This window comes from Paenibacillus silviterrae (assembly GCF_030167925.1).
Lineage (GTDB): Bacteria > Bacillota > Bacilli > Paenibacillales > NBRC-103111 > Paenibacillus_G > Paenibacillus_G silviterrae.
Genome location: NZ_JASKUT010000001.1, coordinates 3,287,277 through 3,344,947, shown reverse-complemented (window position 1 = coordinate 3,344,947; position 57,671 = coordinate 3,287,277). Strand labels below are relative to the sequence as shown.

Sequence of the window (57,671 nt, the reverse complement as noted above, 5' to 3'; positions counted from 1 at the left end):
TACAAGCAGAGGGTCGGCGGTTCGATCCCGTCAGCCTCCACCATATAAGATTTACACGACGCGGGGTGGAGCAGCCCGGTAGCTCGTCGGGCTCATAACCCGAAGGCCGCAGGTTCAAATCCTGCCCCCGCAACCAATCATCGCGGAGCCGTGGTGTAGAGGCCTAACATGCCTGCCTGTCACGCAGGAGACCGCGGGTTCGAATCCCGTCGGCTCCGCCATTTTTTATTTTAACTAGGCTCGGTAGCTCAGTCGGTAGAGCAGAGGACTGAAAATCCTCGTGTCGGCGGTTCGATTCCGTCCCGAGCCACTTTTATGCCGCTGTAGCTCAATTGGTAGAGCAACTGACTTGTAATCAGTAGGTTGGGGGTTCAAGTCCTCTCGGCGGCACCATTGTAATACCACGGAGGCTTAGCGAAGTGGCCAAACGCAGCAGACTGTAAATCTGTTCTCCTTGAGTTCGGTGGTTCGAATCCATCAGCCTCCACCAGTCTGTAGGGGCATAGTTTAAAGGTAGAACAAAGGTCTCCAAAACCTTTGGTGTGGGTTCGATTCCTGCTGCCCCTGCCAGTACCTTTGATAACGTGGCGGTCGTGGCGAAGTGGCTAACGCACCGGATTGTGGCTCCGGCATTCGAGGGTTCAATTCCCTTCGATCGCCCTTTAATCAGTAATGGGGATTAGCCAAGCGGTAAGGCAACGGACTTTGACTCCGTCATGCCTAGGTTCGAATCCTAGATCCCCAGTGTATCTCATGAGTCATTAGCTCAGTCGGTAGAGCACCTGACTTTTAATCAGGGTGTCGTAGGTTCGAGTCCTACATGACTCACTTTTTATGCGGTTGTGGTGGAATGGCAGACACGCTATCTTGAGGGGGTAGTGGGCGTACGCTCGTGGAGGTTCGAGTCCTCTCAACCGCACCATCAGATTACATGCAGTCGTGGCGGAATTGGCAGACGCGCTAGATTCAGGTTCTAGTGGTGTAACAGCCGTGGAGGTTCGAGTCCTCTCGACTGCATCCTTGCGGAAGTGGCTCAGTGGTAGAGCATCGCCTTGCCAAGGCGAGGGTCGCGGGTTCGAGTCCCGTCTTCCGCTCCATAATTATGTGCCCTTAGCTCAGCCGGATAGAGCGTTTGACTACGAATCAAAAGGTCGGGAGTTCGAATCTCTCAGGGCACGCCATTAAAGCTTCATCGAACCACAAACAGATTCGGACGTAAGAGTTCGTCGGAGCTGCGCTTCGGTAGGAATACTACGCAGTCGGCCTAAGGCCGTATCTCTCAGGGAACGCCATGAAAGCTTTATATTAGTAACGGGACGTAGCTCAGCTTGGTAGAGCACCTGGTTTGGGACCAGGGGGTCGCATGTTCAAATCGTGTCGTCCCGATTCTTTCAAACGCAAAACCATCTCTTTTTCATAAAGAGGTGGTTTTTTTATTATTTATTTTTTCTAAAATGTGTAATTTACCACTGGAAAACTTAGGTAAGTACGATATAATGTGATACGATGTGTATCAGACGTATCGGAGGGTAAACCAGTGAAATCAGTTCGTTGGCAAAAACTTAGAAAAACCATGGCTTCTACCATGGCTGCCTTGCTGCTAACTACATCGGTGCTGCCGTCGGCAGCAGATGCCACAAGCAGTGGGGGAAATGTTGCAGAACCATCCGTGTCAGGGAGTGTTTACGGCACTCAATCCGTATCTAGTGTTGCTGCTGCAACCTACCGTCTGGCAGCGCCGCTGTCATGGAATCTGTTAAGTAAGCTGAATAACGGATTTCTAAGTATGGTGTATGCGGCTTCGGATTCGCCGTATACCAAGCTGAGCTCGGATGAGCGGTATTTCGCTTTTATGACGTATGCTATGGATGATGAGCAAGCTACGGGCAGGAAGGTTATCGAGGTAGAAGATCGGCAAACAGGGCAATACCGCAGGGTCAAAACTCCGGATATGACGGGGACGGTGCTGCATTTTGACATGTCACCGAATGGGCGTTATTTTGCTTATACATATGCGGAGGATTTCATCAGCGGCAAGGTAAGGGTATACAAATACGATAGAGAAATGGACTCTTTAGAGCTTGTGAACGGAACGACCTCTTCTACAGAGTTTAGGATGAATGACAGAGATTACGTCTCTATCAATGCGGACGGACGGTATATCGCGTTCGATACGGAGGCCGACGGACTTGTGGCCGGAGACACGGATGGAAAAGCGGATATATACCTGTATGACGCTTTAGCTGCAGGCTCGAAGCTGACTAGAGTCAGCGTACCGAAGGAACAGACATGGAACAGTGCCAGCTGGGCGCCTTCCATAAGTGCGGATGGCAGTAAGCTTGCGTTCGTATCCAATACGAAGCTGACAGAAGATACGGATTTTATCGGTACAGAGAGTTTGTACTTCTTCGACCGTAATGCCTCGGCAGGCAATGAGCTGAAGCGTATTACGCAAGGGGAATCGCCATCGATCAGCGGGGACGGAAGATATGTTGCTTTTGCCACCTCAAAAACGAACTTGGTACCGGGTGACACGAACAATAGGGATGACATCTACGTTTATGACCATACGAATAATAGCTTCAACCGTGTCTCGCAAAACGAAGACGGCACACAGCTGTCGGGGGACAGCCAGAATCCATCCATCAGCCGGAACGGGGCCTATGTCGCTTATGAAGTAAAATCAGAAAGCGGCGCTTGGAATGATACCGACATTTATGTTGCGGATGCGCAGGGATTGTCTTCGAGAAGGATTTCCGTACCGGGTGCACCAATCCCGTTGCGCTCTCCGGGAAAACGTCCGATCTTGGGAGACACGGGGCATACGGTTTCATTTTTCTCCAAGTATATGGAAAATATCAACGGCTTTGAGTTTGAATTTTTCGATTACTTCATCGCAACAAATGGAACGGCGCCAGCTTGGCCGGCAGGGAGCAGCTTGACCGCTACAAACCTTGGTGAGGATCATATCACACTAACTTGGACGCCGGCAACAGACCCCGATGGGATTACTGGCTACGCGATTTATAAGAACGGGACCCCTATTGCTTACAAATCCGCTAATGAAGCAAGAACGGTGACGCTAACCAATCAGGTGCGGGAAGAGGATACGGATTACCTATTTCGTGTAGAGGCAATTGACAGTAAGTATCATCGCAGTATGAGCGGCCCTAGCTACAACTGGGAGTCTCAAGGGGGAGGCAATCCGCCTCCGGACGGAGAGGAAACCAGCTTAACCTGGTTAGGGGAAAAGACGGATCACGGTCCGCTAAAAAAGGGCAGCAAGATCCGATTAATCGCTCAAGGCGCGACGAAGCGCGAAGCGATTGTCGAGTGGGCTTATAAAGAGTGGTCGGGAAGCGGTCAAGTGACGAAAACAGCCTCTGCCCCATTAAAGGAGAATGCCGCAGCTCCGGGCCTATATATGGGAGAACTGCAGCTGACACCGGAGACGACGGAGCTGACGAGCATGAAGCTCATGCTCAGCGGGGGAGGTCAGGTTGAAGTCAAGGAAGCGGAGGAGTTGCCTGCTCCGGTCGGCGGGGGGCTTCAGGTGGCTTTGAGTGGAGCGTCGCCTGCCGAGCTACGGGGGACGCTGCTCAGCTTATACAGCCCGACAGCCGGAGACCAGCGCATGATGACGGTGCGTGAGAATGGCATGGAGGCGATTGACGGACTGTGGCCGGGGGATGATTATGAGGTTACACTCTATACGTCGGATGAACGGTATGAAATCGGTCGTTTAAATAATGTAAGGATTGAGCCAGGCAGGACGAGTGCCGTTACCGTACCCGTATCCGTACCGGCGAGATTTCAGGTGAAGGTACTGGATGCGACGGGTAAGCCGGTCTCTAACGTTCCAGTTACGTTGTGGGACGATCAGCAACAATCCATCGCATTCATGCATACCCAAGAGGATGGCACCACCTATTGGAGGGATGGTCTGCTGCGGGATCAGAACGTGACGGCTGAGCTGGATTTGCGTGATTTTTACTACGAGGTGGCTCCCGGCACGCCTTTGAGCTATAAGCTGAGTGGCGGGGACAATGTGCTCACTGTCAATCTGATTGCGCCAGGCAAGGGAGTTCTTGAGGTGACGGTGAAGAGTCCGGAGAACAAGCCTGTCTTTAACGCATACGTCACGGCTACACAGAAGGTGAAGAGCAGCATGCCGCCGGTCGTGATTCAAGGGCATACGAGCTTGGACGGCAAGGTTCGCTTCGAGCTGTTCCAAGGTGAGGTTGAGCTGGAAGCGGCGGAGTATTCCTATGATTACAGCTCCGGTAAGGTAAAGGCGAGAGTGACGGACCAGACGACGACGTACCTGGACGTTCCCGTAAAGCAGCCGGATCAGGGTGTTGTCAATTTGAAGGTATACAAAAAAGCGCTTGATACCGAGTGGCAGGGGCCGCTTGATATGCAAAATGAGAACTTTCTGTCCCATGTATCGACTCCGTTCGGCTGGGTAAGAACTTATTATTCCAACGCTGTGAGACTGGGCGGAAATCCAGGGACGCCAGTACAGGTGTGCGTATCTGGCTCTATCCATGCTTATGTGAACTCATGTCAAACCGTGACCATGGATGAGAACTCCAATGCGACAGCCGAGGTAAGGCTTCAAGAAACAGGTGCGCGTGTACAAGGCTCCGTAGGATTAGGACGAAATATTTATTACTACGCTACGATCTATGAAATGAAACAGAGCGGCAGCAAGGAAAGAGTCGCCAATGTTTGGGACGAAAGCTTCCAAACGACGCCTTTTAACGTTAATGTGCCGCGAGGCGGTACCTTCCGGATGGAGATCGGGCGAACGATTCGCGACACCGGGAGTAAGACGCGATATGAATATGCGCAGGTCGATTTCACCATTGACGAAGGGCAGATTAAGAGCTTAGGGACGATTTCTTTTAGTCCGACGAGTTATTTTACAAATCAATCGGGCAATCATTTCTCGGCTCTTCCTGCCAGGGCAATGGCCGGGAGTACCGTGACCCTGAGGGCTGCCTACCGTAATAATCAAGACCGGGCCTTAACGAATGCTGCGCTGCTGTTGGAGATACCTCAGGGGATGTCGCTCGTTTCGGATGCTAACGGCAATAAGGCGGTAAGCGGCGGCAAGGAACCGATTACCGTGGAAGGACGTCTGCTCACCGTCCCACTGGGCACCTTGGCCAAAAACGATAGCGGGATCGTAACGTATAAGCTGCAGGTAGCGAGTGATTATAACGAGGATACCGCCGCTGTGGGAGCCAGGATCAAGGGGCTGCTCGGGACGGATGCAGTGGAGGAAACGTTAGGCACGGTTCATCTGGATACGCCGCGGGTGACCTTGGATGCTCCGACCCGGATTTCCGACGAGGGGATGCGGACGGTGGTAAGCGGTTATGCGCCGGCGGGAAGCGAGATCAGCATTTACGATACGAATGTGAAAATCGGCGGTGCGATGGCGAATGCAGCCGGTATGTGGAAGACGGCAGTTACACTCGTGGATCTAGGCAATCCGAGCTTGCATGCGCTTTGGGCGAGCACGACGAAGGATAGCATTACCCTGCAATCCGATAAGGTCTATGTGCAATATGATAAGGATGGACCGCAGCTGCTGCGGATGGCGTTTGCCCAGCTGCCGGATAAGCGCTGGATGACGATTGAGCCTGGAAAGGATGCACCGAATTTCGTTTACACGGTGTATCCTGGGAATCCGTTCCAGTTTGATTTTGATTTCACGAGACCGGATAGGGTTGAGAACGTTCGGGTTTATATGGATGGGCAGGAAGGGGAGCCGATTCCGGCCGTTCGGGAAGGAGACCTGTTCAGGGCGATCGTGCCGACGACGAACGGCTCGCTTGGCGGAATTTACATTGATTACGATGTGATAAAGACACCGCAAGCCTATGACGGACGTCTGCCGAGCATGGAGGAGGTTCGCGCAGCGTTCCCGCCGAAAATGCGTGATTTTACGGTCGTATCGACGACACCTTATGAGCAGAAGGATGGAAAATATTCCGGTTCCGCGACGCTTCAATTCCCTCAGCTGAGGAATAAACGGATGACTATAACCATGACCGTAGATCCCGAATCGGCCTATAAGCCTTCACCGGAGGAAGTACTTCTTGCGGAGCGGTCGGGCGTACCTGCAGTACAGAAGAGCTTCGACGTCGTGGAAACCGACACTTCCTTAGCGATAGCCATTAAGGGCTATATGCCAAGAGACATGGTTGCTCAGCAAGGTGCCGCGTCGTTCGCAGGCGCGCGGGCGAAGCTATCGGGCTCCGGAGATTGGGGGCATACGGCGGAGTATTTTATGGAGATCAAGGCGGATGTGGATGAAGTGAACGATCAGATCTCCGAGGTCAAGGATCAGTACGAAGGCTATAAGGAATATGCGGAGAAAATCAACAAGATTATGTATAACGTGGAAACGAGCGGTATGGATTGCCTCGACGAAATGCCGACGACCGCCAAGCAGGCGGGTAAGGCGTTAGCGGCTGTTGTGCTTGGCGAGGTGGCCAAAACGGCTCTCGGTGCATGGACCGGGGCGATGGCATTAACCGGGCCTGCCGGGGTGGTTGCGGGTGTTGTAACGGGTGTGGTCGAGGATAAGATCGACAACTATGTGGATTCACAGATCGACTCCGTGGGCACCGGGTTTAATCAATGTAACGATCCTGAGAAGAAAAAGAAGAAGGGCCGGAAAATCGCCGATCCTAGGTGGATCTATGATCCGAGCGGTTACGTGTACGAGGCGGTAAAAAGCAACCGTCTGGAGGGCGTCGAAGCGAAGGTCATGTACCTGGATAACGGGGTATGGAGACCTTGGCTCGAAGCTGGGGAATACGGTCAAGTGAATCCTCAGCAAACGGATAAGGAAGGCAAATACGGCTGGGATGTCCCGCCGGGCAAATGGAAGGTCGAGTGGAGCAAGAACGGCTACCTACCTAAGAGCAGTGCAGAGCTTGATGTCCCACCGCCTCATACGGAAGTGAATGCAGGACTGGTTTCCCGCGAGGAGCCGAAGGTAGCTACTGTCACAGGGGTTACCTACGACGGGGGCAGTTACGTGGATGTAACGTTCTCGAAGTACTTGAAGGTGACGAGACTGCCGGAAGGTGCCGTTGTTCTGGCGGGTGCAGGCGGGGGTTCCCTGGAGCTGAACCAGGCGGCGTTCATTCAGGAAGAGACGGGCGATAACAACGAGAAGCTGTCCCGGACGATTCGGCTGGTGCCGAAGACTCGATTGGTTACGGGCGGTGAGTATAACGTGACATTGGATGCAAGGTATTTCCTCAGCTATGCGGGTGTTTCGATGCTGACGTCCAATAGCGGGCCGCATGGATTGATCGTGAAGGAGCTGGACACCGCAGGACCGATTGCGGTCAAGGCGATGGCAGAGAGCGGAGGTCGTGTCATTCGCCTTACGTTCAATGAGCCGATTCAGTACAGTGCGGATGCAGCGAAGCTTCAGTTGAACGGCGTTGCGGGAACGATTAGTTCGGCCGTGGCCGCTACGAAGAAGGGCATTGCCGAGACGCACGAGCTGGTACTGACACTGAGCGGACAGCAGATTACGGGGGCAGCTCAGTTAACGCTTCTCGATGGAGCGGTGAAGGATCTGGGCGGCAATGGGTCTGCGGCAGGGGTATTGTCGCTGACGCTGGACATGAATCCCGGATTAAGCGGGTTGTCGGTGAGCGCGGGAAACTTGTCGCCGGCATTTGAACCCGGAACATTAGTGTATTCGCTGGTGCTTCCTGCAGGGACGAAGCAGCTCGAGATAACGGCAACCGCTGCTGATGCCGGAGCGAAGCTCACCATTGGCGGAGAGCTTGCGGTGAGCGGGACAGCAAAGACGATAGCGGTTCCGGCAGACGGGAATATCCCTGTCGTGGTGGAGCTTGGCGGCGGTGCCGCGGTACGTCAATATGTACTGAAGGTTCGTTATGATGACGAAGGAAATTCGTCTGGGAACGGTACTTCAGGGTCTGGTGGCAATGGCGCCGGTGCTCCTGCCGGTGGATTCGCTCAAGATAAGGACCCGCTGAACCTTGGCGAAACGGCTGTGAAAGAGCGCAAACCGGCTTCCTCCGGCGCAGGTACGGCTGTTGTGGTAAGCATTCCTGCGGATGCTGTTGCTTCTGCCTTGAAGGATGGCAAGAAGGGCAAAGAGCTGTATGTCGATGTTACGGACGCCGCTGAAGAAGTGGTTATAGAACTTCCTTTGGAAGCGGCGCGACAGCTGGGCAAAGCGGAGGGTACACTGCTGCTGAAATCCAAGCAGATGAATGTCCGTTTCAAGGCTGACGAGCTGAAATATGATAGTGTACCTGGCGGAGCGAAGGTACGTTTGGTTGTCAATCAGGCTGAGACTAAGCTAGTTGAAGCGGCAATCGCTTCAGCACGTAAGCAAAGTGAAGGCTTACAGCCGGTGTCGGGCCTGCAGTTTGTTCGTGTGGAAGCTGTGGACGGAAATAAGGTAATTGAACTTTCCGGCAGCGGCCAAAAGGGCATAACAGCGCAGTTCAGCGCAGCGAATGGGAAGGCATCGGATGTATACCGTTACGATGCTGGAACAGGATTATGGAAGCATGTCCGGAGTAAAGACGGTTTATGGTTCGAAGCGGACGCATCAGGTCCGTATGCGGCTATGAGCTTTAAGAACAGCTTTGCCGATACTGTAGGGCACTGGGCTTATCAGGATATCGATTGGATGGCGCGCCGCTTGCTTGTAAACGGTGTTTCATCCGGCGAGTTCAAGCCGGAAGGCTCGGTGACCCGAGCGGAGTTTGCCGCCATCCTGGTACGGGCGTTAGGGCTTACCTCTAACGGGGCTGGTGCCAACGGTCAGCAGACCTTCACGGATGTGAGCACGGACGCCTGGTACCACGATGCGGTGACAGCCGCGGCGGCATCGGGTCTCGTGAACGGAATGGACGGCGGTATGTTCCAGCCGAACGAGACGATTACCCGGGAGCAGATGGCGGTCATGATGAGCCGGGCGCTTGGCTTGCTTCGTATAGGCGGGACCAGTAGTGCTGGTGCGTCGTTAGGAGCGTTCTCTGACAGCGGCAAGGTTCAAGACTGGGCGAAGGAAGGCGTGGAAAAGGTGCTGAAGGAAGGCCTCATGCAAGGCATGACGGACACGACCTTTGGACCGGAAGGCATTACGACCCGAGCTCAGGCCGCGATAGTAGTTGGCAGGATGCTGAAGAAGCAGGAATAGATGAGAGCACCCCTTCACTGTTCGCGGTGGAGGGGTGGTCATGTTCTTCCGCCTTTGAGGGCATACTACTCCTCGAATGTATTCCTACAGGAGGTGTCTCCCATGAGCAACGACGTACAAAACAACCAAGAGAATCCGGAGCTGGCGGATCTCGGGACGCATATGGCGGGTGCGGTGAATTCGTATAAGACGCGCACCACGGATGAGCCGGTGCAAATCAACCCGCCGGAAAATTTGAATCCAGGGCCTTATGACAACCGGGATCAGCGCTTCGATAATAAAGAAAACGGGAAGCCGATCTAACAAGGCTCACTCAGCAAATGCATAAAACCCGAGCCTCCGACGGAGGACTCGGGTTTATTTTTTCGTTCTCGAAATCAGATCGGATACCGTGACAAACTCATAGCCCTGCTGTTTCAGCTCGGGAATAATCCGCTTCAACGCCTCTACGGTTTGGCTGCAATCCCCCTCAAGGTCGTGGAACAAAATAATATCGCCGTTATGCACATTGCCAAGCACCGTTTGTACAATCTTGTCCACACCCGGCTTGCGCCAATCCTGGGTATCCTGGTACCAGGACCACATGACAACCGTGAGCTTGTCCTCCTTCATCGAATGGAGCAGCGTATCGTTGTAGAAGCCTCCCGGCGGCCGAAATACATGTGGCATTTGCTCGGTAATATCGAAGATAACCTCCTGCGTTTGCCGGATCTCATCGACCAGACGTTCGGCAGGGTAGTTTTTGAGAAAATGATGGTCAAAGGTGTGATTGGCAATCTCATGCCCTTCGTTCACTTCCCGGATGGCGATCTTCGGGTACATCTGCACTCTTTTGCCTAAAACAAAGAAGGTGGCCTTCGCTTGATACTGGTTCAAAATATCGAGAATTTGCGGGGTGTAGCGAGGGTTCGGCCCATCATCGAACGTAATGGCTATCAGCTTCTGGTCGGTATCCACCTTCCACACGACCTCACTGTTCGGATTCGCGGAGGAGCTGCCCATGGTTAGTAAAGCAGCAAGCATCAACATTGGTAAACGGCTGAGCTTCTTCATCTAACGTACACCTCCGGATATGAGAGATCTCTTCATTAGAGTGGGGAACAGCCAACCGTTCTATGCAAGCAGCTCCTAAGGCAAAAAAAAGCAGCCTTCTACGAATGCAGAAGACTGCTTTTCTCTCCCTACTTCAGCACATAAATCTTAACCTGTTGAATGCCGAAGTTGTAAGCCTTGCTTTTGCTGACAGGAACGAAGATATCGATCTTGTTGCCTTTCACCGCGCTGCCTACGTCGGTCGCCGTAGCAAACATCCCGTCCTGAGGCAGACCGTCGAACGAGTACCCCTCGATATATACCTTGGATCCAAGCGGAATAACCGAGGGATCAACGGCAATCGTGCCGAGCTGCAGAGGGTTGCCCATGTAGTCGCGGGCGCCCCAGCCATTCTCGGAAGGGGAAGCGGTATAGGCGGTTGCCTTCGCCTCGATCACCTTCTCATACTTGGGTGCATACCACGCAGGAGCGTAATATTTGCCGTCGGTGCCGTAGATGCCGATCCGGTTCGTACCATCCCACTGAGCTATCATGCCAAAGGCATCTGAGATCAATCGGAATGGAACATAAGCACGACCGTCAATAAGTGCCGTATTGTACGTTTGGGAGGAGGCTTGTCCGTTTATAGAAATGGTTGGATTGCCTAAGGTAAAAGAGACGGTCGTTTTCTCGTTGGATAAAGCGATCTGGATCTCCGAGCCGTTCTGGGTCCAAGACGTCTTCAATCCAAGCTGATCGGCAATGATACGTGCCGGAACCTGAAGCTTGTGCTGCTCCGGGTCGATAAACGGCTGTGCGTCCGGGAACGCCACTAGCTTGTCGTTCACCTGCACCTTCACATCATCGTTAGTGAGCGCCGGTGCGGCGTGAGCCGGTGTGCTTGCGAAAACAAGCGGCAGCGCCAAAGCGCATGCCAAAACAAAGCCTTTGGTACGAGAAAAAAGTGACATTGAGTTCCTCCTATTTGCCTCCGAGGTTAGTTGTCGGGTTCGGGAAGAGGTATGCTCCCTAGCTGCGTTCCGTTACGGCTGCCAAGCCGCGCGGCGCAGCATTCACCCCATGGGTAATGCGTCCCCCGTACGTACATGAAAAACTGTATGATTCGGCATTTTTTAAATTTACCACAGGATAAATTCGAGCTCAACTCATAAATTCATCCAAATCCTCCCTCAATTTGGAAGAAGCTTTTCCATGAGCAGGGCGCCAGTGGTACAATAAGGTATATTCGGAAGATAAGCGCGTTTTCTGTCGGAAGAGGGGAAGATTATGTATCAACGGGATTATATATTGCGGCTCATCAAGCAGGCGGCCGAGGCGATCCACAAGGTGATGTTCCTGCGGAAAAACAGGCAGCTAGAGGAAGCGATGGCGCTTCTGAACCAGGCGATGAAGCAGCTTCTGGGCTTGAATTCGGATCTGATAAGGGCGCTGTCGGTAAAGGATTTGCTTCTGCTGCTGTCCAAAACGGGTGAGGTGGATCTCGGGAAAAGTCTGGCGCTCGGGGATATGCTGAAGGCGGAGGCATTACTGCTCGACGATCTCGGAGATATTCAAGGGGCGCGGCAATGCAGGCTTAAGGCAGCCGAGCTGCTGCTGACGGCAAGAATACCTGATGCGTTGGAGGGAGAATGGCGGGACGCTTTTATCGAATTCATTGACGAGTTACTGGTTCCGGTAGAGCGGTCGAGCAAGCCGGAGGGGTTATTGACGCTGCTATTCCCCTATTATAATGAAACCGGCCGATGGGCGAAGGCGGAGGATGCTTTGTTTCATTATATAGAAGCGATTTCTGATGAAGGGAAGGAGGAGCAGCTGCTGGAGCTGTTATACCGCGGAGCGGAGATGGTGCAGTCATGGACAGGACTGTCGGAGCAAGAGCTGTCCGCAGGCGGCTTGTCGTCGGAGGAAGTTAAGGAGCTGCTTAGGGAACTTCAGGAAATGAAACGGAAGGTTTCGGCACGTCTGGAAAATAAGCGTGAATGAACTGTGAAATGCGAACTATTTTTCTTGATAAAATATTGAATGTTCGGTTTTTAATGTTGACATGCGATGTGAATGGCGGTAAACTAAAAAGGCAAAATGCTCCACAATCAGAATGAATATCGTCGAATCATCTCGTATAATGTCGGGAATATGGCCCGATAAGTCTCTACCCGAAAACCTTAAATTTTTGGACTACGAGTAAGCGAAGAAATGGAAAGGTCGGCACGCGATGCACGGCCTTAGCTTGCGCTTAGGGGTACTTCTTGTCGTCCTGCCGGTAGATTGCATAGGCTGCAACTCTATCACCCAGGGCGTTTTTTGTTTTCATAATAGATGAAATTTTAGATGGAGGTTCGTGATGTCTGTTCTTGTTGGTGTCATTATGGGAAGCCAGTCGGATTGGGAGACGATGAAGCACGCGTGTGACGTACTTGATGAGCTCGGCGTGCCTTATGAGAAAAAGGTCGTCTCCGCGCATCGCACGCCGGACCTGATGTTTCAGTACGCGGAATCCGCTATAGAGCGCGGTTTGAAGGTCATTATCGCGGGAGCCGGCGGCGCGGCGCATTTGCCGGGGATGGTTGCTTCGAAGACGATTTTGCCGGTCATCGGCGTTCCGGTGAAGACCTCGACGCTGAGCGGTGTGGATTCACTCTACTCGATCGTGCAGATGCCGGGCGGCATTCCCGTGGCCACGGTAGCCATCGGCCATGCCGGTGCGACCAATGCGGGCCTGCTGGCCGCTCAGATTCTCGGCGCGTTCGATCCAGCGCTGCAGCAGAAGATTGCAGACCGTCGTGAGCGGATCGCTCAGAAGGTCATCGAAAGCAGTGAGCTGTTATGAGTTCCAAGGCTTATGACGCAAGCAAGGTGATAGCGCCGGGCGGAACGATCGGTGTGCTGGGCGGCGGACAGCTGGGGCGCATGCTGGCTCTGGCGGGCCGCGCGATGGGCTATCGATTCGTAACGCTGGACCCGACCCCCGATTCCCCGTGCGGACAAGTGGCGGATCGGCAGATTACGGCCGCCTATCACGATGTGGATGCAGCAAGACAGCTCGCGGACCTCGCGGATGTGATTACTTATGAATTCGAGAATGTGGATGCCGATGTAACGAAGCTGCTGATGAGCGAGTCTTACGTGCCGCAGGGCAGTCAGCTGCTCTACACGACACAGCACCGCTTGCGTGAGAAGCGGGCTATCGAAGCTGCGGGAGTGAAGGTAGCGCCTTACGCAGAGATCGGCAGCGTGGAGGAGCTTCGGGCAGCGGTAGAGCGGTTCGGAACGCCATGCGTGCTGAAGACGGCTACCGGCGGCTACGACGGCAAAGGGCAATGGGTGATCCGGTCGCTGGCCGAGGTGCCGGAAGCGTATGAGACGCTGAGCCGCGCGAAGACGGAGCTGGTGCTGGAGCAGTTCATCCACTTCGACAAGGAAATCTCAGTGATAGCGGCTCGAAGCCCGCGCGGGGAAGTGAAGGCTTTTCCCGTGGCGGAGAACGTGCATGTGAACAACATCCTTCACCTGTCGATCGTGCCGGCAAGGGCAACGGAAGAGGTGCTGGCTGAAGCGGAGCGGATGGCCGTAAGAATTGCGGAGGAGCTGGATGTGATCGGCTTGATCGCAGTGGAGATGTTCCTGACGAAGGACGGAGAGCTTTACGTCAATGAGCTGGCGCCGCGTCCTCACAACTCAGGGCATTACACGATGGAGGCTTGCAAGACGTCGCAGTTCGAACAGCATGTACGTGCGATCTGCAATCTTCCGCTCGGAGATCCGGCTTTACTGACACCGGTAGTGATGGTGAACGTGCTAGGAGAGCATGTGGAGCCGCTGCTGGAGTGGATTGTAAAGCCGGAGTCGGAGACAGCCGTCGAGGGAGTGACCGCAAAGGTACACCTGTACGGGAAGGCGGAAGCGAAGACCGGCCGGAAGATGGGGCATGTGAACCTGCTCACCGATTCGGCGGAGGCGGCGATGCGCTGGATAACGGCTTCTAACATTTGGGAAACTAAAAATAGATAGTACACACACGGAGGAGTAAGAAACCATGATCGAACGGTATACAAGACCCGAGATGGGGCGCATTTGGACGGAGCAGAACAAATTTGACGCCTATTTGGAAGTGGAGCTGCTGGCCTGCGAGGCTTGGTCGGAGCTGGGCGTGATCCCGAAGGAAGACGTAGTGGAGCTGCGCAAGAATGCAAGCTTCAACATCGATCGCATTTATGAGATCGAGCAGGAGACCCGTCACGACGTGATTGCCTTCACTCGTGCGGTATCGGAAACGTGCGGACCGGAGCGCAAATGGGTTCATTACGGCTTGACTTCCACAGACGTGGTTGATACGGCGCTGGGCTACCTTCTGCGTCAGGCGAACGAGATTCTTGAGAAGGATATCGTGAACTTCATCGAGATTCTAAAGAACAAGGCGATTCAATACAAGGATACGGCCATGATGGGACGTACACACGGGGTACATGCCGAGCCTACTACTTTCGGTTTGAAAATGGCGCTTTGGTACGAGGAAATGAAGCGTAATCTGGAGCGGTTCAAGTTTGCGGCGGACGGCGTGCAGTACGGAAAGATTAGCGGCGCCGTAGGTACTTACGCGAACATTGATCCTTTCGTTGAAGAGTATGTGACGAAGAAGCTTGGCACGAAGCCGGCTCCGATCTCGACCCAAACGCTGCAGCGTGACCGTCATGCGGAATATATGGCGACCTTGGCATTGGTGGCTACGTCGCTCGATAAGTTCGCTACGGAAATCCGCGCTCTGCAGAAGAGTGAGTTCCGTGAAGTTGAAGAGCCGTTCGCGAAGGGGCAAAAGGGCTCCTCGGCGATGCCGCACAAGCGCAATCCGATCGGCTGCGAAAGCATCTCCGGTCTGGCCCGCGTGATCCGCGGTCATATGATTTCGGCCTATGAGAACGTGCCATTGTGGCATGAGCGCGATATCTCGCACTCCTCGGTGGAGCGGATCATTTTGCCGGATGCGACGATTCTCCTGAACTACATGCTGAACCGTTTGGGCAACATCATCAAGAACCTGACGGTATTCCCGGAAAATATGAAGCGCAACATGCGTTCTACGTACGACGTACCGTTCTCCGGCCGCGTGATGACGAAGCTGATCGATAAGGGCTGGAGCCGTGAGAAAGCTTACGACACCGTTCAGCCGCGTGCGATGCAGGCGTGGGAGGAGCAGCGCTCGTTCCGCAAGATCGTGGAGGAGTCCGCTGATATCACGAGCGTGCTGAGTGCGGAAGAGATCGACGATGCGTTCAATCCGAGCTGGCATCTGAAGCATGTGGATACGATTTTCAAACGACTGGGCTTAAGCTAAGTCTTGAGGGCGGAGGAGAAACAAGTGAGCGAGCAAACGACGGTAGCGATTTCGAGCGCTGAGCCTTATGTAAAGGCGCCGCTGCTCTACAAAGGCAAGGTTCGTGAGCTGTACGATTTGGGAGAGCATTACCTGATTGCGGTGACGGACCGGATCTCGGCATTCGACTGGGTGCTGAGCCCGGCCGTACCGGATAAGGGCAACGTCCTGAACAGCTTGAGCAAGTTCTGGTTTGAGCAAACGGCCGGCATTCAAGAGAATCATGTAGTGCATGGCGATGTGGATCGTTTAGGTGATGTGATTACGGATCGCGAGATCATGAAGGACCGCTTCATGGTAACGAAGAAAGCGCAGCGGATCGATATCGAATGCGTCGTTCGCGGCTACATTACCGGCGGCGGCTGGAGACAGTATCAGCAGAGCGGCGAGGTCAACGGGCACAAGCTGCCCGCGGGTATGCGCAAGAACGAGCGGTTCCCGGAGCCGATCTTCACGCCGGCGGCGAAGAACGATGTGGGCCATGACGAGGACATCTCGATTGCCCGCATGGAGGAGCTGGTTGGGGCCGAGCTGACCCGCCAGCTGGAGGAGAAGAGCATCCGCTTGTACGAATTCGCCCGTGCTTACTGCGAGGAACGCGGCATTATTTTGGCGGACACGAAGTTTGAGTTCGGACTGATTGACGGCGAGATCATCCTGATCGACGAGATTTTCACGCCGGATTCGTCGCGCTTCTGGGCGAAGGAGAATTACGCGCTGGACATCGAGATCGACTCGATGGACAAGGAGCCGGTTCGGACCTACCTGGCCGGCACGGACTGGGATAAGAACAGCGAGCCGGATCCGCTGCCGCAGCATGTGGTGGATGAGACGTCGCGGCGCTACCGAGACATTTATAACCGATTGGTTTCCAAATAATTTAAACAAGAGATCGAGCCAAGGAGGCTATTTTTCATGTTAAAAGCAACGGTTTACGTAACGATCAAGCAAAATGTATTGGACGTACAAGGGGCGGCGGTATCCGGCGCATTGCACTCCATGGGCTTCGACGAAGTGGGTAAAGTGCGTATCGGTAAGTACCTTGAAGTGGAATTGAATACAACGGATCGTGCCGTTGCCGAAGAGCGCGTGAAGTCGATGTGCGAGAAGCTTCTGGCGAACACCGTTATCGAAGATTATAGATACGAACTAGCGTAAAATCACAATTTTGAGGAGGAGCACGATATGAATTTTGCAGTGTTGGTGTTTCCCGGCTCCAATTGTGATATCGACTGCTACAAGGCGGTAGAAGAAACGATCGGTCAGCCAGTTGATTATGTATGGCATACAGAAACGGATTTGTCCAAATACGATTGCATCCTGGTACCTGGCGGCTTCTCTTACGGTGACTATCTGCGCTGCGGCGCGATTGCGCGTTTTGCTCCGGTGATGAATGCGGTAGTGAAAGCGGCTGAAGAGGGCAAGTACATCCTGGGGATCTGCAACGGGTTCCAAATTCTGCTTGAATCCGGTCTGCTGCCGGGCGCGATGCTTCGCAACAAGTCTCTGAAGTTCCGCTGCCATGCGGCGATGCTGCAGGTGGAGAATACGGCGACTCCTTTTACATCCGAATATAAGCAGGGCGAATTGATCAATATTCCTATCGCACACGGCGAAGGCAACTATTATATCGACGAAGCGGGTCTGGCGGAGCTGAAGGCGGGTAACCAGATCGTGTTCCGTTATGAAGCAGGCAACAATCCGAACGGTTCGGTTGACGATATTGCAGGAATTTGCAACAAGCAAGGCAATGTACTTGGCATGATGCCTCACCCGGAGCGCGCGGTTGCGGAAATTTTGGGCTCGGCGGACGGCAAGCGGATGTTCACATCGATCTTGAGCACTTGGAGGGAAAAGCATGGCGCAGCAGCTATCGGCTAAGGAGCCTACGGCACAGCAAATCGAGGAGCAAAAAATTTACAAGCAGATGGGCGTAACGGATGATGAGTATGCCAAAATCTGCGGATTCCTGGGCCGGAAGCCTAACTATGTAGAGATCGGCGTATTCAGCGTCATGTGGTCCGAGCACTGTTCTTATAAAAATTCGAAGCCTGTTCTGCGCAAGTTTCCTGTAACAGGGCCCCGCGTGCTGATGGGTCCCGGCGAAGGCGCAGGGATCGTGGATATCGGCGACAATCAAGCGGTCGTATTCAAAATCGAATCGCACAACCACCCTTCCGCGATCGAGCCTTACCAAGGCGCCGCGACAGGTGTGGGCGGAATTATCCGCGATATTTTCTCCATGGGTGCGCGTCCTGTGGCTGTGCTGAACAGCTTGCGCTTCGGCCGTCTGGAGAATGAGCGTGTGAAGTATTTATTCGAGCACGTAGTTTCGGGTATTGCCGGCTACGGCAACTGTATCGGGATTCCGACGGTTGGCGGCGAAGTGATGTTCGATGAGAGCTATGAGGGCAATCCGCTGGTTAACGCGATGTGTGTAGGTATTATTGACCATGACAAAATTCAACGCGGTGTGGCCAAAGGGATCGGCAACCCGGTATTCTACGTAGGTCCTCCTACAGGCCGTGACGGAATTCACGGTGCGACGTTTGCGTCGGAGGAGCTGACAGCGGAGTCCGAAGCAAAGCGTCCTGCGGTTCAGGTGGGTGACCCGTTCATGGAGAAGCTTGTACTGGAGTCCTGCTTGGAGCTCATTAATAGCGGTATTGTTGTCGGTATTCAGGATATGGGTGCAGCGGGTCTGACTTGCTCCAGTGCGGAGATGGCTTCCAAGGCCGGTAACGGGATTGAACTGAATCTCGATATGGTTCCACAGCGGGAAGAAGGCATGACACCTTACGAAATGATGCTGTCCGAGTCCCAAGAGCGCATGCTGTTCGTTGTAAAGCCGGAGCATGAAGCGCAGGCGGTTGAAATTTTCGAGCGCTGGGGCTTGATCTGTGCGAAGGTCGGTAAAGTAACGGATGACGGCCGCTTGAAGCTGTATCATAAGGGCGAGCTGGTCGGCGATATGCCGGTAACCGCACTTGTTGACGAGTGCCCAGTATATAACAAGCCTTCGGCGGTGCCAGCTTATTATGAAGCCGGTGCTTCCGTCGATACCACTCGCTACGCGGAAGTGACGGACTTGAACGGTGCTTTGTTGAAAGTGCTGGCATCCCCGACGGTTGCAAGCAAAGAGTGGGTTTACAACCAATATGACTATATGGTTCGTACTTCTACAGCGGTTCGTCCGGGTTCGGATGCTGCGGTAGTTACGGTTCCGGGAACACGTAAGGCGCTGTCGATGTCGACCGACTGTAACGGACGTTATGTTTATTTGGATCCGGAAGTGGGCGGTATGATCGCGGTAGCGGAAGCTGCTCGTAATAACGTATGCTCCGGTGCAGAGCCGCTGGCGATTACAGATAACCTGAACTTCGGTTCGCCGGAGAAGCCGGAAATTTTCTGGCAGCTGGAAAAAGCGGTTGACGGAATGGCGGAAGCTTGCCGCCAGCTGAGCACGCCGGTCATCGGCGGTAATGTGAGCTTGTACAACGAGAACGCAAAAGGTGCGATTTACCCGACGCCGGTTGTCGGTATGGTCGGTCTCGTTCACGATGTGGATCACATCACGACGCAAGCTTTCAAGCGCGAAGGCGATGTGGTATTCCTGCTGGGTGAGACTCGTGCGGAGCTGGGCGGTTCCGAGTTCCAGTATGTTGTACATGGCGTGACCGAAGGTCGTCCTCCTGCGATTGATCTTGCGGTGGAGAAGAAGCTTCAGGACGGTTTGCTCGCTGCGATTCAAGCGGGTCTGGTTGCTTCGGCGCATGACCTGGCCGAAGGCGGCTTGGCGGTAGCGTTGGCTGAGAGCTGCATCAGCGGTCGTTTGGGCGCCGATGTGAATTTCGCGAGTGAGCTGCGCAGCGACATTGCGCTGTTCAGCGAAAGCCAATCCCGTGTTCTCGTAAGTGCTTCCGCTGATCAAGCGGAGGAGCTGGCTGCTTTCTTGAGCGGTCGCGGTATTCCTGTGCAGAAGCTGGGCGTAGTCGGCGGCTCCGACCTGCGCGTAAGTGTGAATGGGTCCCCTGTTGTAGAAGCATCGGTAGCACAATTAGAAAAGGTCTGGAAGGATGCGATTCCATGTCTGATGCACTAAAGCTTTGGACGGGGCGATTCTATAACGAAGGAATTAACAGTCATGACGGGCTGTTCGATAAATTGCGGGAGGAGTGCGGCGTATTCGGGGTGTTCGGTCATCCTGAGGCCGCCTCGCTTTCCTATTACGGTCTGCATGCCTTACAGCATCGCGGACAAGAAAGCGCCGGAATCTGTGTGGCGGATGGGGAGAAGTTCAACTACCACCGTAACATGGGATTGGTGAAGGAAGTTTTTACGAATGATGTGCTTGCAGAATTGGTCGGCAGCAATGCGATCGGCCATGTGCGCTACTCCACCTCGGGTGAGAGCAAGCTGGCGAATGCACAGCCGTTGGTGTTCAAATACCGCGAAGGTGATCTAGCAATCGCTACGAACGGGAACCTGCACAATGCCCCGGAGATCAAAAAGCGGCTTGAGCGCTCGGGCTCGATCTTCCAAACGACAAGCGATACCGAGGTTGTGGCTCACTTGATCGCCCGCTCAAAGCACGATGATATCGTGCTGGCGGTGAAGGAAGCGCTGCTGCAGGTCGAGGGCGCGTATGCTTTCCTGTTCCAGACAAAGGATAAGCTGATCGTGGCGCGGGATCCGCATGGGCTTCGTCCTTTTGTGGCAGGCCGTTTGGGTAATGCTTGGCTGTTCGCCTCCGAGACATGCGCGTTCGATGCAGTGGGCGGTACGTACTACCGTGACATTGCGCCAGGCGAGCTGCTTGTGCTGGATATGAAAAGCGGCGTTGTCGAGGATCGGTTCTCGCCGATGAAGCAGCGTGCGATCTGTGCGATGGAATATATTTATTTTGCTCGTCCGGATAGCGATATCGACGAGATCAATATCCATTCCGCCCGAAAGCGGATGGGTAAGCAGCTGGCGCTGGAAGCGTTCGTGGATGCGGATGTAGTTACCGGTGTACCGGATTCCTCGATTTCGGCGGCGATCGGCTTTGCCGAGCAGACGGGCATTCCGTACGAGCTGGGGCTGATCAAGAACCGCTACACGGGCCGGACATTCATTCAGCCTTCGCAAGAGCTGCGCGAGCAGGGGGTAAAAATGAAGCTGTCGGCCGTACGGAGTATTGTAGCCGGTAAGCGGGTTGTGATGATCGACGATTCGATCGTGCGCGGCACGACTTCCTTGCGGATCGTGAACCTGCTTCGCGAAGCGGGAGCAACCGAAGTGCACGTGCGCATCAGCTCGCCGCCGTTCGCGAACCCATGCTTCTACGGCATCGATACGCCGGACCGCAAGGAGCTGATCGCGGCGACGAAGTCGGTGGAGGAGATCCGTAAGGCGATCAACGCCGACTCGCTGCACTTCCTGACGAAGGACGGCCTGCTGGCCGCCATCGGCCGCCCGAACGCGGAGATCAATCGCGGCCACTGCACCGCCTGCTTCGACAACCAGTATCCGACGCAGGTACCGGACGGAGCTGCCGCTTCCTGCGGCGGGTGCGATTGAGGCAGCGGCGTGGAATAGCGTTCCTGAGTTCCGTTAATGCGATGCATGGTGCGTGTGGAGCAGGCAATAGCGTCCAACAGTGCTGCTATTGCACACATTGCACTTGGAGTAACCTATACCACCGATAACGACGCAAGGGAGTTATCGGACCCAATTACAATAACCGCCTTGTTTTTCGGGCGTGGATTTTATTCAGTGGAGTGCCGATAGGCGAAGGGGCGTGTGTTGCCTGGAGAGTTTACGTGCCTCCTTTGATCAGGAGTTCTTACCGCAAGGTAAGTTAGTTTGAGAACTCCTGATCAAGAGAGGCCGCAAGGCAACAGCACGAACCCGTAGACGGTCAAGGCAAGCACTTAAAAAATACGGGAGTGAAAAACCTAATGTCCGATGCATATAAACAGGCCGGAGTCGATATCGCGGCCGGCAATGAAGCGGTAGAGCGGATGAAGAAGCACGTCAAAACGACGTTCCGTCCGGAGGTTCTGACGGATCTGGGCGGCTTCGGCGCCTTGTTCGGCCTGAACAAGGACAAATACGAGGAGCCCGTGCTGGTTTCCGGCACCGACGGCGTAGGCACGAAGTTGAAGATCGCGTTCGCGATGGATAAGCACGATACGATCGGAGTAGACGCCGTAGCTATGTGCGTGAACGACATCGTGGTGCAGGGTGCGGAGCCGCTCTTTTTCCTCGACTACCTTGCTTGCGACAAGGTTATTCCTGAGAAAATCGAAGCGATCATCAAAGGCATCAGCGACGGCTGCGTGCAAGGCGGCTGTGCCCTGATCGGCGGCGAAACCGCGGAAATGCCGGGTATGTACAGCGAAGGCGAGTACGATATTGCCGGCTTTACCGTAGGTATCGTCGATAAGAAGAAAATCATCGACGGCTCCACTATCAAGCCCGGCGACGTAGTTCTCGGTCTCGCTTCCAGCGGTGTACACAGCAACGGCTTCTCCCTCGTACGGAAGCTGCTCCTTGAGCAGAAGGGTTACAGCCTGCATGACACAGTAGCAGCACTTGATAACCAACGTCTGGGCGATGTGCTGCTGGCACCAACCAAAATCTATGTTAAACCAATCCTTAACGCGCTTCAGCAAGGCCTGCAAATTAAAGGAATGGCTCACATCACCGGCGGCGGCTTCCTGGAAAACATTCCACGCTGCTTGCCTGACAACGTGAACGTGGAGGTCGACTACGGCTCCTGGCCGATCCTGCCGATCTTCAAGCTCATGCAGGAAGAAGGCGGCATCAGCAACAACGATATGTTCCGCACGTTCAACATGGGGATCGGGATGGTCGTCATCGTGCCGGAGGAGCAAGCGGATGAAGCGAAGCGCCTTTTTGCAGAGCAGGGTGAAACTGCCTATACACTGGGCCGTGTAACCGCAGGGGAACGGATCGTTACCTTCCAAGGGGCGGTCGTATGACCAAGCCGTTAAGCATCGCGGTGTTTGCTTCCGGAAGCGGAAGCAATTTTCAAGCGATTGTGGACGCGGTGAACGCCGGCAAGCTCGATGCACGCATCGAGCTTTTGGTTTGTGATAAGCCTGCCGCGCCTGTCGTAGAACGTGCCAAAGCAGCAGGGATCCCCGCCTTCACCTTTAAGCCGAAGGAATATCCCTCCAGGGAGGCCTATGAAGCCGAAATCCTCAAGCAGCTGCAAGACAAGCAAGTCGAGCTTGTGGTGCTGGCCGGTTACATGCGCATCCTAACAGATGTGATGGTTCAGGGGTATTGGGGGCGGATGATCAATATCCATCCCTCGCTGCTGCCGTCCTTCCCGGGTCTTCACGCGGTACGTCAGGCACTGGAGCACGGCGTGAGGATTACCGGGATTACGGTGCATTACGTGGACGGGGGACTCGACAGCGGTCCGATAATCGACCAGAGGGCACTTACGATCCTGCCGGATGATACGGAAGACACGTTAACGCAGCGAATTCACCGCATGGAGCATGAGCTGTATCCGCAGGTCATTCAAGGCATTGCCGACGGTACGTATCGTTATCATGAGAATAGAGTACAAATACAGACTAAGGATGGGATTGCAAAATGAGTCAAACGACCAGCCAGACCAATGTCATTAATTTGCGCTATGGGATGAACCCGCATCAGAAGCAAGCGCAGCTGCGCAGCGACGGCCCTTTGCCAATCAAGGTAGTCAACGGTGACCCCGGCTTCATCAACCTGCTCGATGCCCTGAACGGCTTCCAGCTGGCCCGCGAGCTGAGACGCGCTACCGGACTTCCGGCTGCCGCCTCCTTCAAGCACGTGAGCCCGGCGGGAGCGGCTGTAGCGGCGCCGCTAACACTGGAGCTGGCCAAGGCTTATTTCGTCGAAGGCCTCGAGCTCTCGCCGCTGGCCACAGCTTATGCCCGTGCCCGCGGTGCGGACCGCATGTCCTCCTTCGGCGACGCGGCAGCGCTCAGCGATATCGTGGACGCTTCTACAGCACAGCTGCTGAAGCGGGAGGTATCCGACCTGGTCGTAGCTCCCGGTTACACGGATGAGGCTCTGGAAATTCTCAAGGCGAAGAAAAACGGCGGCTATTTGATTCTGCAAATCGACCCGGATTACGTACCGGACCCGATTGAGATCCGTAACCTGTTCGGTCTGACGCTGCAGCAGGAGCGCAACGATGCGGTCATCGACGAATCCTCTCTGGGGAAAATCGTTACCGAGAACAAGGATCTGCCGGAAAGCGCAAAGCGCGACATGCTGATCGCTCTCGTGACGCTTAAATATACGCAATCGAACTCTATCTGTTATACGCTGGACGGCCAAACGATCGGGATCGGCGCAGGCCAGCAGTCTCGTATTCATTGTACGCGCCTTGCCGGCGATAAAGCGGACCGCTGGTTCCTTCGTCAGCACCCGACGGCGCTGAACATGCCTTTCCGTCCGGGCCTCAGCCGTGCGGAGCAGAACAATGCCATTGACCTCTGGCTTGAGGATGAGCTGACGCCTGTAGAGCAAGCGGCTTGGGAGCAGTGCTTTACCGAGGTGCCGAAGAAGCTGTCCCGTGAAGAAAAGCGTGAATGGCTGAGCAAGCTGCAGGGCGTATCCTACGGCTCGGATGCGTTCCTTCCGTTCCGCGATAATCTTGACCGTGCAAGCCGCAGCGGCGTGAAATACGTCGTGCAAGCAGGCAGCTCGATGCGCGACGAAGAAGTGGTACAAGCCGCCAACGATTACGGTATGGTGATGTGCTACTCCGGCGTACGCCTGTTCCACCACTAAGAGGAGGTCGATTCGAAGTGACTACGACGACAACGGCAAGAGCCGCGCAAGCGGAGCAATATGTACAAAGCCTGAGCGCCAACGTGTATCCCGGCCGCGGCATCGTGATCGGTTTGACACCCGACGGCACCCGTCTGATTCAGGTGTACTGGATTATGGGCCGCAGCGAAAACAGCCGTAACCGTGTGTTCATCCAAGAGGACAATGGCTTTGTTCGCACCGAAGCAAAGGATCCTGCGAAGCTGACGGACCCTTCCTTGATTATCTACTATCCGGCCAAGCATTTGGGCGGAGCGCATATCATTACGAACGGCGACCAAACCGATACGATCCATGAAGCTCTGCAGAAGGGCGGCACATTCGAAGCGGCTTTGAGCACCAGAACGTACGAACCGGATGCTCCGAACTTCACTCCGCGGATTAGCGGCATCATCGACTTGGCTGACAGCCAGTTCGCGTACAAGCTGTCCATCCTGAAGTCGGCGGGCAACACGGAAGACCAAACGCTGCGTCACACCTATACGTATGAAAAAGCGATCGCTGGCTTCGGCCACTGCATCCATACCTATGAGGGGGATGGCAATCCACTGCCTTCGTTCAAGGGAGAACCGCAGCTGGTTCCGCTCGGCGACAGCCTGGAGGAAATTTCGAATACGTACTGGAATGCGTTAAATGACGAGAACCGCATTTCTCTGCTTGTCAAATCGATCAATGTAGAATCAGGAGCTACGGAGCTGCTGGTTCGAAATAAAGACTAAGGAGGACCTGAAAAGTGCGGATACTAGTTGTCGGCCGAGGAGGCCGTGAGCATGCGATTTGCTGGGCGCTCCGCAAGAGCCCTAAGATTCAGGAACTCTACTGTGCTCCGGGGAACGGCGGGATTGCAGGTCTCGCGGAATGCGTAGCCATTAATGAGAATCAGTTCGACGAGCTGGCCAGCTTCGCTATCGATCATAATATCGATCTGGTAGTTATCGGTCCGGACGATCCGTTGTCGGAAGGCATTGTCGACCATCTGGAAGCAAAGAACCTGACCGTGTACGGCCCCCGCAAAAATGCGGCGATCATTGAAGGCAGTAAGGTGTTTACGAAGGACCTGCTGAAAAAATACAACATTCCTACCGCTGCGTACGAATCTTTCGAGCGGTATGAGGATGCGTTAGCGTATTTGCACAAGCAGCAAATTCCTATCGTTATCAAAGCCGACGGCCTGGCTGCAGGGAAAGGCGTTGTCGTAGCGCAATCGATGGAAGAGGCGGAGAAAGCGCTGCAGGACATCATGGTGAACAAGGTGTTCGGGGAGTCCGGGAATCAGGTCGTGATCGAGGAGTTTTTGACCGGACAAGAAATGTCGATTCTTTCGTTCGTGGACGGCGATGTAGTGAAGCCGATGGTGCCTGCCCAGGACCACAAGCAGGTGTTTGACAACGACAAAGGGCCGAATACCGGCGGTATGGGAACCTACACTCCGCTGCCGCACATTCCGCAATCCGTCATAGACGAAGCCATTGAAACGATCATTAAGCCGACTGCGGCTGCTATGGTGAGCGAAGGACGTCCGTTCCGCGGTGTTCTCTTCGCAGGACTCATGATCACGCCGAACGGACCGAAGACGATTGAATTTAACGCCCGCTTCGGTGATCCGGAGACCCAGGTCGTATTGCCAAGATTAAAGACCGATCTGCTGGATATTTTCCTGGCTACGGTCAACGGACGACTCGACCAAATGGAAATCGAGTGGAGCGATGAAGCGGCGGTTTGTGTTGTTCTCGCTTCGGGCGGATACCCGGCGTCCTATCCGAAGGGTCTTCCGATCGAAGGCTTGGATGAGGTGCAGGAATCACTCGTATTCCACGCGGGAACCGCTGTGAAGGACGGACAAATCGTAACAAACGGAGGCCGGGTTATCGGGGTAACGGCACTTGGCAAGGATATTGCCGAGGCGCGGAATAAAGCTTACGCCGATGCAGACCGCATTCGATTCGAGGGCAAGCATTACCGTACGGATATTGCCAAGAAAGCACTTGTATAAAAAGAGCCGGGAACATGCGATTCAGCAGGGTTCCCGGCTCTTCTATTTATCCTGATCATTTACGCCCGCTGCCCTTTATCACGATTTTATCCCAATTCCGGTGTACGAGCATGGCGGCTCCTATGACGCCCAGTATAATAACAAGAGAAAGCCAATATTCATGAAAATAATAGGCGAACGGCTGCATGAGTATCCCCTCCATGGCTGATTTTCGATTATTCCTAGAATACCCAAGCGGTAGAACGATTACACGAAAGAGGGAAGGAGAATAAAATAATCGCATTTCAACCATAATACAAAAACGGCGGATAGCCGCTTGCATCGACTAAACCGCCGTTCTATTGTCAAACGATGGGCGCAGGATGATAGTGTATGTTGCTTTTGTGCAGTACCGCTGGCGTACCATCCACATGGAACTGTCTTCAGGAAACCCTAGTTTCGACCCCGAAAACAGTGCGAAATCCTCCTTCGTCAGTCGAAATACATGTTCCCTGAGAAGCTGCCATGTGGGTGGACGTCGGTGCCGCGCTCTCTCGAACCTGCTTTATTATGTCACCGCATGCGTAAAGTATGCGGATGTTTTCGTGGGAAATTTTTTACTTATAGTGAATAATCCTCAAGCGACTGTGCAACGATAGTATGGGCATGTAATTCCCGACCAATCGATGTTCTAGGAGGATTTCGCAAATGCATAACGTAACCGCACAAATCCAGCAATGCCAGCAAATCATTCAACAGCTGATCCGTCAAACGGAGCAATCCAATCAAGTGTACCAGCAAATGCTGCAGCAGGAAGCTCAAAACGCACAAGAGCTCGAAAGGTTGGCTCAGCGTGAGCGTCAAGCGGTTCAAGTAATCCAGCAAGCGCTGCAAGGGCACCATATCGCGATCCAAAACATGCAGCAATGCGCTCAAATCACGGCTCAGCTGGAGCAAACGGTAGCGCAAATGAGCAATATCGCCATGCAGCAGGCACAGCAGTTCACAGCACAGCAAAACCGCAGCTACTTCCAATAAGGGCTGCGTTTAAAAACACCGGCACCCTCACTTAAAAGAGGATGCCGGTGTTTTTTCGCTTACCATGAAAAGTCACCTTGCGTTCCGTCTCCCATATCGGCCACGTGAATGTGCAGCCGGCGAAGGTGGAGCAGACCCGGCTTAAACGGCTTTCCATGAAGATCGACAAAGCGGCTGAGCGGCAAGCTTGAGCCTCCCCGGGGTACGACATCCACCGTGTGGGAATACTCTCCGTTGATCGTAAGGGTCACCTGCTTCCAAACGACGGGGTCTCCATTCCGCACGATGAGATGTTCCTTGGTTACGGCGATATCAGCCAACAGAGGCTGTGAGTCGCTTGGTACGGAAGCATCTCCGCAGCCTGCTAGGAATCCGAACAGAAGGATGATGAACCAACCGAGCCGCTTCATGGTTGAACGCCTCCTTTATATTGTACGGTAAGGACGGCATCGAAGAGAAGGTTCGGCGCTTTCGGATGGCTGCGGTGCACCTCGACGGTAAGGACATTGCGACCGGAGCGCAGCTTATCCAATCGGGACGTAAGATTGAACGCTTTATAAAGCACCGCTTCGTTCGGTTCGGCCAGCTTCTGAGGGGTCAGGAGCCCTGTGGACAGGGAGCTTCGAGCCAGCTCCTCCCCGTTCAAATAAGCAGCGAACCCATCCTCGTAGCTAATCAGAAGGGACATGGCGGCAAGCTCCTCCGGCTTTCCCGTAAACTCGAAGGATTTGCGGAAATAGTAGGCGGGTGACTCGGCAGACAAGGGGAGCTTCGTGCGAAGCTGCCGCCCCGGCAGCGGCTCCCGATGCTGTCCGAAGGGCGCCTCTGCTTGCTTCCACCCGGCATCGGGAAAGTCCGGGCTTCGCCAATCCCATGCAGGCACGTTCGCATGTCCAGTGGAGGGATGCTCTCCATGCATATCGAAGCCCTTCGGGATGAAGACAGGAAGGTCCTCTCCTCCGGCCCGGTAGAACCACAAGGACTGCTGAGGGATTAGGGTTACGGGCGGAAGGGCCGTCAGCTCTCGTTTACCATAGGCTGAACTGTCCAGAACGACATACCCGAGGTCCGCTCCTTTTCGCGAAACGGCCTTCACTCGCAGCTGCCCGCTAGTCCCCTCCAACAGCAGCTGCACCGCTTCAGGAAACTGTTTCGCAGGGGTCCACCTCTTCCATTCCACTGCAGAAGGTACGCTCATGATTCCTTCGGTCTCCTGCATCAGTGAGCTCCGCCTTATATAAACGTCACTGCCTGCGAGCACAGCATCAATAGCCGATGCATTCAAACGGTCCCACAGGAAGGCCTCCTCGGGCAGCTGATCCACCACCAACAGGTTCATGGCTTTGCCGGGAGACAGCGAAGCATCACGTGCCCAGTTCCATTGAGCTGCCGCACTTGAAGCTTCCGCCATACGCGAAGCGTTCAGCAGGAGCAAGCGGACGCTCGCGTATTCGACGGCATACACGGTTTTACCGAAGCCGGGCAGAGCTTCCGCAGGCAGGCTCGGGTAGGCTTCGGCGAATGCCTGAGCCGTTACGCTGCCGTCATACACCGGCAATAATGTGGGAACCGGTCCGAGCTGCTCGGAGACGGCACGGAGAGGCGCGATCGTAAGGGTACCGTCAGGCTGGCCTGCCGATACCTGCTCCGCGCCTCGCAAGCCGTAATAAACGGCGCGAAAGGCAGCCGGCTCCGATGATTCAGCCTGCATTAGACCTTGCAGCGGAATCCGTGACCACCAGAGGGAGCTTAGCATAATGCCGAAGCCGGTCAGAACCGTTAGGAGCAGCAGATAAGGGGGACGCTTAGCCATGGCCGGCACAAGACTCCTTTCAATCGATTCATTGGTTAAGGCAAGGTCGGTGTCCAGCCGAAGACAGCATGATAGACCGGAGGCCAATAACCGACGAGAAGCAGGACGAACCCTATCATGAAGATGTAAAAATGCGGCTTAAGAGTGCAGGATCGCTTATGAAGCAGCACATGCAGGAAGATCCAGCTAAGCATCCAGCTGAGGAGCCCGACGGTTTCTTTGCCGGCATAGGCGCCGATTCCCCACCAGCCCGGGATCCAGGAGCCGAGCTTAAGCAGCTGCTGCGGGGCCCGAAACGGCTCGGCGAGCGTCCAAAGATGACTTGCCAGCATAAGCGCCAGCCCGAAGAGCAAAGCGTACATGGCGGCAACGGCCTCTCCCGTCGCCGGGCTTTGTTTTTCACTCATGATTATCCCGTTCCCCTCTAGAAATTACACCATAATCAGCTTCGTTATGCCTAATCCGAACACCAACCCAATCAGCAAACAAATCCACAGCAGGGTAACCAGCAAAGCTATGACGGAAGCGATCCCCGGATGCGATTCAGCCGCCGTCTTATAACGTCGCAGCAGCCAGGCCGCGGCGATGCTAAGCGGGAGCGGGAACAGCGAGACGAACTCCTTATACTCCATGGCGATCATATGACCTGCGGGTTCATGATACATCAGCCATTGCTGCCCTCCGTCCGGCTGACGGTAGCCAATGTACAGCCAGTTGCCAAGAATAATAGTTAACAACACCAATACGCTGGTGGCCCAAAGAAGCAGCTCCAGTCTGGCGGCGGAGCCTTCTTTGCCGCGCAGCAATGGATACGTCCGATGCATTGCCTGGCAGCCGAGCAGCACCGTGATCGTCGCCCCCAGCCCATGCAGAACGGAAGCCCAAGGATGAAAAGTGGCCCCAAAGATATTGAACACGGGTATAAGCAGAAAAAGAACGACGGCAACGGCAGCCTGGGTAACCGCCCAATCGCGAAGGTTCAAATAAGGTTTCATGCGATGAAACGCCTCATTTTATAAAAAGAGTGTGATTCTATCCTCATCTTACCTCCTGGACGCAGGGAATTGCAAAATAAGGAAGGAAATTCGCCTTGGGACATACGTCGATTTTTGCTGAAAATCTGTACAAAAGCTAACTTTTCCATTAATATGAAGGACGGATATGCGGGTCACGGATGATCTGAAGAAAGGGGTTTCATCATGGATCAAACAGCACTTTTGCATTGGCTGACAAGCCAGCAGCATCCTGTTCTTGATCAAGCGGCTAGAATCATTACCATCCTGGGCGGTGAGGATTTTTATTTATTCGCCATACCTATTATTTATTGGTGCTTCTCAAAAAGAATAGGCTTTCGCTTGTTTTACGTATTTGCCTTGTCGATGTTTGTGAACAGCTTCTTGAAGTCAGCCTTCGGGAATCCGCGTCCCGTCGGTACGGAGGGGATCCGCTCGATTTTTACGGAAACAGCTTCGAGCGGCTACGGGTATCCGAATGATTCGTTTCCCAGCGGTCATACGCAGGGGACGACGACGTTCTGGCTATACCTGGCCAGTGTCGCGGGAAAACCTCTGCTGTGGGTGGCGGCTGCCCTCATGATTGTTCTTGTGTCGTTGTCCCGAATGTACTTAGGTTTGCATTGGCCAATGGATGTGCTCGGAGGCTTGGGAGTAGGCCTCGTCATGTTCGTGCTGGCTGTGCTCTTCGAGCGGTTGTTTCCGTATCCTCCGTTTTTGCTGAAGGTGCTGGGTCTCATTTTGCTGCCGATTGCCTTGACCTTATGGTTTCCCGTTCCCGACGCGGCAAAGGTGACCGGTGTGATGCTCGGAGCGGGTCTCGGTCATTTGCTGGAGGAAGGCCGCATTAAGATGGGGTTGCCCACAGGATGGTTCAACCGGGTTATCGCCTTCGTGATGGGGATCGCCGGCGTGCTCCTGTTGAAGTCGGTTCTCAAGACCGTTTTCCCTGCCGGACTGCTGTACGACTTCCTGCGTTACGGCTGCATGGGCTTGTGGATTACAGGAATCGCTCCATGGATTTTCGTTGTAACACGGCTTTATGGCCGAGAAGGACGGTCATTCCGGCATTATCCATAAGCTTGAGGAGACAGCAAGGCGCTGCCTAAGCAAAAGCGAGGGAGCGCCTCTTGACAATATCAACTGTAACCAATATAATAACAGTAAGCAAACACGACGCAGGGAGGACTTACGGTGAACAGCGAGTTTACGATAGCGGTGCATAGCTTGGTGCTTCTCGCCTACCGATCCGACCATATGGCGACGAGTGAGATGCTCGCTCACAATGTTTGCACGCATCCGGCACGTGTGCGCAAGGTCATGAGCAGCCTCCGCAAGGCAGGCTATGTGAAGACCAAGGAAGGAATCGGCGGCGGCTATCAGCTGAGCTGCGAGCCTTCGGCCGTCACGTTGGATGAGGTGTACCGTACGACCTCGATCGGTTCCATGAAGCCGGGCTGGTGCTCGGGCGATGTGGAGCAGGAGTGTATGATCGCCTGTAACATGGCGGAGGTTATGGACGGCATTTTTAACGAAGCAGAGCAGCAGCTGCTGGACTACCTGAAGAAGGTCACTGTAGCGGATGTGCTCAACAGGGTAAGGGAATCAAGCAACCGATAGTAACGGCGCTTATGCCCCAGGCGGAGCGCATTATTTTCAAGAAAACTGTTACTAAAAATGTTTCAGATTAAGGAGGGAAGGGCCATGGTGGGTACGAACCAAGTGAATGTAGGGGATTGGGTCAGCGGTACCTCGCAGGAGGATGAGAAGTTTATCGGGTATGTGGAAGCCTTGTATGCCGAGGGAGGCTTGCGAGTCCGGGTGACGCAGAGCGACCACGCGGAAGCGGTGGGCCGTGCCGTTGACAGCATGACGGCGAAGGTGGCGAAGCTGCCGGAATACGTCCCTATGCAGAAGGAGGAGCTTGAGCTGCTGCTGGATTTGGCGCTGCAGACGCACGACCGGGAGTGGTTCGACGAGCTTACCGGCCGAAGCGCAGCTGCTTCGAAGGAGCCTGGAAGGGAGCTTGGTCATTCATGGTCTCCTTCTTATATATCCAGGCTGAGCGGCGGGAGACTGCCGAAGGTAAACTGAATCTCTATAATAACAAAGGAGTGGATTGGTTATGGCGATTACGAATGTAAATGATGCGGTGTTTAAAGAAACGATTCAGGAGGGTGTTGTGCTGGTAGACTTCTGGGCTCCTTGGTGCGGCCCTTGCAAAATGATCGCTCCGATTCTGGAGGAGCTGAACGGCGAGCTGGGCGACAAAATCACGATCGCCAAGGTGAATGTGGATGACAATCCGGAGACGGCAGGCGCTTACGGAATCATGAGTATCCCGACGCTGAAGCTGTTTAAGGACGGGAAAGAAGTAGGGTCCGCCGTAGGCTTGCGTCCGCTGCAAGAGCTGAAGGCACTGATTGAGCCTCATTTGTCGTAATTTATAGATGATATTTTGAGCGCGCGGCGTCTATAATGGTAGAAACGCTTAAAGGAGGCCGCGCGCTTGTACCCTTCGTTCTTTTTCTCCCATGGAGAGCCGACGCTTGTATTGGAACACCACGCTTATACCCGGTTCCTGCGTGCGCTTGGCATGCAGCTGCCGAAGCCCGCTGGAATCGTCGTGTTCAGCTCCCAATGGAAAAGTTCCGTACAGAAAATTACAGGCAGCCAAAGGCTGAAGACGATGAAGGATGTCTTCGGGCTTCCGGAGGCTTTGAGTGAGTTCGAATATCCTGCCCAAGGCGATATCGTGCTCACGCTGAAGCTGCAGCGGCTGCTCGAGGCGGAAGGCATCGCCTGCGAGGTGGATGAAGTCCATGGACTGGACCATGGGGCGTGGTCGGTGTTATCGCTGCTTTTTCCGGAGGCAGATGTGCCGGTGGTTGCCGCATCGGTGAATCCCCGCTTGGTGCCGGAGGACTGCTACCGCATCGGACGGGCTATCGGCGAGCTGAAGGAAAGCGGCTATTTGATCCTCGGCATCGGAGGGACGGTGCACCATCCTCTGCGGATGGATTGGGAGCGCGAAGCGGCTGTCGATGCATGGGCGCTGGAATTCGATGCGTGGCTGGAGGAGACGGTGCAGGTGTGGGATACGGAAGGACTCTTCGATTACATGGCGCGTGCGCCCTATGCGGAGAAGGCTGTCCCTGCCCCGGAGGAGCTGATCCCCTTGATCATCAGCATGGGAGTCTCGGACCGAAAGAAACGGACGAAGCTGCTCCATCAGGAATATCAATACGGAAACATGAGCTTGAATTGTTATATGTTCAGTTGAAAAAATTTAAATTGTTCACGTGAACAATTTTTGTGGATAAACCTCCGGCACCCTGTTATAATCGGCTTAGATCGATAATAACGACGCTGGAGGTTATTTGCCATGAAACTGTCCGTATTCACTGTTGTTACCCCGGATTTTACGCCGGAGGAGCTCGCGGCTGCCGCGAAGGAAGCGGGTCTTGACGGCATCGAGTGGCGGTTCAAGGAAGTCCCGGAGGAGGCGAAGGGGGAGAAGCCGTCGTTCTGGCGCAACAACCTTTGCTCCATTGATCCGAAGGCTTCCGACGAGGAGATTGCAAGGTTCGATCGCGCGGCGAAGGAGAACGGGCTGGAGAGCCTTAGCGTAACCCCGTATTTGACGGCCGGTGACCTGGAGGCTGCGGAGCGCGTACTGCAGGTAGCTCAGAAGCTGGGCGCGAAGATGATTCGTGTCGGCGTACCGGGCTACAACCGATCGAAAAATTATAACGAGCTGTTCGACGTAGCTGTCCGTTACCTGGAGGGCGTGGAGCCGCTCGCTAAGAAATATGGCGTCAAATGCCTGGTAGAGACGCATCATCACACCATTACGCCAAGCGCAGGCCTCGCTCATCGCCTGGTCAGCAAATTCGATCCGAACCACATCGGCGTATTGTTCGACCCGGGCAATATGATTCACGAGGGCTACGAGAATTTCCGCATGGGTCTTGAGCTGCTCGGGCCTTACCTGGCACATGTACATATGAAGAACACCGGCTGGAAGAAAAGCGAGCTGCGCGCGGACGGTTCGCAGGCTTGGACTTCCTACTGGGAGCCGAACCTTGAGGGCGTCGTCGATTGGAAGCAAGTGATCGAGGACCTGAAATCCGTCGGCTATGACGGCTACATCGGCGTTGAGGATTTCAGCGGCAAGTACGGCTCGAAGGAGCTGCTGGTTCAGTTCGCCAAGGAAGTGCGCGCCTTATTGGCATAAACAGCAAAAGCTCTCCCTTGCTCTCCCGGTTCATCCGGGAGAGGGGGAGAGCTTTTTTTGCGGCAGAAAGGCGAGAGTCGCCAGCCCCACAGCACAGCACGCTGTGCTGTGGCATATTTGCCACTATTACCGTGGATTGGGGCATGATCGGCCTGTGTAGTCGCACATTTGCGATTACACAGTCTCTGCGGGCGTCGCTAGCCCCTCAGCACGCTGTGCAGTGGCATAATTGCCACTATTACCGTGGATTGGGGCATGATCGGCCTGTGTAATCGCACTTTTGCGATTACACAGTCTCTGCGGGCGTCGCTAGCCCCTCAGCACGCTGTGCAGTGGCATATTTGCCACAATTACCGTGGATTGGGGCATGATCGGCCCGTGCAATCGCACATTTGCGATTACACAGTCTCTGCGAGCGACGCCAGCCCCTCAGCACGCTGTTGTAGTGGCATAATTGCCACTATTACCGTGGATTGGGGCATGATCGGCCTGTGCAATCGCACATTTGCGATTACACAGTCTATGTGAGCGACGCCAGCCCCTCAGCACGCTGTGCAGTGGCATATTTGCCACTGTGGATTGGGGCATGGTCTACCTGCAGCTGCGTGTATCCAACCTATTTATATAAAATATCGTCCTTAAGCGATGCAACCCGCGTCAGAATTTGATCAATCTCAGCGGCACTAACGCCAAAGTGAGCCAGAGCATCATGAAGATGCGTTGCAATCGCCTGGAAATGGGCCGGCTGCAGGTTCATGCCTTCATGCGCCTTCGCCATCGACAAGCCGGAGTATTGATTCGGTCCGCCCAGGGCAAAGCTGATAAACTTCGTTTGGTGCTTTCTTTGCTTCTCCATGTCCGTGTTGTTGAAAAAGTGGTTCACCGTTTCATCCGCCAGCACAAGCTCATAAAAGTAATCGACTACCTTCCCGATCGTTTCTTCTCCGCCAAGCTTCTCATAAAGCGCTGTTGTCATGTTCACTCCACATCCTTCTCTTTATTTTGTACTCCGCCATTGTACCGGGATTCCAAGAAGCGAAGTGTGATTTCAATCACACCTCCATAAAAAAACAAGGGGCCCACTAAACGGACCCCTTGTTTCAGTTTATCTCCCCGGGCGACCGGGCGGGTTGTGACCGGAAGGCGAGCCCGGATTCGCCGGATTCGCCGAAACGTTCAAGCGGACACTGGCGGAATGACCGCCGAAGGCCGCGGTGAGGACGGTGCTGCCTGCTTGCAGTGCAGAGATTTCACCCGCCGTGCTTAGGGCGGCGACCTCCGGCTTGCTGCTTGTGAACTGTACGCCGTCCGTCAGAACCGTGACAGTGCCGTCGCTATACACCGCCTTCACTACGGCGGTATCCTTCTGGCCGACCTTCAGGGAAGCCGGCGCTTCCAGTACAATCCCCGTCAGCGCTGCAGGGGGCTTCACTACGGTCAACCCATAGGACGCGGTTTTCCCGCCATACGTGGCCGAAATGACGGTGCTGCCTTCCGCCAAGGCGGAGAGCAAGCCCTGTGCATCGATAGCAGCTGCAGCAGGATTGCTGCTTTGGAAGTAGACGCCGCTTGTCACAGTAGCTTCCGTACCGTTGCTGTACTGAGCCTTCGTCACGACTTGGCCCATCATGCCGGCAACCAGCGAGGTCGGCCCGTCGAGCTGAAGGGAGGTCAGGACGACCGGCGGCTCCGGCTTCACGATCTCGAAGCGATCGACTTCCTGTCCTGCCAATGTCTTGGCAACTACCGTAAGGGTGCGATTTACGATTTCTACCGCAGTATAGATTTGCGTATTGTCATCGAAGACGACTTCCTGCCAAGGCCTTGGCGTCAGTTCATAAAATTTGGGGCCGGTGGATCCGCCGACTACATACCGGGTGCCCTGGCCTTCCTCGACCTTCGCGCCGCCTTTCATAGGGAAGGTCCTCAAATAAATATGATCATGTCCGTTAAGCACCAGATCGACCCCATGCTTATCGAAAACAGGCACCCAATGTGTTTGTACGGCTGTGCTGGAATAAATGCTGCCGTAAGGTCCCTGGTGGAAAATAACGACCTTCCATCGCTTCTTGGAAGCCGTCAAATCTCGATCCAGCCACACGGCTTGCTCCTGAAGGTCTGCGACGGACATCTCGGTATTCATGACCGCAAAGTGCGTATCCTTGATATCGAACGAGAAGTTCGAGCCGACGGCGTTCGGAGCCCCGTTCTGCGGATGATGGAAATGAGCCAAATAGTCTCCGTTTCCGTTCGTGCCCGTCACCTCGTGATTGCCTACCACGGTAACCAGGGTATGCTTCAGAAACTGATCCTGAGCCGCATCAAACCACAGGTTCCATTGCTCCTGCTCGTGTCCGTGATCCACCATATCGCCAGCGTGGATCAGCAGATCCGCATCAGGATGCTCCGAGGCTGCCTTGGAGATCACCTGACCCCATAGGCTGAAGCCTGCTGCATCTGAAGCCTGGGAATCGCCGAAGAACAGAAGCTTCGTGCCGGTGCCGTCAGGCGTTGAGGTGCGGAAGGTTCCCGAAACACTCACCTGGCCGGCTCCATCGCCTACGCGATACACATAAGAGGTATCCGGCTGGAGTCCCGTAACCGCCGCCTTATGGACACGGTAGGTGCCGTCGTTGTTGGTGTTGTAAGTGGAACTGAAGCCCTCCGTTCGGGACACATTGCTCCGGTCAAAGCCGGAGAACTCGGAAGCCTTCACCCATTCGACGATCGTATCCTTGGTATCCGGATGGGTATGCCAGGTGAAGTGACGGCCGGTGCTCGCCTCATTTCCCATCGTAACGCTAATGTTTCGAGGGGCGGCGGTGCCGACGAGCGGCGATACCTTGAAGCTCATGACCGGGCTATACGCACCATCCTTGACGGCCTGCAGCTGATAAGTTCCGACCGCTTGGGTCGCCGCGCCGGTGATCAGCTTACCCGCCGCATCCGTAACGGCCCCATCGATAGCGGCTCCATTCAGCAGCAGGGTGGCTCCTTCCACCTTAGCGGCTCCGTCCGCTGCCTCGAAGACCGCCGGGTACCCAAGCGCGATATCGGCATGCTTCCAGGTCAGCTGCAGCTCACTCTTCACCGTGGAGGTAACCGGAGCGCCATAGAAAGGAGTGGTGGTACCCGGCGTTTCCGTCTTCACGATAGAGCCGGAAACGAAGTGAATGGTGTTCGTTCGGGTCACCTCGCTCTTCGCTTGCTCCAAGCTGAGAGGTCCGATGACATCCGGCCGAACGGTATAACGTATTCGGGCAACAAGATCGCTATCCGTCAGCCCTGCTGTTTCCACGTCCGCCAGGTTCAGCCTAACGGTACCTTGAGCCGGGTCGATCACCGAGGTCAGCTGCGCCTCCGAGAGCTTAGGACCGCGAAGCACCTGAAGATCCTTGACGATAGCTGGGTTCCATTGAAATTCGGCATGCCCGCCCTTCAGCTTGCCGGCCGATTCTACCCGAACATCCAGATGATAGCTTTTCCCGAGGTAGAGGGTGTCAGGTGTGGTATACAAATACTGCGGCGAGCCGAGATTGACATGGAAATACCATTCCTTGATCGTTTGGTTGCCGCTCAAGTCGCGAATGGCTGCCTTCACCTTGTGGCGGCCCTCGGTTAACGGCTCCGTCGGTGTGTAAGCAACCCGTCCTTGAGGCGGATACAAGCTATGCTGCACGAGAACGTCATCGACATATAGACGGATGCGATCCGGGTCGATCAAGGTCGTACCCGGATGCGTGACCGGATCGTAGCCGTCGTCTTCACCGATGAAGCGGATTTCCGGAGTGGCCGTCTTAACCGTGGCATTCTCAGCCGGATTCAATATTTTGATCATCGGCGGGGTAATGTCTTCCGTCACCGGCCCGTACACGGCCCGAATATCATCGATATAGATCGCTCCGGCATCCTTCCGTGCATTGTTCGTCTCCATATACCGGACCGGCAGATCCATCGTTAACGGGGTCGTCTTGCCTGTCGGCAGCGTGGCCTCTACATACCTCCAGCCGGTCCAGTTGACACCGGTGGTCTGAGGGGTGTAATCGACGGCGAAAGCCGCCCCTCCCCCGTCACGCAGCTGCCCGCGCAGCCAATGGCCCTTGCCGTCACCGTACACCCACATGCTGATCTTCTGAGGGTATCCGGGAATTTGAATCCGGTTCGCTACCGAGGCTGCTTCCAGATAAGCGCCGGAGGTGCCGGTTTTTCCCGTAAAATCATATTCCAGCTTCAGGGACTTGCCGCCGAATCGGACGAAATCGGGGTCCGTTACCTCAGAGATGGCAACGGAGTTTGCCGCCACGCCGGTTGCCTTGTACTTTCCGACACCGGCTTCGAAGCCCTCCATGACGACGGGCTGCAAGCCGACGCTGACCTGCATCGAGGTCTCGATATCGCCGTATTTTACATAAATTCGACCGGTTTGTCCGTTCGCCGATGATGCGGTAAAGACACCGTCCCGGCTAACCGTACCAATGGAGCCCTCCACGCGCCATTCGAGGCTCTCGTTGCCCGCTTGAACCACCTGGCCGCTGCGCAAGGCGGTCACGGACAAAGGAACGACGGCGTTCGATTGAAAGGTCTTGGCCTCATCCGGGAAACGAAGCTCCGTAAGCCGATCCACGACCTCCACCTCCGCCGTTCCTTGCACCCCGCCCTCGGCCGATGCTGTAATGGTGCCGGTTCCCGCAGCTAAGCCGGCTGTGAATTTCCCGCTGGCATCGATGGACCCGATAGCGGTATCCGCTTGCCAAGCCGGAGCTCCTGTGTAGGGGGCCGGATGTCCGTTAGCGTCGATCCCCAGTGCTCTGAAGGGGAAGGAAGCCCCTTTCAAAATACGCTCGGCATTCGGCTGCAGCACCAGCTTAGAGGCGACGGACAGCTCGGGGGCTGTGTTCACCAGTAGAAGACTGTTCCCTGTGTTCCGTTCCCCTCCGTCGGAGCCGCGATTCAGCATGGGGATCCCGGTGGTGCCCGGCATTCTCGCCACGAAGGTGGAGGAGCCTCCGCCGTCCAGATTCATGGCGTTCACTACACCGAGGTCAGCCATGATTTGGGCGAGCTCGTATGTTTCCACCCCTTCGCTGAAGCCGGGAGCTCGGCCGTCAATTTCCATCATGACGACGGTACCGTCCGCTTTGGTCCCAATCCCCGTGCGAGGATGCACTCCGGCAGGTCCGACGTTCGTTTGCACTACGCCGTCTTTAAGTAAAGGCCCTTGTCCGCCGATGGCGACCTGCACGTCCGCCCATTCTCCGGACAGCTCGAAAGAGGCGGTGACTTCATTCCCGACCTGCAGCCCGGCCAGCACCGGACGCGCGGTCCCCGAAGCGGAGAGCACGACCTTTCCTTCAACAAGAGGCGTATCTCCCTGATCCTTGCGAAGCTCAGCCACCTTCAGCTTCAAAGGTACGCCGCTCTGAACCGCCCCTTCCACAATGTCGAGCACGACCTCGTCTCCCGTTGCCGACGTTTTGGTAGAGGAGAAATAATCCGTCGTGTAGAGGACAAGCTGGTTCGTGTCCCGGAACCGGTTGATGTGAGTGAGGTTCGTAGTCGTACCGCCGATTGTAACCGTTTTCGTTAATACCGGCGTCCCGTACACGGATGTGCCGTCTGCCTTCATTCCGAAAGCGAAGGGGCTCGTAGCGCTGTTCAGAATCTTGCCTTCGCCTACAAAAAGGCCGTTCGGAACTCCCGTGGCGTTGCCGCTGATGTCATAGAAGTCGCCGTTAATCCCTGCGACGACGCGATGGCCGGGACGATCGGCGTAGGCTGCCATTTTGGTGACGCCTTCCATGCCCCGCACCTTGCCGGATTTCGTACCCGCTTGAAGCTTGAGATTCGGACTCTTGGGGTCAAAGGATACAAAGTGTACCTTCTCCGCCCCTCGGGGAATCAGCATGTCGTACCAGTGATACGTTGCCCCCGGGGCAAGCTCCGCTTGACGCGCATCCACCACCTGCCCGAAGGTGGTAGCCGGCAGGCTCAGCGGTGAAGCCAGAGCGAGCGGCTGCAATAACGTAAGAAGCATGGATAAGATCAAAAACAGGCTGAACAAGCGTTGACGCCTTCCCATGAATGAAATCCCTCCGTTTCCGGCTGAAGGGGAACTTTAGAATTCCTTAATCAGCCTATGGTGGAATTATATGTGAAAAGAAATTTCAGATTCAATACAAATTTTGAAATAAAATATTAAATTTAGAAAAAACAGGAGGAAGGAACTACCGGACCAGCTCGAGTAAGTCAAGCCTTGTCGAAAGGCGCCCTTCTTATGAACGGAGGATTAACAATTCGTGAAAAGTGTCTGTTTGCCGCTTCTAAACCTGTGTCTACTAGAATATAGATTCCTAGACGGATCAGTTGACAGAGGTGACATGAAACAATGAATAAAACGAAGCGAACTACCATGCTGCCCTCATGGCTGCGGAGCGCGAAAATGCTGCTGCTTACCGGGGGGCTTGCCATGACGGCGGCAGCTTGCTCCTTCGGCACACCGGAAGCCGTTCCCGCCGCCAGTGAAGCACCGGCGATCCAGACCCCCGCAGGCGCGTCTGCTCAGAACCCTGCAGCCCCTTCTGCCCATAAGCCATCGGTAAAGTCCCCGCTGACGGGACAAGAGACAGCCGTGTCCGACGTCATGAGGCGACCGGTCATGGTGATGGTGAACAACTTTGCCTCGGCGCGTCCCCAGAGCGGGCTGTCGCAGGCCGATATTCTTTTGGAATGCTTGGCGGAAGGCGATATCACGCGGATTGTGGCGATATTCCAGAGCCGGATGTTTGAGGAGCCGATCGGGCCGGTGCGCAGCATTCGTCCCTATTTTATCGATATCGGACAAAGCTTTCATGCGCTTCAGGTGCATGCCGGGGGCAGTCCCGACGCTTATACCATGATCTCCGAGAAAAGTATTGAGGATCTGGACGAGATTACGAATGCAGGTCCCTACTTCTGGAGGGAGAGCTTCCGCAAAGCGCCGCATAACCTGTACACCAGCTTGCCGAAGCTGAAGAGCGGCGCCGAGAAGAAGGGCTACGCTTGGGAGACGGAGAACGCTTCGCCCGCCTATTCCTTTCAAGCCTCCTCCGGCGGAGCGGTAGAAGCGATGGCCGGTGCGGCGGCACACGGGCCTAAGGTGGATGTCACTTTTTTAAGCAAAAATTATGTGGTGTCCTACGCCTATGACGCTCAGCGTCGGATTTACCAGCGGTCGATCAATGGGGCGAAGCATATCGACTTGAACAATCAGGAGCAGCTGACGGCGACCAATCTGGTCGTTTTCGGGACGGATCACAAGGTACTCGACAGCGAAGGACGGCTGGAGGTGCGGCTGACCGGTACGGGTCCGGCTCTGGTATTTATTCGCGGGCAAGTAAAGCAGGCGCAGTGGAAGCGGGAGCGCACGGATGATTTGATCCGGCTCTACGACGGGAACAAGGAGATCAGCTTCCAGCCGGGCCAAACGCATATGATGATGGTGCCGCTGAAGCCTAATTTTGAGAGCCATGTCGTGTATTCAACGAACAATTGACAGCTTCTCCGACCCCGCTGTAAAGTGATTCCTATGAAGCTTATCCTCGGCTTTGGGGATGAAGAGGGAGAGGAGATTGCGCATGACACGACTGGCGCTTCTCGGATTGCTGCTGAACAAGTCCATGCATGGCTATGAGCTGCAGAGCATGATCGAACAGAGCAAGATGGACCAGTGGGCGAACATTCTGTCCGGCTCGATTTACTACGCGTTGAACAAGATGGAGGAGGAAGGCCTGGTCGCAGCCGAGTCGGAGGAGCGGACCGGGGCGCGGGTGCGCAAAGTATATGGCATCACGGAAGCGGGAAGAGCGCAGTTCAAGGAGCTGCTGCTGCAGTCGCTCGGGGCCAATCCGCATTCGGCGAAGTCCGAGTTTACCTTGAGTCTTGCGTGGCTTCCCCAGCTGCCGAAAGAGGAAGCGCTGGGAGTGCTACGGCGGAACTTGGCTCAGCTCGAGCAGCAGAAGCAATTCTGGGAGGCGGGCAAGCGGATGACGGGAGAGAAAGACCCGTCCCCGTACTTGGCGGCCGGCTACGAGAATGCTATGGAGCTCATGGAGGCGGATATCCGTTATGTAACGAAGCTCATCACCTTATTGCAAGCGTGAGGGCTTTTCTTTTTGTTTTTATACCGTTACCGGCCGGTAAGCTTAGGTTTATCGCTCCAATCTGTTTCAATCGCATTGCCAAAAGGTTACATAATAATAGACGATCCGCATGGGATTGTTTGTTATAATAGAGCATGATTGTTTTGTGCTCGGATCAAGAACTCGGGAATGCCATAGGGACAAGGAGCGGTAACCAACGGATGAATATAGCAATTGTTGACGATAACCAGGTAAATATTATTGTCATTGAGAAAATATTGAAAAGCGCCGGCTACGAATCGTTCTGGAAGGCATCTTCCGCTGGGGAGCTGCTGGCGAGACTTGACGAGCAGGCGAATGCCTCGGGGGGCAAGGTGCCGGTCGATCTCATTCTAATGGATATGATGATGCCGGAGATGGACGGGATTCAGGCGTGCCGTTTGATTCAGCTGGATGAGCGGTTCAAGGATATTCCCGTCATCATTGTGACGGCGCTGGGTGACTCCAATAAGCTGGCGGAGGCGCTGGAAGCCGGGGCGATCGATTATGTCATGAAGCCGGTCAACAAGGTGGAGCTTATTGCGAGAATCCGCGTGGCGCTGCGACTGAAGTATGAGAAGGACTGGCATAAGGAGAACGAAGCCAAGATCCGCGGGGAGCTCGAGCTGGCCCGTCAAGTGCAGACCAGTGTGCTGAGCTTGCCTGTCAGCAGGGAGGATCTGGATATCAGTGCCGCATATTACCCGTCGTTCGAGCTGGCGGGCGACTTGTATGCATGGCACCGAATCGATGAGGACCGGTACGGCGTGATTTTACTGGATATGATGGGGCACGGCATTTCCTCCTCGCTGGTCTGCATGTTCATCTCCTCCGTCATGCAGGACACGATCACCCGGTTCGTGGCGCCGGAATTTGTAATCACCGAGCTCAATCGGTACATGAATCAGCTGAATCGGCAGCGGGCGGCCGTCAGCTATTATTTCACGGCCGTTTATCTGCTCATCGATACGAAGCGCAAGACGATCGAATACGTAAATGCCGGGCATCCGCCGGGATTTTTATTCGAGGAAGGAAAGGGTCCCGTGGCTTTGGATCAGGGCAGCTGTGCGGTGGGCTTTTTCGACCAGATGGATATTGTCAAAAGCACCTACGCCTACGAAAAGCCGATCCGGATCGTGCTATATACGGACGGCTTGCTTGAAGCGATGCCGCTGCCGGAGGATGTACAGGAGGAGACGCCGGAAAGCGACATTTTGGCGGAAAGGCTGCAGGGACTCATCTCGAAGCACGGTGATCCGGCTCAGCTGGTAACTACTCTGCTGTCCAAGGAAGCGCTGGAGAGCCAAAGCGACGATATTTGCCTGGTGCTGGTGCAGGCGGAATAACGATAGCTGGGGAGAGAGGTATCTGGGGACATGAACATCCGTACAAAGCTGTACTTAGGGTTCGGCACACTGCTGATATTGATGTTTGCGCTGGCGGGGATCGGCCTCAGCCGGTTAACCAGCTCGGATAACACGATCACGGAAATATACGACAACCGTTACTACAAGGTCCAATATGTTTCGAACATGAGATATGACGTATCGGATCTCGCCAGGGGCATTTCGAACCTGCTGTTAATGAACAATGAAGAATCCGAACGCAGCAACCTGCAAACGATTCTGACGCTGAGGGATAAATTGACGGGTGAGCTGAACCGGGCGAACGGTATATTTGCCGACCCGGATGCCCGCGTGATCGGAAGTAAGCTGCTTTATGACGGACAGCAGTATGTAAAGTTTGTCGACGAGGTCGTACGACTCTACAGGGAAGGCAACAAACAGCAGGCGGGGGAGCTGCGTTCCGGCATAGGGGTACCTCTGCAGGAGAAGCTCAACGAAAGCATCAAGGAAATGTCCGCTTACCAAGATAAAAGCTTGATTACGGCTATTGATAGTGCCAAGCAGACGAATCGCGATACCATGTACTCCACGGGGCTTGTCACGGTGATCGGGCTGCTGTTCGGCTTTGCCGTCATGTATTGGATTATCGCCAGCATGACCCGGGGCCTTGGCGTGTTAGGCGGGATGATTACGGGCTTCGCTAACGGCCGCTGGGGAGACGCCTCCTACCGTGTTCCGATCGTCAGCCGGGATGAATTCGGACAGCTGGCCAAAGTGTTCAATCAGCTGGCCGAGGATCTGGAGGAGACGACGGCGAAGGAGCGGATGCTCAATAAGCTGACCGAGGAGCGAGCCTGGATTCAGACGCAGATTGCGTCGATGTACTCCCGATTGCAGGAAGCGGAACGCTTGGAAGAGCTCGGCGAGGCATTCATCGGGGAGCTGTGCCGTGTCGTCGAGGCGCAGGCAGGCGCGGTGTACGCGCTGGACCGTTCGGAGCGCGGAGAGCCGCTGCTGCTGATCGGCTCCTATGCGCTGACCGAACGGGAACCTGCGATTCGCCTTCGCTTAGGGCAAGGCTTGATCGGCCAATGCGCAGCGGACGGAAGGCCGATAGCCTTGAACAATTGGCCGAGAGATTATGCGGCGATAGGGTCGGCTTACGGCGAGGTAACCCCTGCTGCGCTCTATGTGATGCCGGTGATGTACGATGAGACGGTGATCGGTGCATTCGAGGTGGCCTTGATGAAGCCGTTTACGGAGCTGCAGGAGCAGTTCGTTACGCAGATCGCGGAGGTGTTCGGAACCGTCCTGAACGGATTGCAGGGCCGCCTTCGCATTGAGGAGCTGCTGCGGATCCATCAAGCGCTGACCGATGAGCTGCAGAGCCAGTCGGAGGAGCTGCTGTCCCAGCAGGACGAGCTGAAGGCGTCGAACGAGCGGCTGGAGGAGCAGACGAAGGCGCTGCGGTCCTCGGAGCAGCTTCTGCAGCGTCAGCAAGAGGAGCTGGAGCATATCAACCGGATGCTGGAGCTGAAGGCGGCGGAGCTGGAGGAGCAGATCCGTTCGACGGAGGAAGCGAACGAGCAGCTGGAGCAGACCAAACGGGCCTTGGAGAAGCAAGCGGCGGAGCTGAAGCTGGCGTCGAAATACAAATCCGAGTTTCTGGCGAACATGTCCCATGAGCTGCGTACGCCGCTCAACAGCCTGTTGATCCTCTCGCAGCTGCTGCGGGAGAACAAGGACAGCAACCTGACAGGGAAGCAGGTGGAATATGCGGAGACCATCTACTCCTCCGGCTGCGATCTGCTGAAGCTGATCGACGATGTACTGGATTTGGCCAAGGTGGAATCGGGTCGGATGGAGCTGCATCATGAACGCGTAAGAATAGGCGAGCTGGTGGAGACCGTGGAGAAGGTATTCGAGCCGGTTGCCAGGAAGAAGGAGCTCATCTTTGAGGTGCAGGTGGCGGACGGAGTGCCGGCGGAGCTGGAAACCGACGGTATCCGGGTGCATCAAATCCTAAAAAATCTGCTGTCCAACGCACTCAAGTTTACGCATAAGGGAAAGGTTCGGCTGACGGTGGACGCTGTTCAGGAGCCGAAGCCGATGATCTCCTTTGCTGTGGAGGATACGGGCATCGGCATCTCGCCGGAGAAGCAGCAGATGATCTTTGAAGCATTCCAGCAGGCGGATGGAACGACAAGCCGTAAGTATGGAGGCACGGGCCTCGGGCTCTCCATCAGCAGAGAGCTGGCGCAGCTGCTCGGCGGCTTCATTGAGCTCAGCAGCACGGAAGGGACCGGCAGCCGGTTTACGCTGCATTTGCCGCTTCGGGCGGGGCAAGACCGCGGCCGTGTGCCTGCGCTGCATGCGGGAGCGGAGGCTTCCGCCGCTGCGGAGCCGCTGATGCCGGCGGCTCCCGACCCCTGGAAGCGGGCGGCGGCGGAGGAAGAACCGCCGGCGGATGACCGCGACGCCATTACGGAAGAGGACCGGGTACTGCTGATTATCGAGGACGATGCGCATTTTGCCCAAATCCTGCTGGATATGACTCGCAGCCGCGGGTTCAAGGGAGTCGTCGCGCATCAGGGCGATACCGGACTCGAGCTGGCGAGGAAGCTGCAGCCCGATGCGATTCTGCTCGATATACAGCTGCCGGTGATCGACGGTTGGTCTGTGCTGGTGCAGCTGAAGCATGACGCGGCAACGCGGCACATTCCGGTGCATGTGATCTCCGTGGTGGATGAAATTCACCAGGGACTTTCCATGGGAGCCATTGCATGGCTTCGCAAGCCTTCGTCCAAGGAAAGTCTGGAGCAGGCTTTTGCCCACGTCCAGAGCTTCCTGCAGCGGGAGCTGCGCGAGCTGTTGATCGTGCAGGAGGATGAGCGGCAGCGCAGCAGCTTAATCGAGCTGATCAGCCATGATGACGTCCGCATTACCGCCGTGGCCGGAGGCAAGGAGGCGCTGCAGGCTTTGGAGGAGCGATCCTATGACTGCATGGTGCTGGATTATGGAATTACGGAGCCCGGGATATATGAGCTTCTTGACCGGATCAAGGCGGAAGAGAAGCTGCGCCGGCTGCCGATCCTCATCTACACGGGAACGACACTGGATAAGAAGGAGCAGCTGAGGCTCAAGAAATATGCGGAGTCCATTATCGTGAAGGATGTCAAATCGCCGGAGCGGCTGCTCGATGAGACGGCGCTGTTCCTGCACCGGGTGGAGGAGCGGCTTCCGGAAGAGAAGAAGATCGTGCTGCAGAAGCTGCACAGCAAGGAAGCCGTCTTTGCCGGCAAGAAGGTGCTGCTGGCCGACGATGACATCCGCAATGTGTTCGCGCTGTCCAATCTTCTTGAGGGCATGGATATGCAGGTATCCTTCGCGGAGACCGGGCGGGGGGCGCTTGAGCTGCTGGAGCGCGAGCCTGATTTCGATATGGTGCTGATGGACATTATGATGCCGGAAATGGACGGCTATGAGGCCATGCGGGCGATCCGGTCCCAAGAGGCATTCGAGCATCTGCCGATCATAGCGTTAACGGCAAAGGCGATGAAGGATGACCGGGAGAAATGCTTAATGGCGGGCGCATCCGACTATATTACGAAGCCGATTCACGCCGAGCAGCTGCTTTCGCTGATGAGGGTATGGCTGTGCAAATAGGGGGAGGGAAAGGCGGCAATCCGGAGCCGGGCGGAACGGGCGGCGAGATAAAGGAGAGCATTCACATGACGACCAAGACAAGGCACTTGTCCCTTCCTGAAATATACCCTCCTCCTCCTCCTGCAGGCAAGGAAGAGGAGGAGCGGGAGCGAATTGAGATCGGGCTGCTGCTTGAGGGGCTGTTCCGGCTCTACGGCTATGATTTCCGCAACTATGCCTACCCCTCCATGCGGCGGCGTATCTGGCACCGGATTCATGCGGAGCGGCTGCAGACCGTATCGGGGCTGCAGGAGAGAATGCTGCACGATCGGGCTTGCATGGAACGGCTCGTTTCCGATCTCGTCATTCACGTGACGGAGATGTACCGAGACCCAAGTCTGTTCGCCGCCTTGCGGCAGCGGGTCATTCCCATGCTGAAGAAGCAGCCGCTCATCCGGATCTGGCATGCGGGCTGCTCGACCGGGGAAGAGGTGTACTCAACGGCCATACTCCTTTATGAAGAGGGCTTATATGACCGGGTACGCATCTATGCGACAGACGTGAACGAAGAGGTGCTGAATACGGCGGAGCGGGCAGCCTATCCGCTGAAAAAGATGCAGCATTATACCAAAAATTACATGCTGGCCGGAGGCAAGGATGCGTTCTCCCGCTACTATTCCGCTTCGGGGGACGCAGCCGTATTTCATCCGTTTTTGAGGGAAAAAATTGTGTTCGCCCAGCATAATCTGGTAACGGACCGTTCATTCAATGAGTTTCATTTGATTTTTTGCCGCAATGTGATGATTTACTTCGATTCCGTTCTGCAAAACCAAGTACATGGGCTCATCTACGAAAGCCTCAGTCCGGAAGGGATTCTGGTGCTCGGGCAGAAGGAATCGATCACCTTCACGAAGCATGCCGCAGGCTATGAGACGCTCGATGCGCAGGAGAAGATTTATCGCAAGACTGTAACCTAACCTGGAGGCATTCCCGAAGCGAGGTGTTCCTATGGAAGAACCGATTCATATCTTGGCGGTCGATGACCAACCGGAGAACCTGCTGGCGCTGGAAGCGGTTCTGGAGGATGAGCCGTACCGGCTTGTGAAGGCTTATTCCGGTGAAGAGGCGCTTCGCCACTTGCTCAAATACGATTTTGCCGTCATTGTGCTCGATGTGCAGATGCCCGGAATGAGCGGCTTCGAAACGGCGCAGTGGATCAAATCCCGCGAGAAAACGAAGGCGATTCCCATCATCTTCATCACGGCGGCGCCCGAGCATCAGGATCAATCCTTCACCGCCTACTCGGTCGGTGCAATCGACTACATTGTAAAGCCGTTCGTGCCGCGCACGCTGAAGTCCAAGATTGAGGGCTTCGTCAGCATTCATCTGGTCAAAAAAAAGCTGCAGCAGCAAACGGAGCTTCTTAACGAGCGCACGCGCGAGCTTCAGAAGGCGAAGGAGGCGGCGGAGCAGGCGGCACGGGCCAAGGCGCAATTTCTGGCCATCATGAGCCACGAAATCCGAACGCCGTTGAACGGGGTGCTGGCCATGGCCGACCTGCTGCTGGAGACGCCGCTCAATGAGGAGCAGCGGGATTATACGGAAACGATTCGCCGCAGCGGAACGGCGCTGCTGTACGTGATTAACGATATTCTGGACCTCTCCAAGATCGAGTCCGGGAAGATGGAGCTGAAGGAGGGACCGCTCGATCTGCATGCCTGTCTGGTCGAAACCTTCGAGATCTTCTACCATGACTGCCGCAGCAAGTCGCTGGAGATGACGGCGGAGGTGGCTTCGGACGTCCCGGCCCTGCTGGTCGGGGACGAAAGCCGGCTGCGGCAAATTCTGATTAACCTGGTCGGCAATGCCGTCAAATTTACCGATCAGGGGGGTGTGCACGTCACGGTATCCCTTCTGCGCAGAGAGGGGGAGCGTCTGGAGCTGGAATTCCGCGTAGCGGATACCGGCATCGGTATTCCCGAGGAGCATCGCCGCCACTTGTTCGAGCCGTTCACGCAGGTGGATTCCTCCATGACGCGCAAGTACAGCGGTACGGGACTGGGGCTGGCCATTTGCCGCAATTTGGTACACATGATGGGCGGACACATCTACCTGGCTAACCGGGACGCCCCCGGCGCCGAATTTGTGTTTACGATCTTGGCGCGGGAGTGCCGGCTATCGTTAGTGGAGGAAGCCTGAAGCCGGGGGGTTACTGCCTTCGGTTCAGGCTTTCTCATGCGTATATTTGATAAACTGATACACGACGGCCTTCCTTTCTTTCTGCATGTCGTCCGGCTCATACACCTTCACATCGAGAGACATCATTCCGATCCCCAATACGATGACCCGGGCCTGCGCCTTCTTGATCTGATCGGAGCAGCTCTGCTTCTTCCCCCGAACATATTGCCCCGCAGTATTCTCCAGCTATACGTACACTTGTCCCCCCGGCAGGACCCATCCCTTTGATTCCCATGAATACAACTGCGGTACAGCCCCCATCAAGTCCGAGCTTGGTCCTGGCTGATGAACATCCAGTTCATCCGTCGGATCTCGGGATTACGCCGGACAAACATCGTTCAGCGTATGCCCTCTTCCTTCGATCACCCAAACGGTATTCTGCCGCCCCCTTGCCAGCTGGAAAACAGCGTCATGAAAGAGAGCCGTTACTCAAATAGCCCAAAATGCGGCGTCCAGCCGCCTGGGGTGTTGCCGGGTAGCGACGTCGTTTTTGGCAGGTTATGGTTACTTTTCCCTGAATAGTGAGAATATATGTGGAAAGGGAACCGCCTCAAGCTTGTGGATTACCGAAAGTTTTTATGGGTAAGGTTGACCATTTATTGGAAAAATAATGATTCAACAGTCAGCCGGGCGGTTAATAAGAAGTAAGCGAACAGGGAACGAAAGGAGCAGGGAAATGATGAATCCGCAAACTTGTGTTGCCATGCTTTTGGCAGGCGGGGAAGGCCGCAGACTGAGCGTGCTGACGCGGCAGAAGGCGAAGCCGGCCGTTCAATTCGGAGGGGCGTACCGCATCATTGATTTTGCACTTAGCAACTGTCGGAATTCGGGTCTTTCGGCTGTAGGAGTCATTACTCAGTACAAGTCGGAATCCTTACATAACCATATCGGATGCGGAGCCGCGTGGCTGCCGGAGGGCGGGGTCACCTTGCTTCCTTCCACGCAGCGGCACATACGAAAGAGCGGGTACTCAGGCACTGCGGACGCGGTGTATCAGAACATTCCGTATATAGAAACCTATGAGCCTGAGCATGTCTTGATTCTTTCGGGCGATCACATTTACCGAATGGATTACCGGAAGCTGCTGGAGGAGCATCAACGCTCCGGGGCGGACGTGACCATAGCGGTTACCCCTGTGAGCACGGGGGAGGCTTCCCGCTTCGGGATTATGCGTACGAATGATAGCGGGCGCGTGATCGAATTCGAAGAAAAGCCGGCTCAGCCCCGGGGCAATCTGGCTTCCATGGGAATCTACATGTTCCGCTGGTCGGCGCTCCGTGCCTGGCTGAAGGCGGATGCCATGGCGATCGGCACGAGTCATGACTTCGGCAAGGATCTGATACCGGCCATGCTGAACAGCGGGGCACGGATGCACACGTATTCCTTCCAAGGCTACTGGCGCGATGTAGGAACCGTAGAGAGCTTATGGGATGCACATATGGATCTTCTCGGGCGTAAGCCGCTGTTTGGCTTCCACGATCCGGCTTGGCCGATTCTCACTCCGCTCCGTACCGTGAATCAAACCTATGTAGATCCTTCGGCACAGGTCACCCAGTCGCTCATCAGCGGAAATTGCACCATCCATGGGCAGGTGGAGCGGTCGGTCATCTCCTCCGGGGTGGAGATCGGTGCGGGAAGCCAGTTGCAGGGGTGTGTCGTCATGCCGAATGCACGAATCGGCCGTAATGTAACGATTCGGGGCGCCATTATCGGCGAAGGCGCCGTCATTGAAGACGGGGCCGATGTGGAGCGTCTGACGGATCTGCCAGTTGCCGTCGTCGGCGATCGCGAAATCGTACGAAGAAAGCATGAGTTGTTGCCTAAGCTCTATATGCCTGTGCAGGGATTCACCTTTGAGCCCATCGGCTGATCGGAAAGGAAGGCGGATTTCGGTCTGCGAGCTTAGAGCTCAATCTGCCCTTCCTTTACCCATGGAAAGGAGGAAGCCTCATGCGTACTTGGCATTACATCGTACCAGTTATTACCGTCATGTGTCTGTGGGCTGCCTTTCTGCGTGCGGATGATCAGGCAGAACGAACGCTGCCGCTTACGAGCCAGCCGATGGCGTTGGCGAGCAGCGCTCCCAAGCCGGCATCGGAAACGGTTAAGGTCAGGACGCCGCTGCAAGTGGGAAGGGTGTGCGGCATTGCAATCCAAGACGATTTGAAAACCGTCTACGAAATGAAGGGAGAGCCTGTACAGATCGAAACGTCCCCGGAAAATAAACGGGAGCGGGTGCTCATCTATGAGGACTGCCGCATCGGGCTCCTTGACCAGTTCGTGCGGTATGTTACGGTTCCGGCAGCGGCACGGCGGATCGAAATCAACAGCAGTTTGGTCAACATGAGGCTTGACGAGCTAAGGGAGCTGTTAGGCGACCCTTATCATGTGGGGGAGGACGGGCTTGTATACCGTTACGGTCAAACGGCATTGAAGCTTACCCTGGACGAAACGGGAGAGCAGCTCGAAGCGGTAGACTTTTTTCATGTGGCTGCGGGATAGGACAAACCTAAGGATTCTTAAGCGAATCTTAACCGGCGGACTAATTTCCAACGATTGACCTGCATGATAAGATAAGAGAGGAATGTTTGCAGTTCCTACGGGGGTACGAACCATTGATGAAAAATGATATCCGTAAGTTTCACTTAAAGCTGCTTTCCACGCCTGAAGCGAACGTATTGTTCGCGGCCGGGGAGCTGGATCTCGGCACGTCCGAGGAGTTTCGGCGTGTGATCGAACCGCTCGCCGCCGAAGATCGGATCCCTCTCACGCTGAATATGAGGGAGCTCACGTATATTGATAGTACGGGGATCGGAATCCTCGTGTCCATTCTGAAGATCAGGCAAGCAGCCGATGCGCCCTTCACGCTTCAGGAGGTGCCCGCAAAGATTCGCCGCTTGCTCGACATGACCGGCCTGACCAAGTTTCTTACATTGGAGGGAGGCGGCGCATGAGCCCGGACTTGAAGGGAAAAGACGTCGTGCTGAAGGTGCCGGCGATGCCTGCGTATCTGGACACGATTCGATTGGTGCTCTACGGTACCGCAGCGCAGATGGGCTTCTCCTACGAAGCCATCGAGGACATGAAGGTTGCCGTCACGGAGGCATGCACGCATGCGCTTCTTCAGCTGGAGCCGGGGAAGGCCGGCGAGCTGCGGCTGACCTTGGAAAGGAGCCGGCAGGAGCTGCGGATGCGGATTCAGCATGAAGGAGAGCCGGTAACCTATGGCAAGCTTGGTTCGGGAGCGGGCCTGCCGGACGGTGCCTCCGCCGCTCCATTGCCGAATGTCATGCCAGGCTTGCCGCCTGATACGGAGGGACTCGGCTTGTTCCTGATGCAGTCGCTGGTGGACGAAGTCACCGTACTTAAGCTGGAAGGCGGTGCAGAGGAGGTTGTTCTCTGCAAGCGCCGGGAGTAAGAGGAAAGGCCTCAAGTGATCCCGAAGGGATGCGCTCGAGGCCTTTTTGCTGCGGACCGGTAGGATCCTGTACCATCCGCTATCGTTTGCCGGGATCGTAGGGTTCACCGAGGGCGGAAGGCGCAGAGGCACGGCCCACGGCACCAGCCAAGACGAGAATCGTTAAAACGTACGGCAGCATGAACAGGAACTCCATCGGAATCAGCTTGGTCGCTTCGAAGAGCTGAACGAAGTTGCGAAGCGCCTGGGCGAAGCCGAAGAAGATCGTCGCGCCGAGTGCACCGACCGGATGCCATTTGCCGAAGATCATAGCCGCAAGGGCGATGAAGCCTTGGCCGGAGATCGTGTTGTGCGAGAAGTTGCTCGTCGTGGTCAGGGTGATCGTCGCTCCCCCTAGTCCGCCCAGAGCGCCGCTCAGCAGCACGGCCAGATAGCGGATGCGCACAACGGCGATGCCCACCGTATCGGCCGCACCCGGATGCTCGCCTACGGCGCGAAGGCGCAGCCCGAACGGAGTGCGGAACAGCACATACCAGATGACCGCCACGAGCAGCAGAGCTATGTATGTCGTCGGGTAGGCATAGAACAGGGCCGGCCCGATCAACGGAATTTGCGACAAGCCGGGAATGGCAACTTTATGAAACACTACGTTCAAGGTTTCCGTTTGGCCGGAGCCTTGGAACAGGATTTTGACCAGGTACACGGACAGGCCGAGCGCCAGAAAGTTGATGACGACGCCGCTGACGACCTGATCCGCCTTGAAGGTGATTGAGGCGACGGCATGAATAACCGAGATGGCCATGCCGAAGAGCAATGCAGCCACAAGCCCGATCCAGGGCGACATCGCCCCATACCCCGACCGTTCCGCGGACCAGGTGGCTACTGCGGAAGCGAAGGCCCCGGACACCATCAGCCCCTCAAGCCCGATATTGACGACACCGGATCGCTCGGAGAGGATGCCGCCCATTGACGTGAAGATGAGCGCCGTAGAGAAGACGAGTGTCGTATGCAGCAGCTCGCCGATAACGCGAAGCGTATCCATTCGTTAGGCCGCCTCCCCTCGTTTTCGTTTGCCGAGCAGCGGACGCAGCATCCACCGGATGATGCCGTGCGAGGCGACGAAGAAGATGACCAGGGCGATGATGACCCGAATGATCTCGGGCGGCACATCCGCACCGAAGCTCATACCGGCCGAGCCGTAGGTAAGGGAGCCGAACAGGACTGCCGCCAGCACCACGCCAAGCGGATGATTGCCGCCGAGCAAAGCTACGGCAATGCCGTCAAAGCCGTAGCCCGGCGATCCGGCGGCAACGACGTGGTAATGAAAGACGCCCAGCACCTCGAAGGTGCCCGCCAGCCCGGCGAACAGCCCGCCGATGAACATGGCCCGCACCACATTGCGGTTGACGTTCATGCCGGCATACTCCGCGGCGTGCGGGTTATGTCCGACGGCGCGGAGCTCGAAGCCTTGTTTTGTTTTCCACAGAAGCATATAGAACACCGCTGCCGCCAGCAGGGCGATGGGAATGCCTAAGTGCAGCCGCGCGTTGCCGAACCACTCCGAGAGCCGTACCAGCGAAAGAGACGCCGATTCGTGAATCGGGTAGGTCCGCTGCTGGCCGGGCAGCAGCAGAAATCGGCTGACGATGAAATTGGACAGGAACAGCGCAATCCAATTGAGCATTATCGTCGTGATGACCTCATTCACGCCGCGTGCCGCCTTCAGCCATCCCGCGATGCCGCCCCATAATCCTCCCAGCACAGCCCCCGCAATCACAGCGAGCGGCGCATGAAGCCAAAACGGCAGATCGAGCTTGATGCCCACCGTTACGGCTCCGATCATACCGAGCAGGAACTGGCCTTCGCCGCCGATGTTGAATAAGCCCGTACGAAAGGCAAAGGCGACGGACAGGCCCGTAAGAATGAGCGGAGCAATCTCACGAATCGTCTCCCCGATATTATAAGGACTGCCAAGTACCCGATCGAGCAGGGCGGCATAAGCGGCAAGCGGGTTATAGCCGCCCGCCAGCATGATCAAAGCGCCGGCAGCCAGCCCCAGCACGATGGCAACAAGAGGAACCAAGGCCGTATCCGCCGTAAAAGCCCGTACCCATTTATTCACGAAGCAGGTCACCTCCCTCTGCGCGAGCGGATAAGCCCGAGGAACCGGACATCATGAGGCCCAGCTCCCGGTCTGTAGTATTCTTCGGATCGACGATACCGACAATACGGCCTTCGCTGATCACGGCAATTCGGTCCGACACACCGAGAATCTCATCGATCTCAAGCGAGATGAGCAGCACGCCCTTGCCTTTATCCCGCTGCTCCACCAAGCGCTTATGGATGAACTCGATGGCTCCTACATCCAGTCCCCGCGTCGGCTGTGCGGCGATCAGCAGGTCGGGGTCGGCATCGATCTCGCGGGCAATGATCGCCTTCTGCTGGTTGCCCCCGGACAACGCCCGGGCGGGGGTATGCGTCCCGGGAGTCCGCACATCGAATTCGGCGATCAACCGCCTCGCCTGCCGGTCAATGGCTTCCCGGTTCAAGAAGCCGCCTTGGCTGTAGGCCGGCTGATAGTACGTCTTCAGCACCATGTTCTCCGACATCGAGAAGTCAAGCACCAGTCCGCGTTTATGCCGGTCCTCGGGAATATGGCCGACCCCTGCCTCGGCGACCCTGCGCGGGTCCAGTCCGGCGATAGGTTTGCCATTCAGCGTGATGCTTCCCTGCTCAACAGGACGCAGCCCTGTGAGCGCCTCAATCAGCTCGCTTTGGCCGTTGCCGTCGACGCCGGCAAGCCCCAGAATCTCGCCGCGCCGCACCTCGAAGGTGACGCCGCTCAGTACCGGCACCTGATTCGCCCCTCGGGCGGTCACATCCCGGACGCTAAGGACCGCCTCGCCGGGCCGCGATTCGGTCTTGTCCAGCTCGAAGGTAACGTGGCGGCCGACCATCTTCTCCGCGAGCTCGTCCGGGTTCGTCTCCGTCACCTTCAGCGTATCGACCACCTTGCCCCGCCGGATGATCGTCACCCGGTCGGCGATCGCCATAATTTCCTTCAGCTTATGCGTAATGATGATGATGGATTTGCCTTCCTTCACCAGCAGCCGCAGGATTTCCATCAGCTCCTGTATCTCCTGAGGGGTCAGCACGGCGGTCGGCTCGTCGAAGATGAGAATGTCGGCGCCGCGGTACAGCGTCTTGACGATCTCAACCCGCTGCTGCATGCCGACGGAGATATCATGGATGTAGGCCTTCGGGTCGACTCGCAGCCCGTACCTCTCCGATAGCTCCGTCACCTGCCGTTCCGCGCTCCGGTAATCGATACGCAGCCCCTGCTTCGGCTCCGTGCCGAGAATGATATTCTCGGTTACGGTGAACGGCTGCACCAGCTTGAAGTGCTGATGCACCATGCCAAGGCCGAGCCGGATGGCTTCCTTGGGCCCGGTGATCGTCACCGGACGGCCGCCGATGCGAATCTCGCCTTCATCCGGCTGGTACAGCCCGAACAGGATGTTCATCAGCGTCGATTTACCGGCGCCGTTCTCGCCGAGCAGCGCCAGGATTTCGCCCTTGCGCAGGGTAAGGCTGATCCCGTCGTTGGCTACAATGCCGGGGAAACGTTTCGTAATGCCGCGCATCTCCACTACTGTTTCTCTGGCTTCTGCTGCCGCCATGCTATCTTCACCGCCTATTTTTCCGGTACTTTGATCTCGCCCTTCACAATGCGCTGCTTGTATTCCTCAACCTTCGCCAGCACGTCAGCCGGCACATTCTTCTTCGATGTTTCGGACAGGCCTACGCCATCCTCCTTCAGGCCGAGCACGATCGTCGTCCCGCCGGGGAACTTCCCTTGAATGACATCGCCCGATACCTTGTACACGGCGGTATCTACACGCTTCATCATCGAGGTCAGCGTTACATCATCGCCAAAAATGAGCGACTGGTCCTGATCGACGCCGATAACCCACACCTTGCTGCCGGCTTTTACCCGGTCCTTCGCTTCATTAAATACGCCGTTGCCGGTAGCGCCGGAAGCGTGGAAGATAATATCCGCTCCGGAGTTATAGATCGTCGCTGCCGCCGCCTTCCCGAGGTCAGGCTTATCGAACGCGCCGGTATAGTTGACCGTGACGGTTGCATTCGGATTTACCGCCGATACGCCGGCCTTAAAGCCGGCCTCGAATTTCTTGATTACCGGAAGGTCAATCCCGCCGACGAAGCCGATCTTGTTCGACTTGGTCATCAGTCCGGCAACCACGCCGACCAGATACGACCCTTCGTTCTCTGCGAAGGTGACTGACACCACATTC

46 protein-coding genes, 15 tRNA genes and 2 riboswitches (2 of these 63 cut by a window edge) are annotated in these 57,671 nt (G+C 55.6%); of the genes, 48 read left to right on the top strand and 13 right to left on the bottom strand.

Features of this window, described 5'->3' with window-relative positions; all coding sequences use genetic code 11:
* From QMO62_RS15240 to QMO62_RS15160, 17 genes are all read left to right on the top strand, one after another.
* Positions 1 to 43, top strand: a tRNA-Val gene (locus tag QMO62_RS15240) (it extends 33 nt beyond the left edge of the window).
* Between the two features lie 16 nt (positions 44 to 59).
* Positions 60 to 136: transfer RNA gene (locus QMO62_RS15235), tRNA-Met, on the top strand.
* 8 nt (positions 137 to 144) lie between these two features.
* Positions 145 to 221: transfer RNA gene (locus tag QMO62_RS15230), tRNA-Asp, on the top strand.
* 16 nt (positions 222 to 237) lie between these two features.
* Positions 238 to 310, top strand: a tRNA-Phe gene (locus tag QMO62_RS15225).
* Between the two features lie 7 nt (positions 311 to 317).
* Positions 318 to 393 (top strand) — tRNA-Thr (locus QMO62_RS15220).
* Between the two features lie 12 nt (positions 394 to 405).
* Positions 406 to 490 (top strand) — tRNA-Tyr (locus QMO62_RS15215).
* 6 nt (positions 491 to 496) lie between these two features.
* Positions 497 to 570, top strand: a tRNA-Trp gene (locus QMO62_RS15210).
* Between the two features lie 17 nt (positions 571 to 587).
* Positions 588 to 660: transfer RNA gene (locus QMO62_RS15205), tRNA-His, on the top strand.
* A gap of 13 nt (positions 661 to 673) precedes the next feature.
* Positions 674 to 745, top strand: a tRNA-Gln gene (locus QMO62_RS15200).
* 10 nt (positions 746 to 755) lie between these two features.
* Positions 756 to 828: transfer RNA gene (locus QMO62_RS15195), tRNA-Lys, on the top strand.
* 8 nt (positions 829 to 836) lie between these two features.
* Positions 837 to 922 (top strand) — tRNA-Leu (locus QMO62_RS15190).
* A gap of 11 nt (positions 923 to 933) precedes the next feature.
* A tRNA-Leu gene (locus QMO62_RS15185) sits at positions 934 to 1,017 on the top strand.
* A gap of 5 nt (positions 1,018 to 1,022) precedes the next feature.
* Positions 1,023 to 1,097: transfer RNA gene (locus tag QMO62_RS15180), tRNA-Gly, on the top strand.
* 7 nt (positions 1,098 to 1,104) lie between these two features.
* A tRNA-Arg gene (locus tag QMO62_RS15175) sits at positions 1,105 to 1,181 on the top strand.
* Positions 1,182 to 1,312: 131 nt separating this feature from the next.
* Positions 1,313 to 1,386 (top strand) — tRNA-Pro (locus tag QMO62_RS15170).
* A gap of 151 nt (positions 1,387 to 1,537) precedes the next feature.
* The gene (locus QMO62_RS15165; protein WP_284642200.1) at positions 1,538 to 9,217 is read left to right on the top strand and encodes an S-layer homology domain-containing protein; all 7,680 of its coding nucleotides are present in this window, start codon (positions 1,538 to 1,540) and stop codon (positions 9,215 to 9,217) included.
* A gap of 102 nt (positions 9,218 to 9,319) precedes the next feature.
* Positions 9,320 to 9,520: a hypothetical protein gene (locus QMO62_RS15160; protein WP_284642197.1), complete on the top strand. Its 201-nt coding sequence runs from the start codon at positions 9,320 to 9,322 to the stop codon at positions 9,518 to 9,520.
* Between the two features lie 54 nt (positions 9,521 to 9,574).
* Here the strand turns inward: QMO62_RS15160 and QMO62_RS15155 are convergent, their stop codons facing one another.
* Complete coding sequence (locus QMO62_RS15155; protein ID WP_284642195.1) at positions 9,575 to 10,270, bottom strand: polysaccharide deacetylase family protein; 696 nt, start codon at positions 10,268 to 10,270, stop codon at positions 9,575 to 9,577.
* 128 nt (positions 10,271 to 10,398) lie between these two features.
* A complete protein-coding gene (locus tag QMO62_RS15150; RefSeq protein ID WP_284642194.1) occupies positions 10,399 to 11,220 on the bottom strand; it encodes a stalk domain-containing protein in 822 nt (273 codons plus the stop codon).
* Positions 11,221 to 11,388, bottom strand: a riboswitch (cyclic di-AMP (ydaO/yuaA leader).
* 148 nt (positions 11,389 to 11,536) lie between these two features.
* Between QMO62_RS15150 and QMO62_RS15145 the strand changes: the two genes are divergently transcribed.
* The 14 genes from QMO62_RS15145 (at position 11,537) to purD (ending at position 26,472) form a co-directional block, all read left to right on the top strand.
* Entirely contained in the window at positions 11,537 to 12,253 is a 717-nt protein-coding gene (locus QMO62_RS15145) for a DUF6483 family protein (protein WP_284642192.1), read from the top strand.
* Between the two features lie 112 nt (positions 12,254 to 12,365).
* A riboswitch (purine riboswitch) is annotated at positions 12,366 to 12,468 on the top strand.
* Positions 12,469 to 12,611: 143 nt separating this feature from the next.
* A complete protein-coding gene (purE, locus tag QMO62_RS15140) occupies positions 12,612 to 13,097 on the top strand; it encodes a 5-(carboxyamino)imidazole ribonucleotide mutase (RefSeq protein WP_284642190.1) in 486 nt (161 codons plus the stop codon).
* A complete protein-coding gene (gene purK / locus QMO62_RS15135) occupies positions 13,094 to 14,278 on the top strand; it encodes a 5-(carboxyamino)imidazole ribonucleotide synthase (RefSeq protein ID WP_284642188.1) in 1,185 nt (394 codons plus the stop codon). The genes purE and purK overlap by 4 nt, the downstream gene beginning before the upstream one ends.
* A gap of 25 nt (positions 14,279 to 14,303) precedes the next feature.
* Positions 14,304 to 15,599, top strand: coding sequence for an adenylosuccinate lyase (gene purB / locus QMO62_RS15130; protein WP_284642186.1), 1,296 nt, complete (start codon positions 14,304 to 14,306; stop codon positions 15,597 to 15,599).
* A gap of 24 nt (positions 15,600 to 15,623) precedes the next feature.
* Positions 15,624 to 16,517, top strand: a complete 894-nt coding sequence (locus tag QMO62_RS15125; protein WP_284642184.1) for a phosphoribosylaminoimidazolesuccinocarboxamide synthase — start codon at positions 15,624 to 15,626, stop codon at positions 16,515 to 16,517.
* A 36-nt stretch (positions 16,518 to 16,553) separates the two neighbouring features.
* Positions 16,554 to 16,796 (top strand): phosphoribosylformylglycinamidine synthase subunit PurS, encoded by a 243-nt coding sequence (gene purS, locus QMO62_RS15120; RefSeq protein WP_284642182.1) that lies wholly within the window; start codon positions 16,554 to 16,556, stop codon positions 16,794 to 16,796.
* 27 nt (positions 16,797 to 16,823) lie between these two features.
* Positions 16,824 to 17,519, top strand: coding sequence for a phosphoribosylformylglycinamidine synthase subunit PurQ (gene purQ / locus QMO62_RS15115; protein WP_284642180.1), 696 nt, complete (start codon positions 16,824 to 16,826; stop codon positions 17,517 to 17,519).
* Positions 17,497 to 19,740 carry a phosphoribosylformylglycinamidine synthase subunit PurL gene (gene purL, locus QMO62_RS15110; protein ID WP_284642178.1) on the top strand — a complete coding sequence of 748 codons (2,244 nt, stop codon included), beginning with the start codon at positions 17,497 to 17,499 and terminating at the stop codon, positions 19,738 to 19,740. Before purQ ends, purL begins: the two co-directional genes overlap by 23 nt.
* A complete protein-coding gene (gene purF, locus QMO62_RS15105; protein WP_284642176.1) occupies positions 19,725 to 21,200 on the top strand; it encodes an amidophosphoribosyltransferase in 1,476 nt (491 codons plus the stop codon). The genes purL and purF overlap by 16 nt, the downstream gene beginning before the upstream one ends.
* 380 nt (positions 21,201 to 21,580) lie before the next feature.
* Complete coding sequence (purM, locus tag QMO62_RS15100; RefSeq protein WP_284642174.1) at positions 21,581 to 22,627, top strand: phosphoribosylformylglycinamidine cyclo-ligase; 1,047 nt, start codon at positions 21,581 to 21,583, stop codon at positions 22,625 to 22,627.
* Entirely contained in the window at positions 22,624 to 23,256 is a 633-nt protein-coding gene (purN, locus tag QMO62_RS15095; RefSeq protein ID WP_284642172.1) for a phosphoribosylglycinamide formyltransferase, read from the top strand. The genes purM and purN overlap by 4 nt, the downstream gene beginning before the upstream one ends.
* A complete protein-coding gene (locus QMO62_RS15090; protein WP_284642170.1) occupies positions 23,253 to 24,440 on the top strand; it encodes a phosphoribosylaminoimidazolecarboxamide formyltransferase in 1,188 nt (395 codons plus the stop codon). The genes purN and QMO62_RS15090 overlap by 4 nt, the downstream gene beginning before the upstream one ends.
* Before the next feature lie 17 nt (positions 24,441 to 24,457).
* Entirely contained in the window at positions 24,458 to 25,198 is a 741-nt protein-coding gene (locus tag QMO62_RS15085) for an IMP cyclohydrolase (protein WP_284642166.1), read from the top strand.
* A gap of 14 nt (positions 25,199 to 25,212) precedes the next feature.
* Positions 25,213 to 26,472, top strand: a complete 1,260-nt coding sequence (purD, locus tag QMO62_RS15080; protein ID WP_284642164.1) for a phosphoribosylamine--glycine ligase — start codon at positions 25,213 to 25,215, stop codon at positions 26,470 to 26,472.
* Between the two features lie 55 nt (positions 26,473 to 26,527).
* Here the strand turns inward: purD and QMO62_RS15075 are convergent, their stop codons facing one another.
* Positions 26,528 to 26,659 carry a hypothetical protein gene (locus QMO62_RS15075; RefSeq protein ID WP_284642162.1) on the bottom strand — a complete coding sequence of 44 codons (132 nt, stop codon included), beginning with the start codon at positions 26,657 to 26,659 and terminating at the stop codon, positions 26,528 to 26,530.
* 500 nt (positions 26,660 to 27,159) lie between these two features.
* On the opposite strand from QMO62_RS15075, the gene QMO62_RS15070 reads away from it, so the two are divergent.
* The gene (locus QMO62_RS15070) at positions 27,160 to 27,489 is read left to right on the top strand and encodes a hypothetical protein (RefSeq protein ID WP_284642160.1); all 330 of its coding nucleotides are present in this window, start codon (positions 27,160 to 27,162) and stop codon (positions 27,487 to 27,489) included.
* A gap of 59 nt (positions 27,490 to 27,548) precedes the next feature.
* On the opposite strand, the gene QMO62_RS15065 is transcribed toward QMO62_RS15070, so the two are convergent.
* The 4 genes from QMO62_RS15065 to QMO62_RS15050 are packed head-to-tail and all read right to left on the bottom strand — an operon-like array spanning position 27,549 to position 30,297.
* A complete protein-coding gene (locus tag QMO62_RS15065) occupies positions 27,549 to 27,899 on the bottom strand; it encodes a hypothetical protein (protein WP_284642159.1) in 351 nt (116 codons plus the stop codon).
* Positions 27,896 to 29,302 (bottom strand): hypothetical protein, encoded by a 1,407-nt coding sequence (locus tag QMO62_RS15060; protein WP_284642156.1) that lies wholly within the window; start codon positions 29,300 to 29,302, stop codon positions 27,896 to 27,898. The genes QMO62_RS15065 and QMO62_RS15060 overlap by 4 nt, the downstream gene beginning before the upstream one ends.
* Positions 29,303 to 29,337: 35 nt before the next feature.
* Complete coding sequence (locus QMO62_RS15055) at positions 29,338 to 29,709, bottom strand: hypothetical protein (protein ID WP_284642154.1); 372 nt, start codon at positions 29,707 to 29,709, stop codon at positions 29,338 to 29,340.
* 24 nt (positions 29,710 to 29,733) lie between these two features.
* The gene (locus QMO62_RS15050) at positions 29,734 to 30,297 is read right to left on the bottom strand and encodes a hypothetical protein (protein WP_284642152.1); all 564 of its coding nucleotides are present in this window, start codon (positions 30,295 to 30,297) and stop codon (positions 29,734 to 29,736) included.
* Between the two features lie 204 nt (positions 30,298 to 30,501).
* Between QMO62_RS15050 and QMO62_RS15045 the strand changes: the two genes are divergently transcribed.
* The 6 genes from QMO62_RS15045 to QMO62_RS15020 all read left to right on the top strand — a co-directional run bounded on the left by QMO62_RS15045 (position 30,502) and on the right by QMO62_RS15020 (position 34,552).
* Positions 30,502 to 31,395: a phosphatase PAP2 family protein gene (locus tag QMO62_RS15045; RefSeq protein WP_284642150.1), complete on the top strand. Its 894-nt coding sequence runs from the start codon at positions 30,502 to 30,504 to the stop codon at positions 31,393 to 31,395.
* A 114-nt stretch (positions 31,396 to 31,509) separates the two neighbouring features.
* Positions 31,510 to 31,935, top strand: coding sequence for an RrF2 family transcriptional regulator (locus QMO62_RS15040; protein ID WP_284642148.1), 426 nt, complete (start codon positions 31,510 to 31,512; stop codon positions 31,933 to 31,935).
* A 57-nt stretch (positions 31,936 to 31,992) separates the two neighbouring features.
* Positions 31,993 to 32,409 (top strand): hypothetical protein, encoded by a 417-nt coding sequence (locus QMO62_RS15035; protein WP_284642146.1) that lies wholly within the window; start codon positions 31,993 to 31,995, stop codon positions 32,407 to 32,409.
* A gap of 31 nt (positions 32,410 to 32,440) precedes the next feature.
* The gene (trxA, locus tag QMO62_RS15030; RefSeq protein WP_284642143.1) at positions 32,441 to 32,758 is read left to right on the top strand and encodes a thioredoxin; all 318 of its coding nucleotides are present in this window, start codon (positions 32,441 to 32,443) and stop codon (positions 32,756 to 32,758) included.
* A 66-nt stretch (positions 32,759 to 32,824) separates the two neighbouring features.
* Positions 32,825 to 33,598: a DODA-type extradiol aromatic ring-opening family dioxygenase gene (locus QMO62_RS15025; protein ID WP_284642141.1), complete on the top strand. Its 774-nt coding sequence runs from the start codon at positions 32,825 to 32,827 to the stop codon at positions 33,596 to 33,598.
* Between the two features lie 102 nt (positions 33,599 to 33,700).
* Positions 33,701 to 34,552 carry a sugar phosphate isomerase/epimerase family protein gene (locus tag QMO62_RS15020; protein ID WP_284642139.1) on the top strand — a complete coding sequence of 284 codons (852 nt, stop codon included), beginning with the start codon at positions 33,701 to 33,703 and terminating at the stop codon, positions 34,550 to 34,552.
* A gap of 616 nt (positions 34,553 to 35,168) precedes the next feature.
* Here the strand turns inward: QMO62_RS15020 and QMO62_RS15015 are convergent.
* Together QMO62_RS15015 and QMO62_RS15010 are read right to left on the bottom strand one after the other, a co-directional pair.
* On the bottom strand, positions 35,169 to 35,528 hold the full coding sequence (locus QMO62_RS15015; RefSeq protein WP_284642137.1) for a group I truncated hemoglobin: 360 nt from the start codon (positions 35,526 to 35,528) through the stop codon (positions 35,169 to 35,171).
* A 129-nt stretch (positions 35,529 to 35,657) separates the two neighbouring features.
* Positions 35,658 to 40,631 carry a phosphodiester glycosidase family protein gene (locus QMO62_RS15010; protein ID WP_284642135.1) on the bottom strand — a complete coding sequence of 1,658 codons (4,974 nt, stop codon included), beginning with the start codon at positions 40,629 to 40,631 and terminating at the stop codon, positions 35,658 to 35,660.
* A 306-nt stretch (positions 40,632 to 40,937) separates the two neighbouring features.
* On the opposite strand from QMO62_RS15010, the gene QMO62_RS15005 reads away from it, so the two are divergent.
* From QMO62_RS15005 to QMO62_RS14960, 10 genes are all read left to right on the top strand, one after another.
* Entirely contained in the window at positions 40,938 to 42,083 is a 1,146-nt protein-coding gene (locus QMO62_RS15005) for a DUF3048 domain-containing protein (protein ID WP_284642133.1), read from the top strand.
* An 82-nt stretch (positions 42,084 to 42,165) separates the two neighbouring features.
* Positions 42,166 to 42,690, top strand: a complete 525-nt coding sequence (locus tag QMO62_RS15000; protein ID WP_284642131.1) for a PadR family transcriptional regulator — start codon at positions 42,166 to 42,168, stop codon at positions 42,688 to 42,690.
* Between the two features lie 200 nt (positions 42,691 to 42,890).
* A complete protein-coding gene (locus tag QMO62_RS14995) occupies positions 42,891 to 44,054 on the top strand; it encodes a PP2C family protein-serine/threonine phosphatase (protein WP_284642129.1) in 1,164 nt (387 codons plus the stop codon).
* Between the two features lie 30 nt (positions 44,055 to 44,084).
* A complete protein-coding gene (locus tag QMO62_RS14990; protein WP_284642127.1) occupies positions 44,085 to 47,720 on the top strand; it encodes a response regulator in 3,636 nt (1,211 codons plus the stop codon).
* 65 nt (positions 47,721 to 47,785) lie between these two features.
* Positions 47,786 to 48,676 (top strand): CheR family methyltransferase, encoded by an 891-nt coding sequence (locus QMO62_RS14985; protein WP_284644953.1) that lies wholly within the window; start codon positions 47,786 to 47,788, stop codon positions 48,674 to 48,676.
* Between the two features lie 31 nt (positions 48,677 to 48,707).
* Positions 48,708 to 49,898, top strand: a complete 1,191-nt coding sequence (locus QMO62_RS14980) for a hybrid sensor histidine kinase/response regulator (protein ID WP_284642125.1) — start codon at positions 48,708 to 48,710, stop codon at positions 49,896 to 49,898.
* A 715-nt stretch (positions 49,899 to 50,613) separates the two neighbouring features.
* A complete protein-coding gene (locus tag QMO62_RS14975) occupies positions 50,614 to 51,807 on the top strand; it encodes a glucose-1-phosphate adenylyltransferase (RefSeq protein ID WP_284642123.1) in 1,194 nt (397 codons plus the stop codon).
* An 80-nt stretch (positions 51,808 to 51,887) separates the two neighbouring features.
* Entirely contained in the window at positions 51,888 to 52,439 is a 552-nt protein-coding gene (locus tag QMO62_RS14970; RefSeq protein WP_284642121.1) for a hypothetical protein, read from the top strand.
* 116 nt (positions 52,440 to 52,555) lie between these two features.
* Entirely contained in the window at positions 52,556 to 52,891 is a 336-nt protein-coding gene (locus QMO62_RS14965; RefSeq protein ID WP_284644952.1) for an STAS domain-containing protein, read from the top strand.
* Positions 52,888 to 53,355 carry an ATP-binding protein gene (locus tag QMO62_RS14960; protein ID WP_284642119.1) on the top strand — a complete coding sequence of 156 codons (468 nt, stop codon included), beginning with the start codon at positions 52,888 to 52,890 and terminating at the stop codon, positions 53,353 to 53,355. The genes QMO62_RS14965 and QMO62_RS14960 overlap by 4 nt, the downstream gene beginning before the upstream one ends.
* A 79-nt stretch (positions 53,356 to 53,434) precedes the next feature.
* On the opposite strand, the gene QMO62_RS14955 is transcribed toward QMO62_RS14960, so the two are convergent.
* The 4 genes in view from QMO62_RS14955 to QMO62_RS14940 are tightly spaced (at most 14 nt apart) and all read right to left on the bottom strand, a layout consistent with a single transcriptional unit that may run on beyond the window.
* A complete protein-coding gene (locus tag QMO62_RS14955; RefSeq protein ID WP_284642117.1) occupies positions 53,435 to 54,397 on the bottom strand; it encodes an ABC transporter permease in 963 nt (320 codons plus the stop codon).
* Between the two features lie 3 nt (positions 54,398 to 54,400).
* Complete coding sequence (locus QMO62_RS14950; RefSeq protein ID WP_284642114.1) at positions 54,401 to 55,477, bottom strand: ABC transporter permease; 1,077 nt, start codon at positions 55,475 to 55,477, stop codon at positions 54,401 to 54,403.
* A complete protein-coding gene (locus QMO62_RS14945; protein ID WP_284642112.1) occupies positions 55,470 to 57,035 on the bottom strand; it encodes an ABC transporter ATP-binding protein in 1,566 nt (521 codons plus the stop codon). Before QMO62_RS14945 ends, QMO62_RS14950 begins: the two co-directional genes overlap by 8 nt.
* A gap of 14 nt (positions 57,036 to 57,049) precedes the next feature.
* On the bottom strand, positions 57,050 to 57,671 hold the 3' portion of the coding sequence (locus tag QMO62_RS14940; RefSeq protein WP_284642109.1) for a BMP family lipoprotein. Its footprint extends 446 nt past the window's final position; the window shows 622 of its 1,068 coding nt (coding positions 447-1,068); the start codon falls outside the window, past its right edge; its stop codon occupies positions 57,050 to 57,052.

Excerpts from the sequence above, each read along its gene's own strand:
- QMO62_RS15160 (WP_284642197.1), top strand. The coding sequence starts at position 9,320 with ATGAGCAACGACGTACAAAACAACCAAGAGAATCCGGAGCTGGCGGAT.
- QMO62_RS15155 (WP_284642195.1), bottom strand. The coding sequence starts at position 10,270 with ATGAAGAAGCTCAGCCGTTTACCAATGTTGATGCTTGCTGCTTTACTA.
- QMO62_RS15150 (WP_284642194.1), bottom strand. The coding sequence starts at position 11,220 with ATGTCACTTTTTTCTCGTACCAAAGGCTTTGTTTTGGCATGCGCTTTG.
- QMO62_RS15145 (WP_284642192.1), top strand. The coding sequence starts at position 11,537 with ATGTATCAACGGGATTATATATTGCGGCTCATCAAGCAGGCGGCCGAG.
- purE (WP_284642190.1), top strand. The coding sequence starts at position 12,612 with ATGTCTGTTCTTGTTGGTGTCATTATGGGAAGCCAGTCGGATTGGGAG.
- purK (WP_284642188.1), top strand. The coding sequence starts at position 13,094 with ATGAGTTCCAAGGCTTATGACGCAAGCAAGGTGATAGCGCCGGGCGGA.
- purB (WP_284642186.1), top strand. The coding sequence starts at position 14,304 with ATGATCGAACGGTATACAAGACCCGAGATGGGGCGCATTTGGACGGAG.
- purS (WP_284642182.1), top strand. The coding sequence starts at position 16,554 with ATGTTAAAAGCAACGGTTTACGTAACGATCAAGCAAAATGTATTGGAC.
- purQ (WP_284642180.1), top strand. The coding sequence starts at position 16,824 with ATGAATTTTGCAGTGTTGGTGTTTCCCGGCTCCAATTGTGATATCGAC.
- purL (WP_284642178.1), top strand. The coding sequence starts at position 17,497 with ATGGCGCAGCAGCTATCGGCTAAGGAGCCTACGGCACAGCAAATCGAG.
- purF (WP_284642176.1), top strand. The coding sequence starts at position 19,725 with ATGTCTGATGCACTAAAGCTTTGGACGGGGCGATTCTATAACGAAGGA.
- purM (WP_284642174.1), top strand. The coding sequence starts at position 21,581 with ATGTCCGATGCATATAAACAGGCCGGAGTCGATATCGCGGCCGGCAAT.
- purN (WP_284642172.1), top strand. The coding sequence starts at position 22,624 with ATGACCAAGCCGTTAAGCATCGCGGTGTTTGCTTCCGGAAGCGGAAGC.
- QMO62_RS15090 (WP_284642170.1), top strand. The coding sequence starts at position 23,253 with ATGAGTCAAACGACCAGCCAGACCAATGTCATTAATTTGCGCTATGGG.
- QMO62_RS15075 (WP_284642162.1), bottom strand. The coding sequence starts at position 26,659 with ATGCAGCCGTTCGCCTATTATTTTCATGAATATTGGCTTTCTCTTGTT.
- QMO62_RS15070 (WP_284642160.1), top strand. The coding sequence starts at position 27,160 with ATGCATAACGTAACCGCACAAATCCAGCAATGCCAGCAAATCATTCAA.
- QMO62_RS15065 (WP_284642159.1), bottom strand. The coding sequence starts at position 27,899 with ATGAAGCGGCTCGGTTGGTTCATCATCCTTCTGTTCGGATTCCTAGCA.
- QMO62_RS15060 (WP_284642156.1), bottom strand. The coding sequence starts at position 29,302 with ATGGCTAAGCGTCCCCCTTATCTGCTGCTCCTAACGGTTCTGACCGGC.
- QMO62_RS15055 (WP_284642154.1), bottom strand. The coding sequence starts at position 29,709 with ATGAGTGAAAAACAAAGCCCGGCGACGGGAGAGGCCGTTGCCGCCATG.
- QMO62_RS15050 (WP_284642152.1), bottom strand. The coding sequence starts at position 30,297 with ATGAAACCTTATTTGAACCTTCGCGATTGGGCGGTTACCCAGGCTGCC.
- QMO62_RS15045 (WP_284642150.1), top strand. The coding sequence starts at position 30,502 with ATGGATCAAACAGCACTTTTGCATTGGCTGACAAGCCAGCAGCATCCT.
- QMO62_RS15035 (WP_284642146.1), top strand. The coding sequence starts at position 31,993 with ATGTTTCAGATTAAGGAGGGAAGGGCCATGGTGGGTACGAACCAAGTG.
- trxA (WP_284642143.1), top strand. The coding sequence starts at position 32,441 with ATGGCGATTACGAATGTAAATGATGCGGTGTTTAAAGAAACGATTCAG.
- QMO62_RS15020 (WP_284642139.1), top strand. The coding sequence starts at position 33,701 with ATGAAACTGTCCGTATTCACTGTTGTTACCCCGGATTTTACGCCGGAG.
- QMO62_RS15015 (WP_284642137.1), bottom strand. The coding sequence starts at position 35,528 with ATGACAACAGCGCTTTATGAGAAGCTTGGCGGAGAAGAAACGATCGGG.
- QMO62_RS15010 (WP_284642135.1), bottom strand. The coding sequence starts at position 40,631 with ATGGGAAGGCGTCAACGCTTGTTCAGCCTGTTTTTGATCTTATCCATG.
- QMO62_RS15005 (WP_284642133.1), top strand. The coding sequence starts at position 40,938 with ATGAATAAAACGAAGCGAACTACCATGCTGCCCTCATGGCTGCGGAGC.
- QMO62_RS15000 (WP_284642131.1), top strand. The coding sequence starts at position 42,166 with ATGACACGACTGGCGCTTCTCGGATTGCTGCTGAACAAGTCCATGCAT.
- QMO62_RS14995 (WP_284642129.1), top strand. The coding sequence starts at position 42,891 with ATGAATATAGCAATTGTTGACGATAACCAGGTAAATATTATTGTCATT.
- QMO62_RS14990 (WP_284642127.1), top strand. The coding sequence starts at position 44,085 with ATGAACATCCGTACAAAGCTGTACTTAGGGTTCGGCACACTGCTGATA.
- QMO62_RS14985 (WP_284644953.1), top strand. The coding sequence starts at position 47,786 with ATGACGACCAAGACAAGGCACTTGTCCCTTCCTGAAATATACCCTCCT.
- QMO62_RS14980 (WP_284642125.1), top strand. The coding sequence starts at position 48,708 with ATGGAAGAACCGATTCATATCTTGGCGGTCGATGACCAACCGGAGAAC.
- QMO62_RS14975 (WP_284642123.1), top strand. The coding sequence starts at position 50,614 with ATGATGAATCCGCAAACTTGTGTTGCCATGCTTTTGGCAGGCGGGGAA.
- QMO62_RS14970 (WP_284642121.1), top strand. The coding sequence starts at position 51,888 with ATGCGTACTTGGCATTACATCGTACCAGTTATTACCGTCATGTGTCTG.
- QMO62_RS14965 (WP_284644952.1), top strand. The coding sequence starts at position 52,556 with ATGAAAAATGATATCCGTAAGTTTCACTTAAAGCTGCTTTCCACGCCT.
- QMO62_RS14960 (WP_284642119.1), top strand. The coding sequence starts at position 52,888 with ATGAGCCCGGACTTGAAGGGAAAAGACGTCGTGCTGAAGGTGCCGGCG.
- QMO62_RS14955 (WP_284642117.1), bottom strand. The coding sequence starts at position 54,397 with ATGGATACGCTTCGCGTTATCGGCGAGCTGCTGCATACGACACTCGTC.
- QMO62_RS14945 (WP_284642112.1), bottom strand. The coding sequence starts at position 57,035 with ATGGCGGCAGCAGAAGCCAGAGAAACAGTAGTGGAGATGCGCGGCATT.